The organism is Enterobacter asburiae, assembly GCF_008080435.1.
GTDB lineage: Bacteria > Pseudomonadota > Gammaproteobacteria > Enterobacterales > Enterobacteriaceae > Enterobacter > Enterobacter asburiae_C.
Window position 1 is genome coordinate 172,841 of record NZ_VRKN01000004.1, and the last position, 55,491, is coordinate 228,331.

Sequence of the window (55,491 nt, forward strand, 5' to 3'; positions counted from 1 at the left end):
AAAGACGGTAAGAGCATCAACACGCAGCTGGACTACACGCTGAAGAGCCTGAAAGTGCAGAATCAGGATCTGGGCACCGGCAAACTGTCGCTGAAGATCGGCAATATCGACGGCCAGGCGTGGCACGAGTTTAGCCAGAAATACAGCAAAGAGAGCCAGGCGCTGCTGACCGATGCCGCGCTGCAGCAGAACCCTGAGGTGTACCAGCAGCAGGCCATGGCGGTGCTGTTCAACAACCTGCCTATCCTGCTGAAAGGCGAGCCGGTGGTAACCGTTGCGCCGCTGAGCTGGAAAAACAGCAAAGGCGAAACCAACTTCAACCTGTCTCTGTTCCTGAAAGATCCGGCAACCGCAACGGGTGAACCGCAGACGCTGGCGCAGGAAGTGGATCGCAGCGTGAAGTCGCTCGACAGCAAGCTGACCATTCCGATGGATATGGCGACCGAGTTTATGACCCAGATTGCGAAGCTGGAAGGCTACGGTGATGAAGACGCCGGAAAACTGGCTAACCAGCAGGTGAAAGGTCTGGCGGCCATGGGCCAGATGTTCCGCATCACGAAGGTGGAAAACAACACGATTTCCACCAGCCTGCAGTATGCCAACGGCCAGGTAACGCTCAACGGTGACAAGATGCCGCTGGAAGACTTCGTCGGCATGTTTGGTATGCCGACGCTGGGGATGCCGGAACCGGCTGAACCGGTGGCACCAGCCGAACCGGCGGCACCGCAGCAGTAAACGTCAAACCCCTCGTATGAGGGGTTTTTTATTGCCGGGTGGCACTGACGCTTATCCGGCCTACGATCCCGAGCCGTTGTAGGCCCGGGCAAGTGCACTGACTATTTCACCGTCACCAGCCGCGCCGCCACAATCTGGTGCCCGGCCTGCACATCCGTATTGTCGATGCGCTGCATGATCCTGTCCGCCAGGGTGTAGCCCATCTCTCGCGCAGGGGTGGTGGCCCAGACGATCGGCAGATCGTCGAGCGCATTTTCACCGACGTCGGCGAACGCCCCGAGCGCCACCTGGTGGCCGAAGAAGGTTTCCACCCCGCCCTCGCCGCTCTGACGCCCGGCGCGGATCAGGCCAAACCAGGCGCCCATGGCAATCACGTCGTTGTAGCAAATCACGGCGCTGATCGTCGGATTGCTTCGTAGCAGCGCGCCTATCGCTTCCGCCGCTTTCTTCTGGCTGGACTCACACTCCACGACCCATTCGCTGTGGAACGGCAGACCGTATTTAATCAGCGTCGCGCAGTAGCCGCCTACCCGCTCGGCGCGGGTCAGGGACGAGCTTTTACCACCCAGCCAGGCAATGCGCTGATGCCCGCGACGAATAAGATGCTCGGTCAACATTTGCGCGGCCTGCATGTTATCCGGGCGCAGCGTATCGGCCTCGTCCAGGTAGCTCGCGCGCGAGGCAAACACCAGCGGCACGCCTTTCGCGGCGGCGCGCTCGCACAGTTCACTGCCCACGCCCGACGCCCCGGCGACGATCACCCCGTCCACCCCCTGGTTCAGCAACATATCGAGCCGGGAGAGAAGCTGATCGGCCTCGCGACCGCCGTGAAGCAGAAAGACCATCCGACCCTGCGCTTCAAGCGCTTCGGTTAACCCGGCGGTCAGCTCCGCATAGAAGGGTGACGTCAGGTCACGAACAATCAGGCCAATCACCCCACTTTGCCCGCCGCGCAGCGCCGACGCCTGGCGGTTACGCACAAAACCCAGCTGTTCAACCGCCTCGTTAACCCGCTGACCGGTCGCAGGAGAGATGCGCCCTTTTCCGCTTAGCACCAGAGAAACGGTGCTGACAGAAACACCCGCCGCCAGCGCGACATCGTTGATGGTGATTTTTTTCGCTACAGCCATGTGTCGGCGTGACTCCCTGAAATGAGATCGGTAAAACGTTTTATCAATACGTTATCTTTATACTACCAGTCAAAGCCTGAGAATGTGATTTAGCGCGCACTAAACTTTGATAAAACGTTTTATCTTCTCGCAGCATTGAAGCAGACAAACTGATTTTAACAATAAAGGAGTCGTTTTATGACGGCGAAAGCAGCACAAAAAATATCGCTGTGGGAATTTTTCCAGCAACTGGGTAAAACCTTTATGCTGCCCGTGGCACTCCTCTCGTTCTGTGGGATCATGCTCGGGATCGGCAGCTCGCTAAGCAGTAAAGACGTCATCACGCTGATCCCGTTCCTCGGTACCCCCGTGCTGCAGGCGATCTTTATCTGGATGAGTAAAGTCGGCTCCTTTGCGTTTAGTTTCCTGCCCGTCATGTTCTGTATCGCTATCCCGCTGGGCCTGGCGCGCGAAAACAAAGGCGTCGCGGCGTTTGCCGGGTTTGTGGGTTACGCCGTGATGAACCTGGCGGTTAACTTCTGGCTGACTGCGAAAGGCATTCTGCCGACCACCGACGCTGCCGTGCTGAAGGCCAACAACATTCAGAGCGTGATCGGTATTCAGTCTATTGATACCGGGATCCTCGGGGCGGTGATCGCCGGGGTCATTATCTGGATGCTGCACGAGCGCTTCCATAATATCCGTCTGCCGGATGCCCTGGCCTTCTTCGGCGGTACCCGCTTCGTGCCGATTATCACGCTGGTCGTAATGGGTCTGTTCGGTTTGATCATTCCGCTGATCTGGCCGGTCTTTGCGATGGGCATCAACGGCATTGGCCGCATCATCAACGGCGCGGGAGATTTTGGTCCGATGATCTTCGGCACCGGCGAGCGTTTGCTGCTGCCGTTTGGCCTGCAGCATATCCTGGTGGCCCTGATTCGCTTCACCGAAGCGGGCGGTACGATGGAGGTGTGCGGTCACGATGTGAGCGGCGCGCTGACCATTTTCCAGGCGCAGCTGAGCTGCCCGACCACTCACGGCTTCTCCGAAAGTGCCACCCGCTTCCTGTCTCAGGGTAAAATGCCGGCCTTCCTCGGCGGGCTGCCGGGTGCCGCGCTGGCGATGTACCACTGCGCCCGCCCGGAAAACCGTCATAAAATTAAAGGTCTGCTGATTTCCGGCGTGATCGCCTGCGTCGTGGGCGGTACGACCGAGCCAATCGAATTCCTGTTCTTGTTCGTCGCACCGGTGCTGTACCTCATCCACGCGGTGCTGACCGGTCTGGGCTTTACCGTAATGGCGGTGCTGGGCGTTACCATCGGCAACACCGACGGCAACGTGATCGACTTCGTGGTGTTCGGGATCCTGCACGGCCTGTCCACCAAGTGGTATCTGGTGCCGGTCGTGGCGGCTATCTGGTTCGCGGTGTACTACGGCATCTTCCGCTTCGCCATCACCCGCTTTAACCTGAAAACGCCTGGCCGCGATACCGATACGGCAAGCAGCGTTGAACAGGCGGTTGCCGGGACCGTGGGCAAATCCGGCTATAACACCCCAGCCATTCTGGCGGCGCTGGGCGGTGCGGATAACATCACCTCTCTGGATAACTGTATTACCCGCCTGCGTCTGTCGGTGGCGGATATGTCAAAAGTGGATACCAACGCCCTGAAAGCCAACCGGGCCATTGGCGTGGTACAGTTAAATCAGCACAATTTGCAGGTGGTTATCGGCCCGCAGGTACAGTCGGTGAAGGATGAGCTGGCAACCCTGATGCGAACAGTAGAAGCCTGATGCCTCAGCCCCCTCTCATGAGGGGGTTTTACTTTAAGGATTAACGTCATGTTTGATTTTTCTACCGTCGTGGATCGACACGGCACCTGGTGTACGCAGTGGGACTACGTCGCCGACCGCTTTGGCGCAGCCGATCTGCTGCCCTTCACCATCTCAGATATGGATTTCGCCACCGCTCCCTGCATTACCGACGCGCTGCATCAGCGCATCAATCACGGCGTGTTGGGCTATAGCCGCTGGAAGAACGATGAGTTTCTCGCCGCCATCGCGCACTGGTTCCAGCAGCGCTTTCACAGCCAGATTGAGACCGAATCTGTCGTTTATGGTCCTTCCGTCATTTATATGGTCTCTGAATTGATTCGTCTCTGGTCCAACCCCGGTGACGGCGTGGTGGTACACACCCCGGCATACGATGCGTTTTACAAAGCCATTGAAGGCAATGCGCGTCATGTGGTGCCCGTTGAGATGGAAAAGCATGCCGCAGGCTGGCAGGGAAATATGGCTGCGCTGGAAGCGGTCCTGGCGAAACCTGAAAACAAAATTTTGCTACTGTGCAGCCCGCAAAACCCGACCGGCAAGGTCTGGATGCGCGATGAGCTGACGCAGATGGCGGAACTGTGTGAGCGCTATGACGTGGCGGTCATCAGCGATGAAATTCATATGGACATGGTATGGGGAGAGCATCGTCACACGCCGTGGAACGACGTGGCGCGCGGCAAATGGGCGCTTCTCTCCTCCGGCTCGAAAAGCTTTAATATTCCGGCGCTGACGGGCGCTTACGGCCTGATTGGCGATGAAGAGAGCCGTAACGGCTATCTCAGCGCGCTAAAAGGTCGGGACGGACTCTCTTCCCCTTCCGTGCTGGCACTGACGGCGCATATCGCCGCCTATCAGCAGGGAGCGCCGTGGCTGGATGCCTTGCGGGGTTATCTGGAAGAGAATTTGCTGTATATCGCACAGGAAGTAAACAGCGCTTTCCCGAAACTGAACTGGCAGCCGCCAGAAGCGACCTATCTGGCCTGGATTGACCTGCGCCCGCTGAATATTGACGATCGGGCGCTGCAAAAAGTGCTGATTGAGCAGCAAAAAGTCGCCATCATGCCGGGATGTACCTACGGCCAAGAGGGAAATGGCTTCGTGCGTCTGAATGCGGGCTGCCCGCGCAGCAAGCTGGAACAAGGCGTTCAACGCCTCATTGCCGGAATTAACACACTCCTGTGATCGGTTTGCGCAATGGAATTTTCCCTTGCGCAAATAGCTTTTTACCCCGTTTTGTTTTTATAATATGGCGCACTTTAACCAGAAAAGAGTGCGACCATGATTGATACACGCCTGCCTTTAACTGATATTCATCGTCACCTGGACGGTAACATTCGTGCCCAAACCATCCTCGATCTTGGCCGCCAGTTCAATTTAACGCTTCCTGCGCAGACGCTTGAGTCGCTGATCCCTCACGTTCAGGTAACCTCCAGTGAACCGGACCTGGTCAGCTTCCTGAGCAAACTCGACTGGGGCGTGAAGATGCTGGCCTCGCTGGATGCCTGCCGCCGCGTGGCGTTTGAGAACATTGAAGATGCGGCCCGTAACGGCCTGCATTACGTCGAGCTGCGCTTCTCGCCGGGCTACATGGCGATGACCCACAGCCTGCCCGTTGCAGGCGTGGTGGAAGCCGTCATTGAAGGCGTCCGCGAAGGGTGTAAAACCTTCGACGTTCAGGCCCGTCTGATTGGCATTATGAGCCGCACGTTCGGCGAAGCCGCCTGCCTGGAGGAGCTGGAAGCGCTGCTGGCCCATCGCGATGCCATCACCGCCATCGACCTCGCCGGCGACGAGCTGGGCTTCCCGGGCAGTCTGTTCCTCTCCCACTTCAACCGCGCGCGCGATGCCGGCTGGCACATTACCGTGCATGCAGGTGAAGCGGCTGGCCCGGAAAGCATCTGGCAGGCCATCCGCGAGCTGGGTGCCGAGCGTATCGGTCACGGCGTGAAGGCCGTAGAAGATCGCGCCCTGATGGATTTCCTGGCGGAGCAGCGTATCGGGATTGAGTCGTGCCTGACGTCTAACATTCAGACCAGCACCGTGGCAACGCTGGCGCATCATCCGCTGAAAACGTTCCTCGAGCACGGCGTGCTGGCCTCGCTAAACACTGACGACCCGGCGGTTCAGGGCGTGGATATCATCCACGAGTACAACATCGCCGCACCGCAGGCGGGTCTAAGCCGCGAGCAGATCCGTCAGGCGCAGATCAACGGGCTGGAAATTGCCTTCCTGACGCCTGAAGAGAAGCAGGCGCTTCGGGATAAGGTGGCAACCGCGTAAACCCTTTTGCCGGGTGGCGGCTACGCCTTACCCGGCCTACAAAAACGTTTAAACTTATGCCAGACAGAGCGTGGCGCGATGTTTGGCAGATTCGATGCCCAGCTCAATCAGCTCCATAATCTGAATCGCCTGGCTGGCCGGAACCGGATTTTCTCCCGTGCCGTTCAGCGCATCGCGGATGGCCGCATAATAGGCCGGATAGTTACCCGGGATCGTCAGCAAGGTCTCCTCTACGAGCTCTTCACCTTCAACCCGCGTGACCACGCCGTCGCGCATATCATAGCCCCAGTCTTCCTGCGGCAAACGTTCACCGCTTTTCAGTCGGTCTTCCTGCGGATCGAGACCAAACTTCACGTAGCTCCCGCGCGTACCGTGAATGATATAACGGGCCGATTCTGCGGCCGCGACCATCGTGCCGTGCAGCACAATCCGCCGCTGCGGGTAACTGAGCACCGCGTGGAAGTAATCGGTTGTCTGCGCTCCGGGTCTGAGCTGAGCCAGATCGACCGTCATGCTCACCGGCAAACCAAAAAGATTGACGGCCTGATCCAGCAGATGCGGGGCTAAATCGTACCAGATACCGCTGCCCGGACCGGCCTGCTCGCGCCAGCGGTTTCTTACCTGCGGCCGGAAGCGGTCAAAGTGCGATTCAAAAAAGAGGATCTCCCCTAACGTGCCTTCACTGAGAAGCCCTTTTACCGTCAGAAAGTCGCTGTCCCAGCGGCGGTTATGGAACACCGACAGCAGCCTGCCCAGACTCTTTGCCAGCGCATCCAGCTCGCGCGCCTGAGACAACGTGACGGTAAAGGGCTTATCGACAACCACATGTTTACCGGCTTCCAGAGCGGCCTTTGCCAGCGGAAAGTGGGTGTCGTTCGGCGTGGGGATGACGATTAAATCAATATTCGGATCGTTGAAAAGGTGTTTTGGCTCAGAGACAACCTGCACGGAAGGCCAGTCGGCATGGACTTTAGCGGCATCGCTGCTGGATACCCCAGCCAGCACCATCCCCGGCGTCCCGGCTATCAGAGGCGCATGAAACGTTTTGCTCGCGTACCCGTAGCCGATAAGCCCAACGCGGATATTATCACTCATAGTGCCATCCTCTTTTATGACGTTCTTATTTCACACTGGCTAGCCTGGCATGACCACAGATTAATAATGTGCCATATGACTTAAAATAGCAGGTTGTACGGGTTGTTTTTGTTACATAGTATTAACCTACTGATTTTGTTTAAGGGAACCGTTCCCAAAGCGCTTGCCGTCGGGGAAACGTCGCTGTAACATTTGCGCCCAGTATTTATGGATAAAGTACAATTACGAATCATGACGTCAATTATTAATCGAATCATTGAATTAGCGGGATGGATTGTCCTTGGGGTTTCGGTCATTTTGCTGGGTGTTGCCAGCCATATCGATAACTACCAGCCGCCGGAGCCTGTCACCGTCGCCCAACCTAAGTAACCGGTTACTGCAATAAAGAGTGACATAATATGTCAGTTACTTATTGCCAGCCCTGGTGAACACGGTTAACCTTCTCTTCCAGGCATCGTCTGATGCCTGAATTTCAGCAAAGAAAACTCCTAATTTCGTCGCGTTACCTGAGTGGGCTGTTTACGTCTTTATTAATCCGTTTATTATTCGAACGAATTACCTTAACTGGTATTACTCACTTTTATATGGAAACTTATTAATATGACAGTTCAGGACTATTTATTAAAATTTCGCAAGATCAATTCGCTTGAGAGCCTGGAAAAACTGTTTGACCATCTGAACTACACCCTGTCGGATAATCAGGACATCATTAATATGTATCGCGCCGCTGACCATCGCCGTGCGGAGCTGGTCTCCGGCGGTCGTTTGTTCAACGTCGGTGAAGTGCCTAAGTCCGTATGGCGTTACGTTTTATAAGAAAGTAGCCATCCGCGCGAAATGTTATATACTCTCCGCCCTGCAAACTGGCTGTACAACATTTCGCGCAGATTATGGGAGAGTTCATGACCGCAACGCCTGGAGAACGCATTGGAGGCTGGTTAATCGCCCCACTGGCATGGCTGCTGGTTGCCTTGTTAAGCGCATCACTTGCGCTGCTGCTGTATACCACCGCACTGATTACCCCTCACGCCATCCAGACCCTGATGTCGCAAAGCGTGCTGAATATTGCGATGTGGTTTGTGTCGTTCATTTTCGCGATTGGAATGTGGTACTACACGCTGTGGCTGACCATTGCCTTCTTTAAGCGCCGCAAGAGTGTGCCTAAGCACTACATCATCTGGCTGCTGATTTCGGTCCTGCTGGCGGTGAAAGCGTTTGCTTTTTCACCCGTATCAGACGCTCTGGCCGTTCGTCAGCTGCTTTTCCCGCTACTGGCCGCGGCGCTGCTGGTGCCCTATTTCAAACGTTCGACGCGGGTGAAAAACACCTTCGTGAACCCGTAATAACCCTACAGATAACCTGTTGTCGCCTGCGTTGGTTTGTCCGATAATAGGCGGCTTTTTTATTTCAGGCTAAATAATGACCGATTACTTACTGCTCTTTGTCGGCACCGTGCTGGTTAACAACTTCGTTCTGGTGAAGTTTCTTGGTCTGTGCCCGTTTATGGGCGTGTCCAAAAAGCTGGAAACGGCGATGGGCATGGGGCTGGCGACGACCTTCGTCATGACGATGGCGTCCATCTGCGCGTGGTTGATTGATACCTGGATCCTCATTCCGCTGGGGTTAATCTATCTCCGTACGCTGGCTTTTATTCTGGTCATCGCGGTGGTGGTGCAATTTACCGAAATGGTGGTGCGTAAAACCAGCCCGGCGCTCTATCGCCTGCTGGGTATCTTCCTGCCGCTGATCACCACCAACTGCGCCGTTCTCGGCGTAGCGCTGCTGAACATCAACCTCGGCCATAACTTTATGCAGTCGGCGCTGTACGGTTTTTCCGCCGCCGTTGGTTTCTCATTTGTTATGGTCCTGTTCGCGTCGATACGCGAGCGTCTGGCGGCAGCGGATATCCCTGCGCCCTTCCGCGGTAACGCGATTGCGCTGGTGACCGCAGGTTTAATGTCTCTGGCCTTTATGGGCTTTAGTGGTCTGGTGAAGTTGTAATGAATGCTATCTGGATTGCCATCGCCTCTATCAGCGTCCTGGGGTTGGTGTTTGGCCTTATCCTGGGTTACGCCTCCCGCCGTTTCGCGGTAGAGGACGATCCTGTTGTTGAGAAAATTGATGAGCTGCTGCCGCAAAGCCAGTGCGGGCAGTGTGGCTACCCCGGCTGTCGCCCCTATGCCGAAGCGGTAGGGATTCAGGGTGAAAAAATTAACCGCTGTGCGCCCGGTGGCGAAGCGGTGATGCTGAAAATTGCGACCCTGCTTAACGTTGATCCGCAGCCCGTTGATGGCGATGCGGAAGTGCAGGAGCCGGTTCGCGCCCTGGCAGTAATCGACGAAGCCAACTGCATCGGCTGCACCAAATGTATTCAGGCCTGCCCGGTTGACGCCATCGTTGGCGCAACCCGCGCCATGCACACCGTCGTGGCGGATCTGTGCACCGGCTGTAACCTCTGCGTGGCCCCCTGCCCGACGCAATGCATCGAGTTGCGCCCGGTTGAAACGACTACCGAAAGCTGGAAATGGGATCTTCAAACCATTCCGGTTCGCATCATTCCTGTGGAACAACATGCTTAAGTTATTTTCTGCTTTCAGAAAAGAGAAAATCTGGGATTTTGACGGCGGTATTCATCCACCGGAAATGAAAACCCAGTCCAACGGCACGCCGCTGCGTCAAATTCCGCTGGCGACGCGTTACGTGATGCCGCTCAAGCAGCATATTGGCGCTGAGGGTGAGCTGTGCGTGAAAGAAGGCGATACGGTTCTTCGCGGCCAGCCGCTGACCTTTGGTCGCGGACGCATGCTGCCGGTGCACGCGCCAACCTCCGGTAAGGTGGTCGCCATCGCCCCTCACACGGTGGCTCATCCGTCCGCGCTGTCGGAACTGAGCGTGATGATTGAAGCCGACGGCGAAGACCGCTGGGTCGATCGTGACGGCTGGAACGATTACCGCTCCCACACCCGCGAAGCGCTTATCGAGCGAATTCATCAGTTCGGCGTCGCCGGACTGGGTGGCGCAGGCTTCCCGACCGGCGTCAAACTGCGCGGCGGTGGCGATAACATTCAGACGTTGATTATCAATGCCGCCGAATGCGAACCGTATATCACCGCCGACGATCGTCTGATGCAAGACTGTGCCGCCCAGGTGGTGGAAGGCATCCGCATCCTTGCGCACATTCTGCAGCCACGGGAAGTGCTGATTGGTATCGAAGACAATAAACCGCAGGCCATTTCAATGCTGCGCGCCGTGCTGGCGGGCAGTCACGATATTAGCCTGCGCGTTATCCCGACCAAGTACCCTTCTGGCGGCGCAAAACAGCTGACGCAAATTCTCACCGGCAAGCAGGTCCCGCACGGCGGACGCTCTTCGGATATCGGCGTGCTGATGCAAAACGTCGGCACCGCTTATGCCGTGAAGCGCGCGGTGATTGACGGCGAACCGTTAACCGAGCGCGTGGTGACGCTGACCGGGGAGTCGATTTCTCGTCCGGGCAACGTCTGGGCGCGTCTGGGTACGCCGGTGCGTCATCTGCTGGAACAGGCTGAGTTTTGCCCGGGCAGCGACCAGATGGTGATCATGGGCGGCCCGCTGATGGGCTTCACCCTCCCGTGGCTGGACGTTCCGGTAGTGAAAATCACCAACTGTCTGCTCGCGCCTTCCCCGACCGAGATGGGCGAGGAGCAGGAAGAGAAAGGCTGCATCCGCTGCAGCGCCTGCGCCGATGCCTGTCCGGCGGACCTGCTCCCGCAGCAGCTGTACTGGTACAGCAAAGGCCAGCTGCACGACAAAGCTAAAGCCCACAATCTGGCCGACTGCATTGAATGCGGTGCCTGCGCCTGGGTCTGCCCGAGCAACATCCCGCTGGTGCAGTATTTCCGCCAGGAGAAGGCCGAGATTTATACCATCTCCATGGAAGAAAAACGTGCTGCGGAAGCCAAAGCGCGCTTTGAAGCGCGCCAGGCGCGACTGGAACGCGAAAAAGTCGCCCGTCAGGAACGCCATAAGCAGGCCGCCGTTCAGCCTGCCGAAAAAGATCAGGATGCCATTAACGCCGCGCTGGCGCGCGTTCGTGAGAAAAAAGCGACCGCAGCACAGCCTGTGGTGATCCCGGCGGGTGAGAAACCTGATAACAGCGAAGCCATCGCCGCGCGTGAAGCACGTAAGGCCGCAGCGCGCGCCCGTCAGGCTGAAAAAGCGCAAACGGTCCAGGCAGATGCTGAGATCGATCCGCGTAAAGCCGCCGTTGAAGCGGCAATAGCCCGGGCCAAAGCCCGTAAAGCCGGAGAGCAGCAGGTCGTGGTTGAACAGGAAGCTGTCGATCCGCGTAAAGCCGCCGTCGAAGCGGCGATTGCCCGCGCCAAAGCCCGTAAGGCGGCGCAACAGGAAGAGCAACCGCAGGCCGCCAACGATGACCCGCGCAAGGCCGCTGTCGCCGCCGCCATTGCGCGCGTTCAGGCGAAGAAAGCCGCACAGCAAGCAGTTAACGAGGATTAAATGGTTTTCAGAATCGCAAGCTCCCCTTACACCCACAATCAGCGCCAGACATCGCGCATCATGATGCTGGTCTGCCTGGCGGCGCTGCCGGGCATTGCCGTTCAGTGCTGGTTTTTCGGCTGGGGAACCCTGTTCCAGATAATCCAGGGCTGTGCCAGCGCCCTGGCGGCGGAAGCCCTTGTGCTTAAGCTGCGCAAGACGGCTGTCTCCCGCATTCTTGCCGACAATTCCGCGCTGCTGACCGGCTTGCTGCTGGCCATCAGTATTCCACCGTTCGCCCCATGGTGGATGGTGGTCCTCGGTACCGTGTTTGCCGTGATTATTGCCAAACAGCTGTATGGCGGGCTCGGCCATAACCCGTTTAACCCGGCGATGATTGGCTATGTGGTGCTGCTGATCTCCTTCCCGGTGCAGATGACCAGCTGGCTGCCACCGCACGAGATTGCAGCCACGGTTCCGGGCTTTATGGATGCTCTGCACGTTATCTTTACCGGCCATACGGCAATCGGCACTGATATGAACGCGCTGCGTATGGGTGTGGACGGCATCAGCCAGGCGACGCCTCTCGATACCTTTAAAACGTCCCTGCATGCCGGGCACAGCGTTGAGCAGATCATGAAATCCGCCATCTACAGCGGCATGCTGGCAGGTGCTGGCTGGCAATGGGTCAACCTGGCGTATCTGCTGGGCGGCCTGTTCCTGCTGCAGCAGAAAGCTATTCGCTGGCATATTCCGGTCAGCTTCCTCGTGACGCTGGCGGTTTGCGCGACGCTGGGATGGGTCTTCTCTCCTGAATCACTGGCCAGCCCACAGATGCATTTGCTCTCCGGTGCGACCATGTTAGGTGCTTTCTTTATCCTGACGGATCCGGTTACGGCGTCAACGACTAACCGCGGCCGCCTGATCTTCGGCGCGCTGGCGGGCTTGCTGGTATGGCTCATCCGCAGCTTTGGCGGTTACCCGGACGGCGTGGCATTTGCCGTCCTGCTTGCCAACATTACCGTTCCGCTCATCGACTATTACACGCGTCCGCGCGTGTACGGCCATCGCTAAGGGTTTCGCCATGTTAAAAACGATGCAAAAACACGGCGTCACGCTGGCTGTCTTCGCCGCGGTCCTGACGGGGCTGACGGCACTGGTTAATGCGTTGACCAAAACGACCATCGAAGAACAGGCTTCAAAGCAGCAAAAGGCGCTCTTCGATCAGGTGATCCCGTCCGATTTCTACGATAATGACCTGCAAAAAAGCTGCTTTGTGGTAGACGCGCCGCAGCTTGGGAAAGGCCCGCATCGTATCTTTATCGCCCGCAAAGGGGATAAACCGGTCGGCGCAGTGATGGAAGCGACGGCACCCGACGGCTATTCCGGCGCTATTCAGCTGCTCGTGGGCAGCGATTTTTCCGGTACCGTCCTCGGGACTCGCGTGACGCAGCATCATGAAACGCCGGGCCTGGGCGATAAAATTGAAACCCGTCTGAGCGACTGGATTTTGCACTTTGCCGGTAAAGTGATTCATGGTGAAGGTGATACCGCGTTTGCGGTGAAGAAAGATGGCGGCGAGTTCGACCAGTTCACCGGCGCGACCATCACACCGCGCGCCGTGGTGAACGCCGTAAAACGAGCCGGGCTATATGCTGAAACGCTGCCCGCGCAAATCAACAATCTTCCGGCCTGTGGGGAGTCATCATGAGCCAGGTTAAAGAGGTTATTGTCCAGGGGTTGTGGAAGAACAACTCCGCGCTGGTACAGCTTCTGGGGATGTGCCCCCTGCTGGCGGTAACATCCACCGCCACCAACGCGCTCGGACTGGGTCTGGCAACCACGCTGGTGCTGACCCTGACCAACCTCTCCATCTCTGCCCTGCGCCGCTGGACGCCGTCGGAAATTCGTATTCCGATTTACGTCATGATCATTGCGTCGGTGGTCAGTATCGTCCAGATGCTGATTAACGCCTACGCGTTTGGCCTGTACCAGTCGCTCGGGATCTTTATTCCCCTTATCGTCACCAACTGTATCGTCGTCGGGCGTGCGGAAGCCTTCGCGGTGAAAAACAGCCCTGCCATGTCGGCGCTGGATGGTTTTTCCATTGGAATGGGCGCCACGTGCGCCATGTTCGTGCTGGGCTCGCTGCGCGAGATCCTCGGTAACGGTACGCTGTTTGACGGCGCAGATGCGCTGCTCGGCGGCTGGGCCAAATCGCTGCGCGTTGAAGTGTTCCACACCGATACGCCATTCCTGCTGGCAATGCTGCCGCCAGGCGCGTTTATTGGCCTTGGCATGATGCTGGCGATAAAATACCTGATTGATGAAAAACGTAAGCGCCGCGCAGCTGAGCGTAGCGTTGTGGAAGGGACACCCGAGAAGGCCTCATGAATAAAGAAAAGCGCATTGCGATCCTGACCCGTCTGCGGGACGAGAACCCGCACCCGACGACGGAGCTGAATTTTACCTCCCCGTTTGAGCTGCTGATCGCCGTGCTGCTCTCCGCGCAGGCTACCGATGTGAGCGTCAATAAAGCCACTGCCCTGCTCTATCCGGTCGCCAATACGCCGAAAGCTATGCTGGAGCTGGGCGTGGAAGGCGTGAAGTCCTATATCAAAACCATCGGCCTGTTTAACAGCAAAGCTGAGAACGTCATTAAGACCTGCCGGATCCTGCTGGAACAGCACGGAGGTGAAGTGCCGGAGGACCGCGCCGCGCTGGAGGCCTTACCGGGCGTGGGGCGTAAGACCGCGAACGTGGTGCTCAATACCGCGTTTGGCTGGCCCACTATCGCCGTGGATACGCATATATTTCGCGTGTCTAACCGGACTAACTTTGCGCCGGGGAAAAATGTCGAGCAGGTCGAAGAGAAACTGTTAAAAGTGGTTCCGGCCGAATTTAAGGTTGATTGCCACCACTGGCTGATTCTGCACGGCCGTTATACCTGCATTGCCCGTAAACCGCGCTGCGGCTCCTGCATTATTGAAGATCTCTGCGAATACAAAGAAAAAGTATATCCCTGATCATTACAATCCCTTACCAAAAGAAGAACTACCAGGCGTTCTTCTTTTGGCCGTTATTTGTCCGCCTTTCGTTTCCCCAGACCTGTCACTTGTTCGGTTGTTTAACGCTCAAACAGGTTAATACTTTTTTCATAGCCAAAAATTTCTATATATCTGTGATCGCGATCACCTCGATAACTTCATGTTGAATTTTTGTTGTCAAAATCGACCTAAACCCTATGCCCGACAAGACACTTCTCTTTCTTTGCCGACGATAAGACCAGCTATTTTTCAGAATATAGGCCATATCACTGCATGAAGCGGCAAATAGCAGAACATATCGCCAAAAGCCGATCGAAGAGGGTTATTGCCAGTCGAAAAAACTGCCTTTACTCAAGGTATGAAATTTAACGCTGAATAACATTTATATGAACCGACGATTATACCACCCCAGATATATGTAACAGATTATTACAAACGTATTGCCAGATGGGGCAGGATAGTGAACATTACCCGCCGTTTCTCCTCCCAATATAACTATAAGGCGTATGGACTACGGCCATCACGCTATGAACACCCCCGTTAATATGGGATGTAAAAAAAGAGGTATATGTGTCTACTGCAAACAATAAACCAACAGATGAAAGCGTGAGTCTTAACGCTTTTAAACAACCTAAAGCGTTCTATCTCATCTTCTCTATCGAGTTATGGGAGCGTTTTGGTTATTACGGCCTGCAAGGGATCATGGCGGTTTACCTGGTAAAACAGCTGGGTATGTCCGAAGCCGATTCCATCACCCTGTTCTCTTCCTTCAGTGCTCTGGTGTACGGTCTGGTCGCTATTGGCGGCTGGCTGGGGGATAAAGTTCTCGGGACTAAACGTGTCATCATGCTGGGCGCCATTGTCCTGGCAATTGGCTATGGTCTGGTTGCATGGTCAGGGCATGATGCCGCTGTCGTGTATATGGGTATGGCGACGATTGCCGTCGGTAACGGTCTGTTCAAAGCGAACCCGTCCTCCCTGCTTTCTACCTGCTACAACAAAGACGATCCGCGCCTGGACGGTGCATTTACCATGTACTACATGTCCATCAACATCGGTTCGTTCTTCTCGATGCTGGCAACCCCATGGCTCGCGGCGAAATTCGGCTGGAGCGTGGCATTTGCGCTGAGCTTCGTGGGTATGCTGATCACCGTGGTGAACTTCCTGTTCTGCCGCAGCTGGGTGAAAGACTACGGTTCAAAACCTGACTTCGAGCCTGTGCATATGGGCAAACTGCTGGCCACCATCGTGGGTGTGGTGATCCTCGCCGCCATCGCGACCTGGCTGTTGCACAACCAGGGTGTTGCTCGCGCCGTTCTGGGTGTGGTTGCGCTGGGTATCGTATGCATCTTTGCGAAAGAAGCGTTCGCCATGCAGGGTGCGGCCCGTCGCAAGATGATTGTGGCGTTCATTCTGATGCTGGAAGCGATTATCTTCTTCGTGCTGTACAGCCAGATGCCAACCTCACTGAACTTCTTCGCCATTCGTAACGTTGAGCACTCTATTCTGGGCATCGCGTTCGAGCCGGAACAGTATCAGGCGTTGAACCCGTTCTGGATCATGATTGGTAGCCCGATTCTGGCTGCTATCTATAACAAGATGGGTGACCGTCTGCCAATGCCGCATAAGTTCGCCATCGGAATGGTGCTGTGTTCCGGTGCGTTCCTGGTGCTGCCGCTGGGTACCAAATTTGCCACCGACGCAGGTATCGTGTCCGTTAACTGGCTGATCCTGAGCTACGCGTTGCAGTCTATCGGCGAACTGATGATCTCCGGTCTGGGTCTGGCGATGGTTGCACAGCTGGTGCCACAGCGTCTGATGGGCTTCATTATGGGTAGCTGGTTCCTGACGACTGCCGGTGCGGCAATCATTGCGGGTAAAATTGCGAACCTGATGGCTGTGCCGGAAAACGTCACTGATCCACTGGTTTCGCTGAACGTTTACGGTACCGTGTTCATGCAGATTGGTATCGCAACTGCGGTTATTGCCGTTCTGATGCTGCTGACCGCACCGAAACTGAACCGTATGACTCAGGACGACGACAAGACCGCTAAAGCGACTAACACCGCTACCGCGTGAACACCGTGAGAAACGACTGACCAGAAGCCGCTAATGCATTAGCGGCTTTTTTTTTATCCGTTTGCGCACTAACATAGCTGAAACCTCAGCAAAAAGGAGTTACCGATGAAACTGTTCTACAAACCGGGCGCGTGCTCTCTTGCTTCCCATATCACCCTGCGCGAGAGCGGCAAAGATTTTACGCTGGATGGCGTTGATCTGATGAAAAAACGTCTGGAAAACGGTGATGATTTTCTTGCCATCAACCCGAAAGGACAAGTTCCGGCGCTCTTGCTGGATGACGGTACTCTGCTCACCGAAGGCGTGGCGATTATGCAGTTCCTGGCCGATAGCGTACCCGATCGCCATCTGCTGGCACCCGTCAGTACCATTTCTCGCTATAAAACGCTGGAATGGTTGAACTACATTGCGACCGAACTGCACAAAGGGTTTACGCCGTTGTTCCGCCCGGATACGCCAGAGGAGTTCAAACCGACCCTGCGTGCTCTGCTTGAGAAAAAGCTGCAGTACGTTAACGCATCGCTGAAAGACGATCAGTGGATTGCGGGTTCGCGTTTCACGATTGCCGATGCGTACCTGTTCACCGTGCTGCGCTGGGCACGCGCGGTTAAGCTGAACCTGGAAGGGTTAGACCATATCGCATCGTATATGAAACGCGTGGCAGAGCGTCCTGCGGTGGCTGCGGCGCTGAAAGCAGAAGGTCTTAACTAAATCGCCCGGCGGCGCTACGCTTGCACGGGTCTACGGGTTGAGTAGGCCGGGTAAGCGCAGCGTCACCCGGCATTGTTTAAAGCTGGGTTGCGCTGAAATAGTGCTCCGGCTTCGCGATACGATCCTGTGCCGCAACTACCTGCAGTTCATATTCCTGCATCTCTTTCGTCGCAATCATGATTTCGTACACCGCCGCAGTAACATGCTCCAGCGCGTCGCGTATCGTCTCCCCTTGCAGTAATTTCACCAACAACAGACCGCTGGTGACATCCCCGACCCCAACCGGCTGACGCAGGCCAAAATCCACCAGCGGACGGCTGATATGCCAGGCGTCATCTTTCGTTACCAGAAGCATCTCAAAACGGTCCTGACTCAGCCCTGCGCGCGCAAGGTGTTTTACCAGCACAACCTCAGGCCCCTGAGCGATCAGTTCGCGAGACGCGCTTACCGCCTCTTCTATGCTGTTAACCGGACGCTCGCAGAGAATCTCGAGTTCGACCAGGTTTGGCGCAATGATATCGCTGGCGGGCAGCGCGTGGCGGACGTGAAACTCTGCGACGCCTGGCGCCACAATACAGCCTTTTTCCGGATGCCCCATGACCGGGTCGCAGAAGTATTTTGCCGACGGGTTTGCGGCTTTCACCTGGCGTACGATGCCCAGGATATGCTCCCCCTGCTCCGCTGAGCCGAGGTAACCACTCAGCACGGCGTCACAGCGTTTGAGCTGGTCGATATCGGCAATCCCCTGCACAACCTCGGTGAGGTGCGAAGGCGGCATCACGCAGCCGGTCCATTTGCCGTATTGCGTGTGGTTAGAGAACTGTACGGTATTAAGGGGCCAGACGTTGACGCCGAGGCGACGCATCGGGAATTCCGCAGCGCTATTGCCAGCATGTCCAAAAACAACGTGGGACTGAATGGCGAGGATGTTCTTCATTTTTTTCTTACCAAACCCTGAAAAAACAAAAGGGGCGTGGTTTCCCACGCCCCTGGAGACTGTTAATTACTTCCAGCAGACAAGGCAGTAGTTTTTCTTGCCGCGACGCAGCAGCGTGTAGCGACCATACAGACGGTCGCCGTCAACGAAGGTGTATTCCGGGTCGGCCTGTTTCTCACCGTTGATGGTGATAGCGTTAGACGCGATGGTTTTACGCGCCTGACCGCGGGAAGGCTGGAGCTCGGAATCCACCAGCGCCTGCATCAGGTCAGCCCCTTTTTCCATCTCAACCATTGGCACGCCATCCTGCGCCAGTTGTTCGAAGTCCGCTTCGCTCAGATCGCTCAGGGTACCGTTGAACAGGCTTGCGGTAATGCGTTTTGCTGCGGCCAGACCTTCTTCGCCGTGAACCAGTTTGGTCACTTCGTCCGCCAGCACGTACTGTGCGCGCGGTGCTTTACCGCTGTTCTTGTCTTCTTCTTCCAGCGTGTTGATGTCTTCAATGTCCATAAAGGTGAAGAACTTCAGGAAGCGGTAAACATCGGCATCCGCCGTGTTGATCCAGAACTGGTAGAATTTGTACGGGCTGGTTTTCTTCGGATCGAGCCATACCGCGCCGCCTTCAGTCTTACCGAATTTGGTACCGTCGGCTTTGGTGATCAGCGGAACGGTCAGACCGAAGACCTGATTCTGGTGCAGACGACGGGTCAGGTCGATACCGGAGGTGATATTACCCCACTGATCGGAACCGCCAATCTGCAGGGAAACGCCGTGCAGTTTGTTCAGGCAGGCAAAGTCATAACCCTGCAGCAGGTTGTAGGAGAACTCGGTAAAGGAGATACCCTGGTCGTCACGGTTCAGACGCTGCTTCACGGCCTCTTTGTTAATCATCTGGTTAACAGAGAAGTGCTTGCCGATATCACGCAGGAAGGTCAGCACGTTCATGCTGCCAAACCAGTCGTAGTTGTTCGCGGCAATGGCGGCGTTATCACCACAGTTGAAGTCGAGGAACGGTGCAACCTGTTTGCGGATCTTATCCACCCACTCCTGCACGGTATCTTCGGTATTCAGTTTACGCTCAGCGGCTTTAAAGCTAGGGTCACCAATCAGACCGGTCGCGCCACCCACCAGGGCAACAGGCTTATGACCCGCCATCTGGAAGCGTTTCAGGCATAACAATGGAACAAGATGCCCCAAATGCAAGCTGTCAGCGGTGGGGTCGAAGCCGCAATAGAGCGCGATCGGGCCTTGCGCCAGTCGCTCTGCTAACGCTTCCTCGTCCGTCACCTGGGCCACGAGGCCCCGCTCTTGCAATTGTTTAATCAAGTTACTGCTTGCCATCAAATTCTCCATGTATAAACGACTGCACCTTTGCCGGTACACGACTTTTCGCCTGATGCGAAAGGACCATAGAATAAAGCGCAAGCGCGGTGTGCGCTAGCGCTTAAATCAACAAATTTCGGGGATTACGGCGCTAGTCTGTCGATTTTCCAGCCGCCATTCTCGCGCTGGTATAAAAAGCGGTCGTGCAGGCGATGTTCGCCCCCCTGCCAGAACTCCATCTGCTCAATTGGGATACGGAAACCGCCCCAGAAACTTGGCAGGGGAATTTCACCCTGCTGGAACTTCTGTTTCAGCTCCAGGAATTTACTTTCCAGCACGCCGCGCGCAGAAATTCGGCTGGACTGTTTTGATACCCAGGCGCCAATCTGGCTGTCACGCGGGCGACTGTGGAAATACTTCACCACCTCCAGCGTCGAGAGACGTTCCGCCTTGCCGGTGACCATCACCTGACGTTCCAGCATGTGCCAGGGGAACAGCAGGCTGATGCGCGGATTATTTTCTAAATGGTGCGCTTTGCGGCTGCCAAGGTTGGTATAGAACACCAGCCCTTTCTCGTCATAATGCTTGAGCAATACGATGCGCTGATACGGTTGACCGTTTTCATCAACCGTCGCGACAACCATGGCCGTTGGGTCGGCGAGTTTCGCTTCGCAGGCCTGTTTTAGCCAGCGTTCAAAAAGTACGAGGGGTTCAGCGGGAAGATCCTGGCGACGCAGGCCGCCTTTGGTGTATTCACGGCGCAGATGCGCAATTTGCTGCAGTTCGTCGTTATCTGACATGGCGTTAGCTGACATTGAGAGTGGGTGGCGCTATTGTGCGCCGCCCCTGTAAAAATCTCAACGCTTCGGATTTTCGAGCTGGCAATTGTTCAGCACGATGCGGTCGCGTTTGTAGACCGTGGCGCTGTCGCCTTTCGACCAGAAGACGTAGATACCGTCGGTATAACGTGCGCCGGAGGCGGATATGCCCTGCTTCAGCGTCAGCAATTTATTGTCGTAAACAAAGCTGGCTTCCTGGCGTGGGTTATTCAGCTTCACGGTCAGCGGTTTTTCGTCGCAGCGATACTCCAGCGTATCGGTCTGCATGCGCTCAAGGAGCTGATTATAGACGCTGCATCCTGACAGCAATAAAGGCGCGGCAATAAGAAGAAGTTTTTTCATGGGCGTATTCCGAAGACTTTCCTGGTCCTGGAGGGCATGGCTGCCCTCCTGTTTCTTCCATTCTAACGACGACACGCCGCGCTGAATTTCAGTTAACTCTGATTATGACGAGGATTTGCCGGGAAAATCGCCCCGAGGACGCTCGCCTCGCGTGCACCGGTTACCGACGGCAAGTTGCCAGGCAGTCCGGCAATGGTACGCCAGGCGAGCCAGGCGAAGGCCAGCGCCTCCATATCATCACCGCTGATGCCGGCCTCATCGGTCGTGGTCACTTCGGTACCCGGCAGTAGCCCCGCAAGACGCGCCATCACCAGCGGATTGCGGCTTCCCCCGCCGCACACCAGAAGGCGTTCACATCCGCCGCTGAGAAGAACCTGTTCGGAGATCGACACGGCCGTAAGCTCGGCAAGCGTCGCCTGGACATCCTGCGGCGCGAGCGCCGGGAATGGCGCCAGCTGACGCTCAAGCCAGCCTAAATTGAAGTATTCACGCCCCGTGCTTTTAGGAGCCGGCAGGGCAAAATAAGGATCGCTTAGCATCGACTGCAACAGAGGAATAATCACTTTCCCCCCGCACGCCCACTCCGCGTTTTTATCAAACGGTTGACCGCACTGACGCCAGATCCAGGCATCCATTAACATATTGCCCGGGCCGGTATCGTAGCCGCGGACAGGCTGTCCCGGGATGAGCATCGACAGATTGGCAATCCCACCAATGTTGAGCACCATACGTCGTTCTGAAGGGTGCGCCAGTAATGCCTGATGGAACGCGGGTACCAGCGGCGCGCCCTGCCCGCCAAGGGCGATATCGCGACGACGGAAATCGCCTACCACCGTCACGCCCGTCTTCGCCACAATCTGGTTGTTATCACCGATTTGCAGGGTATGCGGGGCATCTCCGCCGGGCTCATGCCAGACCGTTTGTCCGTGACACCCGATGGCCACCACGTCCTGCGGGCGAAGATGTTCTTTTTGCATCAAAGCCTGTACCGCATCCGCAAACAGCGTCCCCAGGCGAACATCAAGTTGTCCAAGCTGGGAGAGGGTCAGTTGCTGCCCCTGACAGATACTCAGAATATCCTCTTTCAGTGAAATGGGGATTGGCCAGGTCAGGCTCGCCTGCTGTGCCACCATGTTTTCGTCAATGGCGGCCAGAACGACATCTACCCCATCCAGACTGGTACCTGACATCACACCAATGTAGCGACCCGATTTCATGCGCTTTCCTTACGTTGCGTGGGCTAAGGACATCCACTCAACCATAAACGGCGCAGCTTTGCCATCCGGCAATAATATTTTTTAACAATGTCAGACGGGTAACACAGGCGGACCCTGTTTATGTCTCGTTAAGTCAAATTCAAGTACAATTTTCCTATTGTTGATGCAAAGATATGAACTATGGCCCCTTATGCCATATAATTTAGCCATAACGGATGCCCTCAATCGGGCGTTTTTGGTGAACAGGAGATTCAAATGATTTTACGTGTACTGGGCGTTTCGCTGATTGGTTTAACTCTGGCTGGCTGTGTGAATGACAGTTCACTTTCTGGCGACGTTTACAGCGCTTCTGAAGCGAAACAGGTTCAGAACGTGACTTACGGTACCGTTGTTAACGCACGCCCTGTACAGATCCAGGGTGGTGATGAAAGCAACGTGATGGGTGCAATCGGCGGTGCCGTGCTGGGTGGTTTCCTCGGTAATACCGTCGGTGGCGGTACAGGTCGCTCGCTGGCAACGGCAGCAGGCGCCGTTGCGGGTGGCGTAGCCGGCCAGGGCGTTCAGGGTGCGATGAACAAAACCCAGGGCGTAGAGCTGGAAATCCGTAAAGACGACGGCAGCACTATCATGGTTGTACAGAAACAAGGTAGCACTCGTTTCTCTGCTGGCCAGCGCGTTGTTCTGGCAAGCAACGGCAGCCAGGTGACCGTTTCCCCACGTTAATTAAAAACGGATGTGGCCATCAGGCCACATCCATTTACAATATATATCACCATCACAAATATATTTACAAATCATATTCACCCCATCAATTAATAACCACGCCATATATTGTTTCTGCGCAAAGTATTTAGCACGCTAATTGATTAAACTCATTCGCAATGCCCTCACCTTAATTCATTATAAAGTCGTTAAAAACGTATATGCTTGCGAATCGTCGTTCACTAAAGAGTCGTTATATCGCGTTCTGCCTCGGTTGCATTGTTGTCATCGGGATATTACAAACTCTGTTTTTAAAACTCGTTGAATGGGTTCCTTCCTTTTCACCGCTTTTATTCCCTACGCTCACCATTTTTCTGCTGGTGTTCCACCTGTTTATTGCCTGTTTCATGGCGATGAAATACTGGTGTGACAGAAAACGGTTGTATCTGGTGGCAATCGCCTTTGCCTTTGCCGGGTCGGCATTGCTGATGGTCGGAACGCTGTCCAGCTTTCCCGCCTGGCTGGACCTCTATCAGTTCAACGTCGTGAACTACAACGATGCGATGATTTACTATATGTTCCGCCATCTCTTAATGGCGGTGCTCATCATCGTTGCGGCAATACTTTATACCACGCGCAATTATCCCCTTTCGCGATTGGCGCATATCTCGATTGTGAGCGGCGAATTTCTCTTTACGGCTTGTGCTGTGGGGTTGGCCTGGATCTATTCCAGTCATTCACTATTCTTATCAATTGACCTGGTTGATAATGAAACCCGTCAATTTATGGTTCTCTGGAGCCAGTTCATTAATATTTCATTGATTGCTCTGTGGGTGGTGACATTAGCAGCGCTGATGTTTATTACGCGCATACGCAATTTATTCTGGGTGGGCGGTAACTTTTTGTGCATCTGCTATATCGTCACGCTCTCAATGCTGTTGGTGGGTGGGCATGCCGAAGATATCTCCTGGTATCGCGCCCGGTTATTTGAAACTGTCGCCACGCTGCTGATTATTTTTGTTCTGCTCTACGATGTCTTCAGACTGTATCGCGACTCGCACGTAAAATATCAGCAGTCGTACCAGAATTCGATTCGCGACCCGCTCACGCGCCTTTATAACCGCAGTTATTTTTATGAATCATTAAAGCAGGCACTGGATATCGCCACAGCCAGCCGCCCTGTTTCCGTCATCGTCAGCGATCTCGATCGCTTCAAGCGTATCAACGACACCTACGGGCATCTTCAGGGCGACAAAGTCCTGCAGTTTGTCGCCAACCTGCTGATGGACTCCGTGCGTCCGCAGGATATCGCGGCCCGTATCGGTGGCGAGGAGTTTGTTCTGATGCTGGCCAACACCTCATCAGACGCGGCGTACCAGGTGGCGGAACGCATACGGTTAAATCTGAGCAGCTTTGATCACAGCAGCAGCGGCGGTCAGTTACCGGAGCCGATCACCATCAGCATGGGGGTGTTCACAGCAACGTCACCGACGATAACCGCAGAAGTATGCGTGGAAAGCGCCGACAAGGCGATGTATGAAGCGAAGGAGACAGGCCGTAATCGTGTGGTCGTCTTCAAGTAAAAAAAGGCCTTGCTGCTGCAAGGCCTTGTTGTTTGTCAGTCTCGCGACTGCAGTTCATGGATGTTTTGCTCGAGGCGCCCAATGAGGCTGATGAGCATTTCCAGCTCCGCCGGTGAAACGCCTGACAGGATTTCACCGCGCGTCTTAGTAATCACGGCTTCCATTTCCGTGATGATAGGCGCCGCTTTCTCGGTGAGTTTAATCCGTTTCGCGCGACGATCGCTGGCGCAGGTTTGGCGCGAGATCAACCCCTTCTCTTCCAGCTGGTCAAGCGTGCGCACCAGCGACGGTTGCTCAATGCCTATCGCTTTTGCCAGTTGAATTTGCGACTGATCGGGCGGCAGCTGATGAATGTTGTGCAGCGTGACCCAATGCGTCTGTGTGAGTTCCAGAGGTTTCAGGCGATGGTCAATCAGAGCACGCCAGACGCGTACCAACCTTGCCAGATCAGAACCTAATGGCGATTCCAATTTCATCTCCTTATAATTAGCTTGCTAAGTTATTATACTGATTTTAGAATAGTGTGCAGCATTTGTATTGCCAAAACAAATGCAATACTGCATTCATCGAACTTAAAAGTATGACTTACACTGAATTGTGATGCTTCATCATACAGGACAAGCCAACGCGGCATTCTGTTCACTGCAAAGGATTTCTGCCCGTGACGTTTTTTCATCGCTCAGAGGGTTTACCCCTTCAGGACCTGATCTTCGGTGCGTCAGTCTATTTTCCTCCCCTGTTTAAGGCCGTTCTGGTGGGCTTTATGCTCTGGCTCATCGCGCATCGTCTGCTTCGCGACTGGATGTACTCCGGCGAAATCTGGCATCCCATGCTGATGGATCTTTCCCTGTTTGCCCTCTCCGTATGCCTGGGCCTTGCCGTTTTGACTGTGTGGTGAATATGTCCCTGAAAACGCTAAAGTACTTTTCCACCCTGTTTGTCCTTGCCCTCGCGCTGGTTGCGGGCTGGTGGATGTGGAATTTTTATATGCAGTCGCCCTGGACGCGTGACGGCAAAGTTCGCGCTGAACAGGTCAGCATCACCCCTCAGGTGTCGGGAAGTATCACGACGCTGTTGGTCAAGGATAACCAGTTCGTCAAAAAGGGAGATGTTTTATTCCGTATTGACGACACCCCGTACCGCATTGCGATTCTGAACGCCCAGGCACAGCTGGCGAAAGCCCAGTCTGACCTGGCAAAGGCCGACAACGAGGCCAATCGCCGCCGCCACTTGTCGCAAAACTACATCTCTGCGGAAGATTTAGACACCGCGAATATCAACGTTAAGGCCATGCAGGCGAGCGTCAACGTGGCGGAGGCGACGCTGAAGCAGGCGCAGTGGCAACTGACCCAAACCGTGATTACAGCACCTGTCGATGGATGGGTGACCAACCTCTCCGCCCGCGTGGGTAACTACGCCACCACCGGCCAGCCGGTTTTTGCCCTCGTCGACAGCCACTCCTTCTACGTCGTGGGCTATTTCGAAGAGACCAAGCTTCGGCATATTCGCGAGGGATCGCCAGCGGCGATTACGCTTTACAGCGGTTCGAAAAAGTTACAGGGTCACGTATCCAGCATTGGCCGGGCCATTTACGATCAAAGCGTTGAAACGGATTCAGGGCTGGTGCCGGACATTAAGCCGAACGTTCCCTGGGTGCGCCTGGCCCAGCGCGTTCCGGTTCGCATAGAATTTGACCGTTTACCGCAGGACGTTACCCTGGTATCCGGTACCACCTGCACTGTCTCTATCGGAACCCGTTAATGAAGCTGCAGGGGTTCTCCTGGCAAAACACGCCGTGGATGAAAGCGACGCGTCCCCAGTGGCGCTACGCGCTGCGTAACGGCATTGCCATGTGTCTTGCGCTGACCGTCGCCTATTACCTGAACCTGGATGAACCCTACTGGGCGATGACCTCTGCGGCGGTAGTCAGTTTCCCGACGGTCGGCGGGGTGATCAGTAAAAGCCTTGGCCGTATCGCGGGCAGCCTGCTCGGCGCCACTGCAGCGTTAATTATCGCGGGCCATACGCTTAACGATCCGTGGCTGTTCCTGCTGAGCATGGCGGCATGGCTGGGATGCTGTACCTGGGCCTGCGCCCATTTTACTAATAACGTCGCCTACGCGTTCCAGCTGGCGGGTTATACCGCCGCCATTATCGCCTTTCCGGTGGTTAACGTGCTCGACACCACCGAGCTGTGGGATATCGCGCAGGCGCGCGTCTGCGAAGTGATTGTCGGGATCCTCAGCGGCGGCTTCATGATGATGATCCTCCCCAGCACATCCGACGGCACCGCGCTCATCACCGCACTGAGAACCATGCATACCCGATTGCTGGAACACGCGAGCCTGCTGTGGCAACCGGATACCAGCGATGACATCCGCCTCGCGCATGAAAAGGTTATCGGGCAGATCCTGACCATGAATCTGTTGCGCATTCAGGCGTTCTGGAGCCACTACCGCTTTCGCCGTCAGAACACCCTGCTTAACTATTTGCTGCACCAGCAGCTACGCATGACCAGTGCCATCTCCAGCCTGCGACGGATGCTGCTCAACTGGCCGACGCCGCCTGAAAACACCCGTGCCGTGATTGAAACGCTACTCGCGGCCCTTGCGCGCCCGGATGCGGACATCTACACCGTGGCGCGGATTATCGCTCCGCTCGCCCCGGTTGATGAGTACGACTACCGCCATCGCGCCTTCTGGCAGCGCCTGAATTACTTCTGCCGGCTGTACCTGCGCAGCAGTCGCTGGATTACGGCCGTCGAAAATGCGACCCCATTAACGGAGTTCAACGTCCCCGGTAGCCCGGCACTCGCACGCCATACCGACTACCTGGAAGCGCTGTGGAGCGGTTTTCGCACCTTCTGTGCGCTGATGCTGGTGGGCGCATGGAGCATTACCACGCAGTGGGAGTCCGGTACGGCAGCCCTGACGCTTGCCGCCATCAGCTGCGTGCTTTACTCCGTCGCGGCCTCGCCGTTCAACTCGCTTACGCTCCTGCTGCGCACGCTGGTGCTGCTGTCGCTGTTCAGTTTTGTGGTGAAGTTTGGCCTGATGGTGCAGATAAGCGATCTGTGGCAGTTCCTGCTGTTTCTGTTTCCCCTGTTGACCACCATGCAGCTTCTGAAGCTGCAAATGCCAAAACTGGCGGGCCTCTGGGGACAGCTGATTGTTTTTATGGGCTCGTTTATCTCCGTGACGAATCCACCGGTTTACGATTACGCCGATTTTCTCAATGATAACCTGGCGAAAATCCTTGGCGTGGGGCTGGCGTGGCTGGCTTTCGCGGTGTTGCGTCCCGGCTCCGATGCCCGCAAGAGCCGCAGGCATATTCGGGAGTTACGCAGAGGGTTTGTCGACCAGCTCAGTCGTAAACCGCATCTGGGTGAAAACGAGTATGAATCGCTGGTGTATCACCACGTCAGCCAGTTGAATAACAGCCAGGACGCACTGTCCCGGCGCTGGCTGCTGCGCTGGGGCGTGGTGCTGTTGAACTGCTCGCACGTGGTCTGGCAGCTTCGCGCGTGGGAAACGCGTTCCGATCCGCTGGCGCAGGTTCGTGATGTTTGCATCTCCCTGCTGCGCGATGTCATGAGCGAGCGCGGTGTCCAGCAGCGACCGCTGGAAACCACACTTAATGAACTTCAGCGGATCTGCGATACGCTTGCACGGCATCATCTGCCTGCAGCCCGTGATTTGGCCTCGATAATCTGGCGCCTGCACTGCTCGCTGTCGCAGCTGGAACAGGCACCGCCACCGGGAACGATTGGGGATCAGATCACACCGCACGCATAACGTGCCCCGCCGCCGCCAAGCGGTTTAGGCTGATCGGACATATTGTCGCCGCCGACATGGATCATCAGCGCTTTACCTTTCACCTCATCCAGCTTTTTCAGTCGCGGCGCGACGACGGGCTCGGTGGCTTTACCATCGTTATTCACCACCAGCACAGGCAGATCGCCTAAATGCCCCATTCCGTTCGGGCCTTCATGCTTGCCGGAATGCTGCGGATCGAAGTGACCCCCTGCCGCTTCTGCCGCCGACGGTTTGCCCTCTTTTAAAGCGGGCTGACAGCTGCCTTTGGCGTGAACATGGAAACCATGTTCACCGGGAGGGAGGGCCTTGAGGTTGGGGGCAAACTCCAGTCCTTTATCGGTTTCAGTGATTTTCACCGTTCCGATAGACTGACCTACACCCTGTGAGGTGACGAGATTCATTTCCACTTCGTCGCTGGCTGCCTGCGCCCCTGCGCAAACAACCAGCGTGACCAGTGCCAGAGCAAAACGCTTCATATGACCTCCGCGGGTTATTTTTTGCCCCTTAAGTGTATACCAGGGGCAAAGATTTCACCGGAAAGTCACCTTCTGACGGTTTATGGTACGTCGTAACCCAGCGCGGCCTTGCGGATGCGGAACCACTGCTGACGGGTCATCTGCAGCTCTTCAGCTGCCAGTGCAGAACGCACGCGTTCAATTTTGCCGGAACCGATAATTGGCAGCGGTTTTGACGGCAGGCGCAGGATCCACGCGTAAACCACCTGTTCGATACTCTCGGCGTTCAGCTCGCGGGCGATGGTTTCAAGCTCGTTGCGCAGCGGCTGGAATTCATCATCATTGAACAGACGTCCTCCCCCCAGGCACGACCAGGCCATTGGGCGAATGCGCAGCTGCTGCAGCTGGTCGAGGGTACCATCCAGCAGCAGCGGCTGGTGTACCGGGGAGATCTCAACCTGATTGGTTGCCAGGGTAAACGGCAGACGAGACTGAAGCAGCGCAAACTGTGCCGGGGTAAAGTTAGAGACGCCGAAGTGACGCACTTTCCCACTCTGGTGCAGGTTCAGGAAGGCTTCCGCCACCTCATCGGCATCCATCAGCGGGTCGGGGCGGTGAATCAGCAGCAGGTCGATACGATCGGTCGCCAGATTGACCAGCGACTGCTCTGCGCTCTTGATAATATGTGCACTGTCGGTGATGTAATGACCGAGGGCGTGTTCAGGTTTTGCCGTGGTGGCAATCCCGCATTTGGTGACGATCTCCATGCGATCGCGGAGTGCCGGAACCAGCTTAAGCGCCTCGCCAAACGCGGCTTCACACTGATAGCCACCGTAGATGTCAGCATGATCGACCGTGGTAATACCTAAGTCGAGGTGCTCTTCAATAAAGCTCGCCAGCTGGAGGGGGGACATATTCCAGTCCATCAGGCGCCAGTAGCCCATAACAAAACGGGAGAATTCTGGCCCCTGGGGGGCAAGGGTAATTCGCTGAACCATAACATTTTCCTCAAGGACGTGATGTCATGAGTATACGCAATTACCGTGTTAAAAAAGTGAAGGTTGCTGGGGTTCTTCGGTCTCACCGGCTTTGTTTGCGCGTATTTTGCGCAGAAGACGCTGTCGGCAGAGGCGTAGCACCTCCTGCTTTTGCGTGTCGCTAAAGTTTTGCCAGTTAAAACGTTCATCACGGGTACGCATGCACCCGCGGCAATATCCGCGTTCATCGACCTGACAAATACCCCGGCACGGGCTCTGGATGGGGAAAAACTCCAGCTGCTCTGCCACACTCACCTCCGGATAGCCACTCTCACCTACAGTGAAGACGTTAAACGCGCCACGTGCAAGGCCTGTATCACAGATTTATGGCATTAAGGTTTCACTAATCTTCCGTCTCTATACTCGGCCCATCATGACAATGACAGGTTTACCGATCGATGTGGTTAATCAAAAAGTTACAATGTAACGACATTAAATTTACTCTGGGCTGTGCACTCTTCTTTACTCTGATTAACGGGCTGTTTATCCAGCGCAGCTGGGCCATTATCGCCCCTGCCCATCTGCACGACATCCTCTTTGCTGCGTCCGTACCGCTGGTGCTGTTTTGCGGCTGGGTGATTGTTTTTAGCCTGCTTAATATCCCGTATCTCCGTAAGCCGCTGCTGATCGTGCTGACGCTGGGTTGCGCCGCCGCGACCTGGTTTATGTATGCCTACGGCGCGGTGATCGATCAGAACATGATTGTGAACGTGTTCGAAACCAACTCTCAGGAAGCGACCGCTCTGGTGACTCCGCAGATGATTCTGTGGATTGTCATTGCCGGCCTCGTGCCTTCCGTGGTGGTGGCGTTGACCCGCATTCGTACCGGGAAATGGTGGTATGCCCTGCTGACGCGGGTTGCCGCGATGCTCGGCGCCCTGCTGGTGATTATCCTGATTGCCGCCGTATTTTATAAAGATTACGCGTCGCTGTTCCGCAACAACAAAAGCATCGTCAAAATGGTGACCCCGGCGAACTATGTCAGCGCCGTGGTGAAGTACAGCAAAATGCGCTGGTTTGCCGGCGATCAAACGCTGGTGCGGATTGGTGAAGATGCCCATAAAGGGCCACTGATTACCGGTCAACAAAAGAAAACCGTTCTGGTGCTTGTCGTCGGCGAAGCGTCTCGCGCGGCAAACTACTCCCTGAATGGTTACGGGCGCGAAACCAACCCGGAGCTGAAAAAGCAGGATGTGATTAACTTCCCGCAGGCCTCCTCGTGTGGGACTGAAACCGCGGTTTCCGTTCCCTGCATGTTCTCCGGCATGACGCGCAGCAAATACGATGCCGACCTGGCTCACCACCGGGAAGGGCTGCTCGACGTGCTCAAGCATGCGGGTATCAACCTGCTGTGGCGCGACAACGACGGCGGCTGTAAAGGTGCCTGCGATCGCGTGCCCCATACCGACATGACGCAGTGGCAACTGGATCAGTTCTGCAAAGACAAATCCTGTATTGACGATGTGAATTTCTACCGTCTGGACAACGTGCTGGATGGCCTGAAGCAAGATACGGTGCTGGTTATCCACCTGATGGGGAGCCACGGTCCGGCATACTATCGCCGTTACCCGGACGACTTCCGTAAATTCACCCCAACCTGCGACACCAATGAAATTCAGGATTGCGATCATCAGGCGCTGATGAATACCTATGACAACACGATCCTCTATACCGACAGCATGGTCAGCAAAACCATTGATACGCTGAAAGCGCGCCAGGCGAGCATGAACACCGCGCTGATTTATCTCTCAGATCACGGTGAATCACTGGGCGAAAGCGGTATTTATCTGCACGGTACACCGTACATGCTGGCGCCGGAGCAGCAAACGCATATTCCGTTTATGTTCTGGCTGTCACCGGATTACGCGAAAAACTTTGGCATCAACGAACAGTGTTTACGTGACCATGCAGCAAAAAATGCGGTTTCTCAGGACAATTTGTTCTCGACCGTGCTGGGTATGATGGACGTTAAATCAACGGTTTATCAACAGCAGCTGGATATACTGAGCGCATGTCGTCAGTAAACTCGCTTGCATTAGACCGAACGGTCTATTAGAGTGCGGCCATGAGCAGAAATACTGAACACGATACCCGCGAACATTTACTGGCGACCGGCGAGCGACTTTGCATGCATCGCGGGTTTACCGGTATGGGGTTGAGCGAGCTTTTAAAAACCGCTGAGGTACCGAAGGGGTCGTTTTACCACTACTTTCGGTCCAAAGAGGCCTTCGGCGTGGCGATGCTGGAGCGTCATTATGCTGGCTACCACCAGCGTCTGGCGACCCACTTTGCTTCGGGTGAAGGTAACTACCGGGATCGTGTTCTGAACTACTATCAGGAAACGCTGAACCAGTTCTGTCAGCAGGGCATCATCAGTGGTTGCCTGACCGTTAAACTGTCTGCAGAAGTGTGCGATCTTTCTGAAGATATGCGCACGGCGATGGATAAAGGCGCCCGCGGCGTTATCGCCCTGCTGGCCCAGGCGCTGGAGAAAGGTCGCGATGAAAAAACGCTGGCCTTTTCCGGCGAGCCGCTAACCCAGGCGCAGGTGTTATATGCGCTCTGGTTAGGTGCTAACCTGCAGGCAAAAATTTCGCGCAGTGCCGTGCCGCTGGAAAGCGCGCTGGCACATGTGAAAAACAGCCTTACTGCGCCTGGCGTATAGCAGGCGTTTTTATTTACCTTCTTACTAGTCGACTGGTCTACTCAGGAGTCTTTATGTCAGCTGAAAAATTATTTACCCCCTTAAAAGTGGGTGCCGTCACTGCGCCAAACCGCGTGTTCATGGCTCCGCTTACCCGTCTGCGCAGTATTGAGCCGGGTGACATCCCAACACCACTGATGGGTGAATACTATCGTCAGCGCGCAAGCTCTGGCCTGATCATCACGGAAGCCACGCAGATTTCTGCTCAGGCTAAGGGCTATGCGGGTGCGCCGGGTCTTCACAGCCCGGAGCAGATCGCCGCATGGAAGAAAATCACCGCGGGCGTTCACGCTGAAGAGGGTCGCATTGCGGTCCAGCTGTGGCATACCGGTCGTATCTCTCACAGCAGCATTCAGCCTGGCGGCCAGGCACCGGTCTCCGCTTCGGCCCTGAGCGCAAATACTCGTACTTCCCTGCGTGATGAAAACGGCAATGCGATCCGCATGGATACCTCTATGCCGCGCGCACTTGAGCTGGATGAAATCCCGGGTATCGTGAACGACTTCCGCCAGGCCGTGGCCAACGCCCGTGAAGCCGGTTTTGACCTGATTGAGCTGCACTCCGCGCATGGCTACCTGCTGCACCAGTTCCTGTCACCGTCGTCTAACCATCGCACCGACCAGTACGGCGGCAGCGTCGAAAACCGCGCCCGCCTGGTGCTGGAAGTGGTTGACGCCGTATGCCAGGAGTGGAGCCCGGACCGTATCGGGATCCGCGTCTCTCCAATCGGTTCTTTCCAGAATGTCGACAACGGTCCGAACGAAGAAGCCGATGCGCTGTACCTGATCGAAGAACTGGCTAAACGTGGCATCGCTTATCTGCACATGTCCGAGCCGGACTGGGCTGGCGGTAAGCCGTACACAGACGCATTCCGTCAGAAAGTGCGCGAACGTTTCCACGGGGTGATCATCGGTGCGGGGGCTTATACCCCAGAGAAAGCCGAAGACCTGATCGGCAAAGGGCTGATCGATGCCGTCGCGTTTGGCCGCGACTACATCGCCAACCCGGATCTGGTTGCCCGTCTGCAGAAAAAAGCCGCCCTGAACCCGCAGCGCCCGGAAAGCTTCTACGGCGGTGGCGCGGAAGGCTACACCGACTACCCTTCTCTGTAATCTCGCCATTGTTCATTGATAGCGGCGATACTTCGCCGCTATACTAAAACATCGTTTCTGTTCAAAAAGACAGTCTATTTCATTGGTTAATGAGGAAATTATGCGCCTACTTCACACCATGCTGCGCGTTGGCGATCTGCAACGTTCCATTGATTTCTACACTAACGTTCTGGGCATGAAGCTGCTGCGCACCAGCGAAAACCCGGAATACAAATACTCGCTGGCGTTCGTGGGCTACGGCCCGGAAACGGATGAAGCGGTAATCGAGCTAACCTACAACTGGGGCGTGGACAGCTATGAGCTGGGCACCGCCTACGGCCACATCGCGCTAGAAGTGGACAACGCGGCCGAAGCGTGTGAGCGCATTCGCAGCAACGGCGGTAACGTCACGCGCGAAGCGGGCCCGGTAAAAGGTGGCACTACCGTGATTGCGTTCGTGGAAGATCCGGACGGTTACAAAATCGAGCTGATTGAAGCCAAAGACGCCGGTCGCGGTCTGGGCAACTGATCCCTCAGGGCGCAACGTGCGCCCGTAGTTTTACTGCATCACCCGCCAAAATTTGCCATAATGCGCTCTGCTTTTTCCCCATGTAAGAGACCCTGATGTCCGATAACGCTCAATTTAGCGGTCTGTGCGACCGTTTTCGTGGTTTTTATCCCGTTGTCATTGATGTAGAAACAGCCGGATTTAACGCTAAAACCGATGCGCTGCTCGAAATTGCCGCCATCACGCTGAAGATGGATGAACAGGGCTGGCTTACACCGGACACCACGCTGCATTTCCACGTTGAACCTTTTGAAGGGGCAAACTTACAGCCGGAAGCACTGGCGTTTAACGGTATCGATCCGCATAACCCGCTGCGCGGAGCAGTCAGTGAATATGATGCGCTGCACGCCATTTTTAAAATGGTGCGTAAAGGCATGAAAGAGAGTAACTGCAGTCGCGCCATCATGGTGGCTCATAACGCCACCTTCGATCACAGCTTTACCATGGCCGCAGCCGAGCGCGCGTCGCTCAAGCGAAACCCGTTTCACCCTTTTGTGACCTTCGACACCGCCGCACTGAGCGGCCTGGCCCTGGGACAAACGGTGTTATCAAAGGCCTGTATCACGGCAGGAATTGAGTTTGACGGCACGCAGGCGCATTCCGCTTTATACGACACGGAACGCACCGCAGAGCTGTTCTGTGAGATCGTCAACCGCTGGAAGCGTCTGGGTGGCTGGCCGCTGCCGATGGGTGACAGCGAAGAGTAAAAAAAAAGCGACCTTGTCAGGTCGCTTTTTTTATTTCTGCAGATAATTACTCTGCGTCCGGCTCTTCAGTTTTGTACTTCGCCGCCGTCTCTTTGATCAGCTGCTGCAGCTCGCCGCGCTGATACATTTCAATCAGGATATCGCAGCCGCCAACCAGTTCACCGTCAACCCACAGCTGTGGGAAAGTCGGCCAGTTAGCGTACTTAGGCAGCTCAGCGCGGATGTCCGGGTTCTGCAGGATATCAACGTAAGCAAAACGCTCACCACAGGCTGACAGCGCCTGAACCGCTTGTGCGGAGAAGCCGCAGCTTGGCAGCTTCGGAGAACCTTTCATATACAGCAGAATCGGGTTTTCAGCGATCTGGCGCTGGATTTTTTCAATAGTGGTGCTCATGTCTTGCTTCCTTTAACTTCTGTTACGGCATTCGTCTGACATTGTAGCGGTTCAGACTGGCATCGGAAAATAACATTTTTGTCACGTTTATACATTCTACCCCGAGTCACGAAAAGTTGCATTGCAAATGGTGTTTACCCCTGCGGCAGTCAGGGTTTTGCTTAGGGAGTGGGCAAATGTGCGACAGAACGATGAATTTTTTTGCACTTGCTAACGAAACACGATCGTAGATTGAAAAATGCTATTAACTTTCTGGGTTTTTATAGATTAGAATCGACGGGCTTTGTAAATCACACGCGGGTATTATTGATGACCTGCATTTATCAGGGGACTGCCCAGTGGCGCGGATAAATAAAATCTCGATCACGCTCTGTGCTTTACTGTTTACTTCACTCACTTTCACGCCAGTGGCAAACGCCTCTCAGCAGGCGCGGCATTCTGCTGTACAAAAAAACCATCTGGTGAAAGCCACAGAACGTAAGAAAAAAACCACCACTAAGAACGACAAGAAAAAAACACCGGCTCAGACGAAACAGACCGCCTCCAGCAAGACGAAAACAAAACCTTCCCGCACTGCCCACTCCGCCAAAAGTAAAACTTCGCAAACCGCCGCTAACCTCGTTACTGAAAAATGCATCACGCGTAAAGGCCACAAGGCGAAATGCACGAAGGTCACGAAAATAGCGGAAGTGCATAAAGTGCGTGTACAGAAAGCGCAAAAAACCGCGATGAACAAACTGATGGGGCAGATTGGCAAACCTTATCACTGGGGTGGCAGTTCGCCGCGTACCGGGTTTGACTGCAGCGGCCTCGTCTATTACGCCTATAAAGATCTGGTCAAGTTCCGCATTCCTCGTACCGCCAATGAGATGTACCACCTGCGCGATGCCTCACCGGTTGACCGCGGCGAGCTGGAAAACGGCGATCTGGTGTTCTTCCGCACTCAGGGGCGCGGCACGGCTGACCACGTCGGCGTCTATGTCGGCAACGGGAAATTTATCCAGTCTCCACGTAGCGGCCAGGATATTCAGATCACCTCTCTCAGCGAAGACTACTGGGTACGCCATTACGTCGGCGCACGTCGCGTGATGACACCGAAAACCATTCGCTAACCCCTGCCCTGCCACATCCGTGGCAGGGTAAGTTCCTCTTTTGCATACCCTTTCAATTTGCTATCCTGTCCATGTTGTCTGTGTGGTTATTGGCAACACAAAATACAATAAGGAGAGAAGCAATGTCGTTCGAATTACCTGCACTACCGTATGCAAAAGACGCCCTGGCACCGCACATTTCTGCGGAAACCCTGGAATATCATTACGGCAAGCATCACCAGACGTACGTCACTAACCTGAACAATCTGATCAAGGGCACCGATTTTGAAGGCAAAACGCTGGAAGAGATCGTCCGCAGCTCAGAGGGTGGCGTATTTAACAACGCGGCTCAGGTGTGGAACCATACCTTCTACTGGCACTGCCTGGCACCGAATGCTGGCGGTGAACCTGTCGGTGAACTGGCTACCGCTATCAATGCCGCATTTGGCAGCTTCGCCGATTTTAAAGCGAAATTTACCGATGCAGCCATCAAGAACTTCGGTTCTGGCTGGACGTGGTTGGTTAAAGAGGCGGATGGCAAACTGGCTATCGTATCCACCTCTAACGCGGGCACCCCGCTGACCACCAGCGCTAAGCCGCTGATGACGGTGGACGTATGGGAACACGCTTACTACATTGATTACCGCAACGCGCGCCCGAACTACCTGGAGCACTTCTGGGCACTGGTTAACTGGGACTTTGTCGCGAAGAACTTCGCCGCGTAAAAGACACGCAGAAGGGTTCGCCCTTCTGCGTTTTTGGTTTATTCCGCAGCGCAGGCTGCTTCAGGCTGTTTACGACCCGACATCATCACCAGCAGCAGGCCGAGTGCGGCAATAATCGCCCCCATTACCGGCACAAAACTGTACCCCAGCCCCCCCGAAATCACGGCCCCTCCGGCCGCCGCCCCGAGCGCATTGCCCAGGTTGAAGGCACCGATGTTGACTGACGATGAGAGGCCCGGTGCCTCATGCGCGACACGCATCACACGCATCTGCAGCGGCGGAACCACGGCAAAGGTGGCGGCTCCCCAGACGACCATCGCGATCGCGGCCCCGAACTCATTACGCGCCAGCCACGGAATCGCAATCATGATGACAATCAGCAGGGTTAAGAAGCCCTTCAGCGTCCCGCTCACGGAACGGTCGGCAAATTTCCCACCGAGATAGTTGCCGATGGAGAAGCCCACACCAATCAGCACCAGCATCGCGGTCACAAAGAGAGGCGTTGCGTGGGTGATGTCATGCAATACCGGTGAAATATAGGTGTAGAGGGTAAACATCGCCCCTGCCCCCAGCACGGTGGTGAGTAGCGCGGAGAGCACCTGCGGACGCATCAGCACGGACAGTTCTCTGCGAACGTCAGGACGTTCCCCCACGCTACCTTTCGGCAAGGAGAAGAACAGCGCCACCATCGCAATCACGCCCAGCCCGGCAGTCGCCAGGAAGGACATACGCCAGCCAATCGCTTCTCCCATCCAGGTTGCCGCAGGCACCCCGCCGATGTTGGCAATCGTTAGCCCCATAAACATGGTTGCCACGGCGCTCGCCTGCTTATGTTTTGGCACCACGCTGGCGGCCACGACCGACCCCAGCCCAAAGAACGCGCCGTGGTTAAGGCTGGTCAGAATGCGTGACAGCATCAATGTGGTGTAGTCCGGCGAAATGGCCGAAAGCACGTTGCCCAGGGTGAAAATCGCCATCAGGAAAATCAGCGCATTGCGGCGCGCGCGGTGCGAAAGCAGAAGCGTCATCAGCGGCGCCCCTACCATCACGCCGATAGCGTAGGCGCTGATTAACATGCCTGCCGCCGGGATCGAGACGTCTACGCCTCGGGCAATAACAGGCAGTAACCCCATCGGGGAGAATTCAGTGGTGCCAATCCCAAAAGCGCCAATCGCCAGGGCCAGCAGGGGAAAATTGATTTTCATGCGTCAACTCCGGATGCCGTGTCATGTGGTGACACAGAACAAAGAAGCGGAAAGCATGACATCAATCACAAAAAATGAGAAGTTAACAAAATGGCAAAAGATTTTTGCCAGAGAAGTAACAATCGGGCCGATGGGGAGGGAGAAGGCTCTCCCTCCGCGTAAATCAGTGCAGTGCAGCCGTCAGACCGGCCGCGACAATCAGAGCCAGCACAACAAGGGTGGTGAACAGCGAAAACTTCAGATCGGTACTCATCAATTTTTCTCCTTTTAATCCCCCCACGAAAAGTGAGCTTGCTCATTTTTGCACAGATTACGTCAAAAATCTTCCTGGATTTATGCTGATAACCACTTTACCTCTTCCCCTTTTCATCAAGATAGGACAAAATTCCACGCTAAATTTATTAGCGTACCGGCCATTGAACCCCTCCTGACGTCCCGTGTCGTTTTCCCGGCGTGCCGCAATTCAACATTGCGAGATAAGGGTGAGAGAAGGCAAACGTTTACCTTCAAGTTTTTCAGGAGTTTAGGATATGGTCTGGAGTGACATTTAATGGCAACAATTAAAGACGTAGCAAAACGCGCAAACGTTTCCACTACAACCGTATCACATGTAATTAACAAAACCCGCTTTGTGGCGGAAGAGACGCGCAACGCCGTCTGGGCAGCGATCAAAGAGCTGCACTATTCGCCAAGTGCGGTTGCGCGTAGCCTCAAGGTTAATCACACCAAGTCCATTGGATTGCTGGCGACCAGCAGTGAAGCGGCCTATTTTGCCGAGATCATTGAAGCGGTTGAGAAAAACTGCTTCCAGAAAGGCTATACCCTGATTCTGGGCAACGCCTGGAACAGTATTGAAAAACAGCGCGCCTACCTGTCGATGATGGCGCAAAAGCGCGTTGACGGTCTGCTGGTGATGTGTTCTGAGTACCCTGAATCCGTGCTGTCGATGCTCGAAGAGTATCGCCACATTCCCATGGTGGTGATGGACTGGGGTGAAGCGCGCGCGGATTTCACCGATTCCGTGATCGATAACGCCTTTGAAGGCGGCTATATGGCCGGTCGTTATCTGATCGAACGCGGTCACCGCGAGATTGGCGTGATCCCCGGTCCGCTGGAGCGCAACACCGGCGCGGGCCGCCTGGCCGGTTTTATGAAAGCGATGGAAGAAGCGTTGATCAACGTGCCGGAAAACTGGATTGTGCAGGGCGACTTTGAGCCGGAGTCGGGCTACCGCGCGATGCAGCAGATCGTCTCCCAGCCGCACCGTCCGACCGCCGTTTTCTGCGGGGGAGACATCATGGCAATGGGCGCGCTCTGCGCTGCCGACGAGCTGGGTCTGCGCGTACCGCAGGATATTTCCGTGATCGGGTATGACAATGTGCGTAACGCGCGTTTCTTCACGCCCGCGTTGACCACCATTCACCAGCCGAAAGATTCGCTGGGCGAAACGGCCTTCAATATGCTGATGGACAGGATCGTCAACAAACGTGAAGAGTCGCAGTCCATTGAAGTTCACCCGCGTCTTATCGAACGCCGTTCCGTTGCGGATGGTCCGTTCCGCGACTACCGTCGTTAATCTCTTTACGGGGCCAGCTATGCTGGCTCCCGTAACCATTCCCGGTTTAGCGTTTCGCTGTCTCCCAGATAATCCAGCAGCCAGGCCATCGCAGGCGAGACATCATTTTGCTGCCAGGTGAGGCAGCAGGCCGCATCCGGGAACGGATTCTCCAGCGTCAGCTCAACCCACTCTCCGGTATCGATGCGCGGACGCGCAAAATGAACGGGCACCATCGCGACGCACAGTCCGGCACTGAGGCACGTCGCCGACGATTCCCAGTCAGGTGCCACCACCCGCCGCTGGTTGTCGAGAAGCCAGGTGATACGCTTGGGCAATGAACGGGACGTATCCTCCAGCACCAGCGACGGCCAGTTGCGTAGCGTATCGTCGCTCAGCGGCCCTTCCATCGCCGCCAGCGGATGCTCGCTTGCCACCACGCATTTCCAGCTCAGCATCCCCATATCGCGAAAGGCGTAACGTCCCCCTACCGGGATCGCCTGCGTGGCTCCAATCGCCATCTCTGCCCTGCCGTCCGCCAGCGCATCCCAGACACCGTTAAACACCTCTTGCGAGACCCGCAGTTCGACATCAGAAAAATGACGATAGAAGTCGACGATCATCTGCCGGGTCCGTTCCGGCTTAACGATATTATCCACCGCAATGGAAAGATGTCCCCGCCAGCCGTTAGCGATCTGCTGACACTGTTCGCGGGTGATCTGCATTTTTTTGATAACAGAACGCCCTTCCTTCAAAAACCACGCGCCTGCGGGCGTTAATTCCACATCACGATGCCGCCGTTCAAACAGCGGAACCGCCAGCCACTCCTCCAGCTGACGTACCGTGTAGCTGATTGCCGAAGGGACGCGGTGCAACTCCTGCGCCGCACCGCTAAAGCTGCCGTTACGCGCAACAGCATCGACCACTTCAAGAGAATAATCTGACCACATTTTCTGCCTGCAAAATTTTTGAACGCACCCGCCAAATATTAGCGTTTCACAAGCGACTTTGCACTCCTTACACTCAGCGCCAATGTATACCTGCCTCCTCAGGAGAATAAAATAATGCAACCCAGGAACGGTTTTTTAGTCTGGCTCGGCGGCTTAAGCGTGCTGGGCTTTTTGGCCACCGATATGTACCTGCCGGCGTTTGCCGCCATGCAGGAAGATTTGCAAACCCCTGCTGCTGCCATCAGCGCCAGCCTGAGTTTGTTCCTCGCCGGTTTTGCTTTCGCACAGCTGCTCTGGGGACCGCTCTCGGATCGCTTTGGTCGTAAACCGGTACTGTTGCTGGGCCTGGCCATTTTTGCCGTGGGCTGTCTGGGGATGTTATGGGTACGTGATGCCACCTGGCTGCTGGTGCTGCGTTTTATTCAGGCTGTGGGCGTCTGTGCCGCGGCCGTGACCTGGCAGGCGCTGGTCACCGACTACTACCCGGCTAACCGCACAAACCGTATTTTCGCCACTATTATGCCGCTGGTGGGTCTCTCACCTGCCCTCGCCCCCCTGCTGGGTAGCTGGATCCTCGCGCATTTCGACTGGCAGGCCATCTTCGCCACGCTGTTTGCCATTACCCTGGTACTGATGCTGCCGGCGTTCGCCCTCAAGCCCGCGCATAAAAAAGAAGCGCATGCTGACGCGAAGCCGATTACCTTCACTTCCCTGCTCAGCACCAAGGCGTATCGCGGTAATGTCCTGATCTATGCCGCCTGCTCGGCAAGCTTCTTCGCGTGGCTCACCGGCTCGCCGTTCATTCTGCACGATATGGGCTACAGCCCGGCAGCCATCGGCCTGAGCTATGTTCCGCAGACTATCGCGTTCCTGGTGGGCGGGTACGGCTGCCGCGCGGCGCTGCAAAAGTGGGAAGGTCAGCAGATGCTGCCGTGGCTGCTGGTGCTGTATGCGCTGAGCGTCATCGGGACCTGGGCCGTTGGCTTTATTCCGGGTGCCGGTCTGGCCGAAATTTTGATCCCATTCTGCGTTATGGCCGTCGCGAACGGGGCGATTTACCCTATTGTTGTGGCCCAGGCGCTGCGTCCGTTCCCGCAGGCGACAGGCCGCGCCGCCGCGCTGCAGAATACCCTGCAGCTGGGACTGTGCTTCCTGGCAAGTCTGGTGGTCTCGGCGCTGATTGCCACGCCGCTCCTGACCACCACCAGCGTGATGCTGGTGACCGTTGCGCTGGCGCTGATGGGTTATCGCATGCAGGCAGCCGCGCAGCGTGAGCAGGCTAACCGCGCTCAGGTTGAAACCTCACATGCCTGATTGCGCCAGAAATCATGTTACATTTCAGTGATTAGGTTGCTAAGAATTTTATATTGAATCACCAAATTTTGAGGCCTATACTAAATTTGGTTCGATTAAATACGATAAATATTAAGTGTTAACGGGAGCCGGAGTGCTCCCGTTTTACCATGGAAGGCATTTCGGCAAGGGTTATCTCCCTTCCTCTGTTCTACGTCGGATACTAGCCTCGCGGTATTTACCGTGAGATTTCTCACAAACCAAAAAAAGCGTCTACGCTGTTTTAAGGTTCTGATCACAGTAGGGTGATGGAGAAGCTATGAGTTCATCGTGTATAGAAGAAGTCAGCGTTCCGGACGATAACTGGTCCCGGATCGTCAGTGAACTGTTAGGTCGAGCAGGCATCACTATCAATGGATCATCGCCATCCGATCCTCAGGTTAAACATCCCGACTTTTTTAAACGCGTATTGCGAGAGGGATCGTTAGGCCTGGGAGAAAGCTATATGGACGGCTGGTGGGAGTGCGAACGTCTGGATACCTTTTTCGCCAGCGTGTTGCGTGCCGGTCTTGAAAATCAACTTCCTCGCAATCTGAAAGACACCCTGCGTGTCGCCTCTGCCCGACTGTTCAATCTGCAAAGTAAAAAACGCGCGTGGATCGTTGGCAAAGAACACTACGATCTTGGCAACGACCTGTTCAGCCGTATGCTGGACCCTTTCATGCAATACTCCTGCGCCTACTGGAAAGACGCGTCGACGCTTGAAGAGGCCCAGCAGGCCAAGCTGCGTCTGATTAGCGAGAAGCTACAGCTACAGCCCGGTATGCGCGTGCTGGATATCGGCTGTGGCTGGGGTGGGCTGGCGTATTTTATGGCGAAGCACTATGGCGTCAGCGTCGTCGGCGTCACGATTTCAGCGGAACAGCAAAAAATGGCGCGGGAGCGCTGCCAGGGTCTCGATGTGGATATCCGGCTGCAGGATTACCGTGACCTGAACGAACAGTTTGACCGGATTGTTTCCGTCGGCATGTTCGAGCACGTAGGGCCGAAAAACTACGATACCTACTTTGAGGTGGTGGATCGTAATCTGAAGCCGGACGGCATCTTCCTGCTGCACACCATCGGCTCTAAGCGGACCGACAATAACGTTGACCCGTGGATCAACAAATACATCTTTCCGAATGGCTGTTTACCGTCCGTTCGCCAGATTGCCAACGCCAGTGAACCCCATTTTGTGATGGAAGACTGGCATAACTTTGGCGCGGATTACGACACCACATTGATGGCATGGCATGCGCGTTTTCAGGAGACCTGGCCAGAGATTGCGGACAACTATTCTGAACGATTCAAGCGGATGTTTAGCTATTATCTGAATGCCTGTGCGGGGGCGTTTCGCGCACGGGATATTCAGCTCTGGCAGGTGGTATTCAGCCGTGGGATTGAACACGGATTACGTGTCGCACGCTAAAAAAATAACCCCGGATACCCGGGGTTATTTTTTATTCTTCTGTGGCCTTTATTATTGCGGCTTCTTTTGCTGCCAGCACACGCTCAACCGTATCCACGACCGCCTGGGTTTGCGGATCGATTTCGATATTCACGCGATGCCCCAGTTTTTTGTCGCCCAGCGTGGTGCGCTGCAGCGTTTCGGGAATTAAATGCACGCAAAAACGCGTTGGCGTCACTTCCCCCACCGTCAGACTAATCCCATCAATGCCAATAAATCCTTTATACAGGATGTATTTCATTAATGAAGGATCCTGCATTTTAAACCAGATTTGACGGTTATTTTCCGAGGTCACAATTTTTGCGACTTCAGCGGTGGTCATGATGTGGCCCGACATCAGGTGGCCGCCAATCTCATCGCTAAACTTCGCCGCCCGCTCAACGTTGACGGTATCCCCCACCACCAATTCGCCCAGGTTGGTGATGCGCAGCGTCTCTTTCATTAAATCAAAGCTAATCTGGTTACCGTTAATTTCGGTGACGGTCAGGCAGCAGCCGTTATGGGCAATCGACGCGCCGGTTTCAATGCCCTCAAGCATATATTCCGGCAGCTCAACAACATGAGTACGGAAATTAGGTTTTTCATCAATGGACACCACTTTGGCGGTGCCCTGCACAATACCAGTAAACATGCTTACAACTCCTGTTTTCTCCGGACGGTGTTGACACCGTTTAATCCCACCACAATAACAGTTGGAAAAACAGGTTGCCAGCGGAGCGCATTTTCTGGCGATTTTTTCACTAGATAAATAGCTAAAGCCCGCTACAATAGCTGGCATCCCCCTGCATTTTCTTCTTGCTGCCAGTTACGGCGGCTTTTTTAGTCTCTCAAATAACTACAATATAAAGGTGTTCACGTGCAGAAGTACATGAATGAAGCGCGCCAGTTATTGGCACTGGCTATACCAGTGATCATCGCGCAAGTGGCCCAGACCGCAATGGGATTTGTGGATACGGTAATGGCAGGTGGCTACAGCGCCACCGATATGGCGGCCGTTGCTATCGGCACGTCAATCTGGCTTCCGGCTATCCTGTTCGGCCACGGTCTGCTGCTCGCACTCACGCCTGTTATCGCTCAGCTCAATGGCTCGGGTCGTCGCGAGCGCATTGCCCATCAGGTCCGTCAGGGTTTCTGGCTGGCAGGGTTTGTCTCGGTGCTGATCATGGTCGTGCTCTGGAACGCGGGCCATATCATTCGCGCTATGCATAACATTGACCCGGCACTGGCGGATAAAGCCGTAGGCTATCTGCGCGCTCTGCTCTGGGGTGCGCCTGGCTACCTCTTTTTCCAGGTGGCACGTAACCAGTGTGAGGGCCTGGCGAAAACCAAGCCCGGGATGGTAATGGGCTTTATCGGTTTGCTGGTCAATATTCCGGTGAACTATATCTTTATTTACGGTCATTTCGGGATGCCGGAGCTGGGCGGCGTTGGCTGCGGCGTGGCGACGGCAGCCGTTTACTGGGTGATGTTCTTCTCGATGATCACCTTTGTAAAACGCGCCCGTTCCATGCGCGATATTCGCAACGAGAACAGATTTAGCACGCCGGACTGGAACATCATGACGCGTCTGGTGCAGTTAGGGTTGCCGATTGCCCTGGCGCTGTTCTTTGAGGTGACCCTGTTTGCCGTGGTCGCTCTGCTGGTCTCCCCGCTGGGTATTGTGAATGTGGCCGGGCACCAGATTGCGCTGAACTTCAGTTCCCTGATGTTCGTCCTGCCAATGTCGCTGGCGGCGGCAGTAACGATTCGCGTGGGCTTCCGCCTGGGCCAGGGCTCAACGCTGGATGCACAAACGGCCGCCCGGACCGGGCTAGGCGTCGGCGTCTGCATGGCTGTCTGTACGGCGCTCTTTACCGTTACATTACGCGAGCAGATTGCCCTGCTCTATAACGACAACCCGGAAGTGGTCATGCTGGCATCGCACCTGATGCTGCTGGCCGCGATTTACCAGATTTCTGACTCCATCCAGGTGATTGGCAGCGGCGTGCTGCGCGGATATAAAGACACGCGTTCCATCTTCTTTATCACCTTAATCGCCTATTGGGTGCTGGGGTTGCCGGCTGGCTACATCCTGGCGCTTACCGATCTGGTGGTGGATCGCATGGGTCCGGCAGGGTTCTGGATGGGCTTTATCATCGGCCTGACGTCGGCGGCGATTATGATGATGATGCGAATGCGCTTCCTGCAACGCCAGCCATCAACGGTCATTTTGCAACGCGCTGCACGTTAACGACGCAGTAGCCGCCACCTGGCGGCTACTTTCTCTTCACTTTGCGCGGTAATAAAGCAATCGCGTGAAATCAGAGAGAAAAATGCATTTTCCCTCTTGCCTCATTGGTACTCTGCCGCTAATATTCGTCCCCGTTGTCACCGACAACACGTTGCGTTCATAGCTCAGTTGGTTAGAGCACCACCTTGACATGGTGGGGGTCGTTGGTTCGAGTCCAATTGAACGCACCATTCTGCGTCCGTAGCTCAGTTGGTTAGAGCACCACCTTGACATGGTGGGGGTCGGTGGTTCGAGTCCACTCGGACGCACCATTTCAGTCCTGAAATGGTGCAAATCCTCTTCTGATATCCTGAATTTTCCTAATCCCTTATTTTCATCATTATTCTCCTGCTACGCTTTTCTTATGGAAAAAAAACAGGAAGACCGTCGATGAAGAAAATCGCGATTATCGGCTCCGGCCCCACAGGGATTTATACTTTTTATCATCTCCTTAAAAACAGCACGCCGCTCTCAGTTTCCATCTTTGAACAATCCGAAGACGCTGGCGTGGGTATGCCCTATAACGACGACGATAACTCTCGTCTGATGCTGGCGAACATTGCGAGCATTGAAATCCCGCCGCTATTTATGACCTACCTCGACTGGCTTAAGGGCCAGAGCGAAACCCATCTGGCACGCTTTAAGGTTGATAAAACCCGTTTGCATGACCGACAGTTCCTGCCCCGGCTCCTGCTGGGTGAGTATTTCCGCGACAGCTTTCGGTCAATCGTAAAAGAGGCTAAAAAACGGGGATTTCAGGTTGATATCCATGAATCCGCCGAGGTCACCGATATCGTGCCCACGAAAGAAGGCGTCACGCTTTCCATCAACGACAGCGCCTTTCCTGAACGCTTCGATCTTGTGGTTATCGCCACCGGCCACGTCTGGCCAGAAGAGGATGAAGCCACGCGAACGTTCTTCCCAAGCCCATGGTCCGGTCTGATGGACGCCAGTATTCCTCCCTGCCGCGTCGGTATTATGGGGACATCGTTAAGCGGTCTCGACGCGGCCATGGCGGTCGTGATGCAGCACGGTGCCTTTCGCGACGATAAATTCGTGCTGGATAAAGGCAGCGACGCGTTGAAGATTGTCCTGATGTCCCGTTCGGGTATTCTGCCGGAAGCCGATTTTTACTGTCCTATACCTTACGAACCGTTGTCGGTATTGACCGAACGCGTGGCTGAAAGCGAGATTGCCAAAGGATCGGATGGCCTGCTCGATCGCATCTTTACCCTGATGGTCAAAGAGCTTCAGCTCGCTGACCCGATGTGGTGCGAGAAAATGTCTCTGCATAAGCAGAATGCGGACAGCATTCGTGAGGCCTGGTTTGAGGATCGTAAACGGCACGGTCCCTTTACCTGGGCGGAAGATAACCTCAAAGAAGTTGAGAAAAACAAACGCGAACGGCGCACCGTAGCCTGGCGCTATACCGTGCTTCGGCTACATGAGGTGGTTCAGGAGATTGTTCCCCACCTCAACGAAGAGGACAGAGAGCGCTTCAAACAAGGGCTGGCCAGGGTATTTATCGACAACTATGCGGCCATTCCTCCGCAGTCTATCCGCAGGCTGCTCGCGCTTCGCGAAGCCGGCATCATTAGCGTGGCGGCGCTCGGTGACGATTACACGCTGGATGTTGGCAGCGATCGAACGGTGATAACCACAGAAGAAACCGTTTACCGTTTTGACGTTTTTATTGATGCGCGCGGGCAAAAGCCGCTCAAAACGAAAGATCTGCCCTTCCCAACGCTGCGCAAACAGCTGGAAGCAACGGGTGAAGAGATACCCGACATCGGCGAGGATTACACCTTAAAAGCGCCTGACACCGTTCGCGGGCGCATCGCCTTCGGCGCGATACCGTGGCTGATGCACGATCGTCCCTTCGTTCAGGGGCTGGCGGAGTGTGCAGAGATTGCAGAAGCAATGGCGAAGGCGGCGGAAAAACCCGCGTCGGGATCGCGGCGGAGATTACCGTGCATTGAGAACTGACAGGGCTTCCATGCCCTGCTGTCGGTGATTACTCGAAGAAGACTTCCGGGTTTTCAGACAGCGAAACGAAGGTTTTCGTCGCTTTATCCAGTGCGAGGATTTCGCCGCTTTCAATGTCGTACACCCAGCCGTGCAGTCGGATGGAATGATTACGCAGGCCCACCGCGACGGACGGATGGGTCTTAATGTTGCTCAGTTGCGCAAACACATTCTCCTGCACCATCGCATTGACTTTATCGATCGGCTTATCCCAGGTTTTCTTCTCAACCACGGCTTTCGCCGCGTCGGAATAGCGCAGCCAGTGTGACACAGCAGGCATCGGCTCCAGGTTCGCGTTATCGGCAATCGCCTTCATCGCGCCACAGTTGGAGTGACCACAAATCACGATATCCGTTACGCCCAGCGCCACAACGGCGTATTCGATGGTTGCGGACACACCGCCTGGCTCGGGTCCGAACGGCGGCACAATGTTACCAGCATTACGAATGACAAAGAGTTGTCCTGGCTCTTGCTGGGTGACCAGTTCCGGGACCAGACGGCTGTCGGAGCATGAGATGAACAGCGCTTTGGGATTCTGGCTGGACGCTAAACTGCGGAAGAGTTCTTTACGTTGCGGGAAAATCTCTTTTTGAAAGCTGAGAAAACCTTCAATGATATGTTGCATAGCAATGTCTCTTTTATCTGTTTTAGTTTAGGTATGATCGAGATCACACTCGTAAAGTTTACCCATCGTGGTTTACTTCAGACAAGCAATATATTTCTGGCCCGACCGCTGCACAATCTCGTCCGCGAAGGCCTGGATGTTCTGCCCTTCGAACGCGCCGTAAAGACGTTCAAACGTTCTACCTTCCAGATAACTCACGACCGACGCCACGGTGCGGGCCGGCAGCGGGAGATAATTCGGGTAGCTCCACATAAACGAGACGGCGTCTTTACCCGGCGTGACCTGCAGAATATCGCCCGCCAGCAATACGCCGTCACCTTCCTGCCAGTGCAACACGGTTCCACCGGCAAAATGCCCGCCCAGACGCAGCAAGGTGACCAACGGGAAAATCTCCAGCGCATCTCCCTCCCAGAAATGAATGGCCGGGCTGTCGCGCATGACCCACTCTCTGTCGCTGGCGTGCAGGTACACCGGCGCATCAAACGCCGCAGCCCACTCCTGCATCGTGGTGTAATAGTGCGGATGTGAAATCGCGATCGCGCTGATGCCGCCGAGGGCGGTAATGAGCGTTGTGGTTGCGGGGTCGAGGTTGGCGATGCAGTCCCAGAGAAGATTGCCGTGAGGCGTTTGCAGGAGCAGAGCCCGCTGGTTGATGGCAAACGCAGGCACCGTTTTGATCCCGAACAGCCGCGGTTCCAGCTGCTGCCATTTGTTGGTATGCGTGGCGGTGACGGTGTCGAGATCGGTCCACGCCTGGCCCGTGGCGGGCACATACTGGCGTTCATCCTCGCAAATTGGGCACCTGTCCTGCTGCGTATCGTAGGCGGTTCCACAGGTTTTACAGAGTGTAATCATGTGCTCTCCTCAGCGATAAAGCACTGAGTATGGCAGGGATTATCCTTATGTGCTGCGAGGTACATTGCTGGCTTTTTTTGCCCTATACTGTGCCAGTATCAAAAACTGAACAGAGCAGGTGCCACATGGAAATTGATCTCGATAACTTAGTCTTTAACGGTCTGGATGAAGCCGAAGAGCGTAATGCGGAACGTCTGGACGATGCAGACAAAAAAGCGCAGGCGATTGTCGCCGACGACGATTGCGGCGATGCCTGCAAGATCTGATTAAAAAGCACCGGCAAGCCGGTGCTTTCAGACTGCTGATAACGTGCATTTTGTGAGTTTCGCCCGGCGGCGCTACGCTTGCACGGGCCTACGGTCCTGTAGGTCGGGTAAGCGCAGCGTCACCCGGCAAGAAAGACGGCTACATTGTTTATGACTTTTTCAACCCGTCAATGGCTGCCTGAGCGCAGGCTTCATCAAGATGACCGCCCGGCGCACCGCCGATTCCAATCGCCCCAATCACCTCATCCCCCTCTTTCACCGGCAGGCCCCCCGCCAGCAGCAGGAAGCCCGGGACGTCACGCATATTTTGTGCGCCCGCATTGCTCTGCGCCGCCTCCATCACTTTACCTGACGCATTCTTTGCGCTGAGCGCCGTGTAGGCTTTCATTTCACTGGCTTTGACCGTGTGCGGACCGGCATTGTCCGTGCGCTGTACCGCCTTTACCACGCCCGCACGGTCAACCACGGTGACCGTTACCTGGTAATTTTTTGCCGTACACGCCTGAATAGCGGACGTTGCCAGCGCATTCGCCTGCGCCAATGAGAGATTCTTTTGATTCAGCGTATCGGCCTGTGCCGCGAGACTCAGGCTACCCGCGGCCAGTGCCGCAACCATCATTATTTTTTTCATCGCACATCCTCGCGTGTTGGGAGACACATCAGAGGTTACTCAGCCGCACGATGAAACGGTATTCGGTTGATTACGCACTCATCCTGGTAGTTCTACGGATTGCAATTTATCGTATTCCCGGATTGCCTGGACTAAGCTATTGACGCCAAGCTTGGTAAATGCCGCCGCGCGGTGCGCTTCAACCGTTCGCGGCGAGAGGTTCAGCCGTGCAGCCGCTTCCTTATTGCTGAGTCCTTCCATCAGCTCACCCAGCACTTCATGCTCCCGCGCGGTCAACTGCGCGAAACGCGCCTTAACCCGGGACGTTTCCTGCCAGTCGGCAAAGCGGCGCTGGCTTTCCTGGAAGGCCTGTGCCACCGTTTCGATAAGTTTGTCAGCATCCAGCGGCTTGGTGAAAAACTCAAAGACGCCGTTACGAAATGCCCGGCGGCAGGCGTCAACGGTACCGTGACCGGTCATGATAATCACCGGCAAGAGGGGCCAGGGCCACTTGCCCTCTTCCAGCCAGGCGAGTCCGCCTTTGCCTGGCATACGCATATCCAGCAGCATACACCCCACCAGCGCCGTCTCCTGTGAATGGGTTGCGATAAAGGCATCGACACTTTCATACGTCTTTACCGACCAGCCCATGCCCGAAAGCAAAAACGTCATCGACTCTCTGATGGATTCATCATCATCAATCAGCCAGACTGTCTTATCCATCCGTCGTCTCCTTTCCGTGCGCCAGCAGTAGTCGGATCTGCGCCCCGCCCTGCGGCGCATTGCCCAGCGTAATTGAGCCATTCATACGCGTCATTAATGACTCCGTTAAGGTCATACCCAGACCGATCCCCACGTCTCTGCCGCTGTAAAACGGCATGAAGGCATTCTGTAGCGCCTCCGGGCTAAAGCCAGGGCCGCCGTCGGTGACAGTGATCAGGACGCCGCTCTCGTTTTTCCGACTCTCAATCTTTACCCAACCGGCAGCATCCGGCTGCTGAGCCTGAATCGCATTGCTGAGAAGGTTATGCAGCACCTGCTCCAGCCAGAGACGGTCTGCCAGCACCGTCGTTGCCCCCGGAGCAAACGCATGGCTGACCGTAATATGTTCGGCTCTGCGCTCATGCTCAAGCAGTTTTACCACCTGCAGCCAACAGTGCACCAGATCGGTTTCACGCAGGGTCACCTTCTCCTCTACAACGTGTTCGCGAAAACGGGTCAGCAAGGCGCTTATTCGCTGCATTTGCGTTAGCGTAGCCGAAAGCGCCTTCGACACGGCCTGCCCGTTGTCCTGTTGCAGCTGGCGTTGTGCCCCCTGGATCCACGTCTGCGCAGCGGTAAGCGGCTGGTTTATCTCATGCACAATGCCAGCGGTGATTTCCCCCAGGGTATTGAGTCTGGCGTGCTGATAATAGATCGCCCTTTGCTCAGCATCTTTACGTGCTTTACGCTGCCAAAGCACCACGCTCGCCAGCGCAATCATTATCCCCCATCCGATAAAAAGTAAGGGATAAAGAAGCCCGTTGACGCCAAGCCAGTCCGGCTGTGAATCAGCCTCCAGCGTAAAAGGTTGAGTATGCTGCGGGAAGGTGCGTTGCCAGTGCCAGAAGGCACCAGACGCCTGCGCGTTACCGTTCGGCGTAAAACGGATCGCGAGAAGCGTAAAGGGATGATGTGCAGTCAGGATGGGACCGAGGTCTACCAGCATGCGGATCTGACGCCAGGGGTTGTAAAGCCAGTACTGAACCTCGCGGGCAGGCTCAACACGCGGCGCATCAAGCGCGCGTGCCGTTGTTTTTTCCAGGGCAAGAAGCTGGGGAAATTTTTTGCGCAGGGCAACGATATCCTCATCGCCATTCAGAAGCGGCAATACGGATTCATTTTGCGTCAGTACCGCGCTTATTTCAGAGAAGAGTGCCGCGAACTCGCGATCGCGCTCCCAGAACTGGCGGCGAATTTGTTCGGCGTAGAGCAGCACGCCGCTGATGAGGCAGACTATCGTCCAGACAATAATGCCACGCTTGAAAAAAGGGTTCTTCATTCCGTTTACTGAGCAGACTCAACCGTCTGTCGACATTACCAGCTATCCGGGGTCAGAACAAAATTCAGCACAGCTCGTTCCAGTACATTTCGCGCGTGCGGCGCAGTTCAGCGTGACGTTTTATCATGGAACCACTCCGGGTCAATGTTGGCAACGTCTACGCCATACAGGCTGGCGACAGGCAGTATTGACTCAAGAACACGTTGCGCGCTGTTCTCCGCATTCGCTGGCCGGGTCGCAAAAAACCGCCGTAACGTGCTGATCCATTTTTTCATCGTCTTACCCTCTCTCGCCGTATCTGCCTTCAGTTAAACACCCAAACGTCGCGCGGGGGAAATACCAAAATCCACTGTCGATGTGCAGGATTTGCAAATAGCACCCCGTTCTTTTCACTCTTCATTAACACCTTGTTCACTAATGCTTTTTTGCTCATAGCAAAGAACGATTTCTTATTTGGCGATAGCTTTCGCTTATGGGAGCGTAACGGGGTAAAACAAAAACAACGGGATGGCGTATGACTATGGCAGCAAATATAAAAGGGTTTACCAAACGGACACTGGTTCTGGGATTACTGGCGGCCGGCAGCCTGCTTTCAGCGCAGGTACAGGCCGATCAGCTGGCGGATATTAAGGCCGCAGGGGTGGTGAAAGTGGCCACGTTTGACGCCAACCCGCCGTTTGGCTCTATTGATGCAAAAACACACGAGATCGTGGGTTACGACGTGGACTTCGCCAAAGCGCTGGCAAAATCGCTCGGCGTGAAGCTTGAACTGGTTGCCACCAATCCGGCTAACCGTATTCCGCTGCTGCAGTCCGGGAAAGCAGACCTGATCGTGGCGGATATCACTATCACCCCGGAACGTGCACAGGTGATTGATTTTTCGACCCCTTATTTTGTCACCGGCCAGCAGTTCCTGGTTCCGGCAAAGTCTCCGGATAAGCTTGATGACTATAGCCGGGCGCGCATTGGCGCGGTCAAAGGAACCACGGGCGAGCAGGCGCTGCACCAGCGTTTCCCGCAGTCACGCGTGCTCTCTTATGACGATATTCCCCTGGCGCTGACGGCACTGCGCAATGGAAACGTGCAGGCCATAACCCAGGACAGCACCATCCTGGCCGGTCTGCTGGCGCAGGCGCCAGATAAAGCGAACTTCAAAATCCTGCCCGATCTGCTCAGTAAAGAAGAGATTGGCGTTGGGGTGAAGAAAGGTGAAACGGCGCTGCTGAAAGCCGTTAACGATGAGCTGGTTAATCTCGAGAAAAGCGGCCAGGCGGCCAAAATCTACGACGTCTGGTTTGGCCCACAAACCGCCTCTCCACAGCCTCGCGCCTTTAAAATAGAAGCCAGGTAATTATGCTCTCAGATTTATTTTCACACTCCGCGGCCGGTGCCGCGGATTTTTCACATCTGGAACACGCCAGCGTCGAGTTTCGTGACGTCGTAAAACGTTACGGCGACCATGAGGTATTAAAAGGCATTAACCTCAGCATTTCTCCGGGTGAAGTGGTGGCGATCCTCGGTCCATCCGGTTCAGGGAAATCGACGTTGATCCGTCTTATCAACCAGCTTGAAACCCTCAGTGACGGCGACATTCTGATTGATAACAAACCCACCGCCCGGCTTGCCACTGCGGCACTGCGCCAGTTACGCAGCCGCGTCGGTTTTGTGTTCCAGCAATTTAACCTTTACGCCCACCTCACCGCCAGCCAGAACATTACCCTGGCGCTGGAGCACGTTCACGGCTGGAAGCCACAGCCTGCCCAGGAGCGCGCGCTAACGCTGCTGGAAAAGGTCGGGATGCGGGAAAAAGCCCATCATTTTCCTGCGCAGCTCTCCGGCGGCCAGCAGCAGCGCGTGGCGATTGCTCGCGCGCTGGCCTCCTCGCCGCAAATCATTCTCTTTGATGAACCGACGTCAGCCCTCGATCCCGAGATGATTGGCGAAGTGTTATATGTGATGAAAGCCCTCGCCCACAGCGGGATCACCATGATTGTGGTGACGCACGAGATGCGGTTTGCCAGGGAGATTGCTGACCGGATCGTCTTTATCGACGGCGGACACATTCTCGAAACCGCCCCGCCTGCGCAATTTTTCAGTCAACCGTCGCATCCACGCGCCCAGCGGTTCCTGCAAAAAGTGCTCGACCCGCTTCACCAGGAGCCGCTGTAATGGCCGCGCTCGACTGGCAGGGAGTGCTGACCGGGCAGCCCCTGCAGTGGATAGTATCCGGTTTTCTCACCACGCTGTGGGTCACGCTCGCGGGCGTGGTACTTGCCACCCTGCTTGCGTTGTTTTTTCTGCTGCTTCGCCTCTCCGCAGGGCGGTTCGGTCATGCCGTCGTCAGCGGCTGGGTCTCGCTGTTTCGCAACACGCCGCTGCTGGTGCAGCTCCTGTTCTGGTACTTCGCCGCCTGGAACGGGCTGCCGCTCGGGTTTCGGGAGGTCGTGAATGCCGATCACGCCTGGTCGATTTTGCCCGGTGACGTCTGGTGGTTCACGCCTGAATTTTTATGTTCTGCCTGGGGGCTGGGCGTGTTCACCTCGGCCTTTTTAATTGAGGAGATTGAGTCCGGGCTGCGTTCCGTCCCCAACGGACAGCGGGAGGCGGCGCTGGCGCAGGGATTTTCTGCCTGGCGGTTATTCCGCTACATTCAGCTGCCGCAAGGACTGGCGAATGCCTGGCAGCCTGTCGTCGGTCAGTATCTCAACCTGATGAAGCTCTCCTCGCTCGCCAGCGGCATTGGCTTTGCCGAACTCACCTATCAGGTGCGGCAGATTGAAAGCTATAACGCGCACGCGCTGGAGGCCTTTACCGTGGGAACCGCACTGTATCTGCTTACCGGCGTGCTAATGGGTATGCTACTGACGCGACTCGGCCCCCGCGCAGGGAGGACTCAGCATGATTGCCGGATTTAACGTGATTGTTGATAACCTGGATTATCTGCTGTGGGGACGTGCTGCTGCGGGTGAACCCGGCGGCGTGTTGCTCTCGCTGCTGATGGCCGCAGGAGCCGCCATACTTGCTCTGCCCTGCGGAATTGCGCTGGCGTGCGCCGCGTGGCGCTATCCCGGGCTTGTGCGTAAGGCGCTGTTCCTGTGGGCAGAGTTGATACGCGGCATTCCGCTCATCTTTGTGATTTTCTGGATGTGGTATCTGCTGCCGCTGATGACCGGCGGCGATCTGCCCGGCGCTCTTACCGTGACGCTGGCGCTGGCCTGGTTCACGGCGGCATCGGTCATGCATTCGGTTCTCGCCGGACTAAACGCGTTGCCCGCCGGGCAGTATGAAGCGGCACTGACTCAGGGATTCAGCACGCGGCAAACCTTGTGGCGCGTGCTGCTCCCGCAGGTGATGCGCAATATTCTGCCGTCGCTGGTGGGGATTTTTATCAGCCTGCT

60 protein-coding genes and 2 tRNA genes (2 of these 62 only partly in view) are annotated in these 55,491 nt (G+C 55.5%); 40 read left to right on the top strand and 22 right to left on the bottom strand.

What is annotated here, in order from left to right:
- Window positions 1-735, top strand: the 3' end of a protein-coding gene (locus FU672_RS09455; protein ID WP_148243067.1) for a YdgA family protein. It extends 798 nt beyond the left edge of the window; only the last 735 of its 1,533 coding nucleotides appear in the window; its start codon lies beyond the left edge, outside the window; it ends in the stop codon at window positions 733-735.
- A 101-nt stretch (window positions 736-836) separates the two neighbouring features.
- Here the strand turns inward: FU672_RS09455 and FU672_RS09460 are convergent, their stop codons facing one another.
- Window positions 837-1,865, bottom strand: coding sequence for a Mal regulon transcriptional regulator MalI (locus tag FU672_RS09460; RefSeq protein ID WP_148243068.1), 1,029 nt, complete (start codon window positions 1,863-1,865; stop codon window positions 837-839).
- Window positions 1,866-2,042: 177 nt separating this feature from the next.
- Between FU672_RS09460 and malX the strand changes: the two genes are divergently transcribed.
- The 3 genes from malX to add all read left to right on the top strand — a co-directional run bounded on the left by malX (window position 2,043) and on the right by add (window position 5,954).
- Complete coding sequence (gene malX / locus FU672_RS09465; RefSeq protein ID WP_032638240.1) at window positions 2,043-3,635, top strand: maltose/glucose-specific PTS transporter subunit IIBC; 1,593 nt, start codon at window positions 2,043-2,045, stop codon at window positions 3,633-3,635.
- A 48-nt stretch (window positions 3,636-3,683) separates the two neighbouring features.
- On the top strand, window positions 3,684-4,856 hold the full coding sequence (locus tag FU672_RS09470) for a MalY/PatB family protein (RefSeq protein ID WP_148243069.1): 1,173 nt from the start codon (window positions 3,684-3,686) through the stop codon (window positions 4,854-4,856).
- 96 nt (window positions 4,857-4,952) lie between these two features.
- On the top strand, window positions 4,953-5,954 hold the full coding sequence (gene add / locus FU672_RS09475; RefSeq protein ID WP_148243070.1) for an adenosine deaminase: 1,002 nt from the start codon (window positions 4,953-4,955) through the stop codon (window positions 5,952-5,954).
- Window positions 5,955-6,008: 54 nt separating this feature from the next.
- Here add and FU672_RS09480 read toward each other — a convergent pair whose 3' ends face one another.
- The gene (locus FU672_RS09480; protein WP_148243071.1) at window positions 6,009-7,049 is read right to left on the bottom strand and encodes an oxidoreductase; all 1,041 of its coding nucleotides are present in this window, start codon (window positions 7,047-7,049) and stop codon (window positions 6,009-6,011) included.
- A 243-nt stretch (window positions 7,050-7,292) separates the two neighbouring features.
- On the opposite strand from FU672_RS09480, the gene blr reads away from it, so the two are divergent.
- The 12 genes from blr (at window position 7,293) to gstA (ending at window position 17,362) form a co-directional block, all read left to right on the top strand.
- Window positions 7,293-7,418: a division septum protein Blr gene (gene blr, locus FU672_RS09485; RefSeq protein WP_168112406.1), complete on the top strand. Its 126-nt coding sequence runs from the start codon at window positions 7,293-7,295 to the stop codon at window positions 7,416-7,418.
- A 231-nt stretch (window positions 7,419-7,649) separates the two neighbouring features.
- On the top strand, window positions 7,650-7,865 hold the full coding sequence (gene ydgT, locus FU672_RS09490; RefSeq protein ID WP_013096896.1) for a transcription modulator YdgT: 216 nt from the start codon (window positions 7,650-7,652) through the stop codon (window positions 7,863-7,865).
- Between the two features lie 86 nt (window positions 7,866-7,951).
- Window positions 7,952-8,392 (top strand): DUF2569 domain-containing protein, encoded by a 441-nt coding sequence (locus tag FU672_RS09495; protein ID WP_148243072.1) that lies wholly within the window; start codon window positions 7,952-7,954, stop codon window positions 8,390-8,392.
- 76 nt (window positions 8,393-8,468) lie between these two features.
- Window positions 8,469-9,050 carry an electron transport complex subunit RsxA gene (gene rsxA, locus FU672_RS09500; RefSeq protein ID WP_014883581.1) on the top strand — a complete coding sequence of 194 codons (582 nt, stop codon included), beginning with the start codon at window positions 8,469-8,471 and terminating at the stop codon, window positions 9,048-9,050.
- Entirely contained in the window at window positions 9,050-9,628 is a 579-nt protein-coding gene (gene rsxB, locus FU672_RS09505) for an electron transport complex subunit RsxB (RefSeq protein WP_094935204.1), read from the top strand. Before rsxA ends, rsxB begins: the two co-directional genes overlap by 1 nt.
- Window positions 9,621-11,546: an electron transport complex subunit RsxC gene (gene rsxC / locus FU672_RS09510; protein WP_148243073.1), complete on the top strand. Its 1,926-nt coding sequence runs from the start codon at window positions 9,621-9,623 to the stop codon at window positions 11,544-11,546. Before rsxB ends, rsxC begins: the two co-directional genes overlap by 8 nt.
- Entirely contained in the window at window positions 11,547-12,599 is a 1,053-nt protein-coding gene (gene rsxD / locus FU672_RS09515) for an electron transport complex subunit RsxD (protein ID WP_148243074.1), read from the top strand.
- A gap of 10 nt (window positions 12,600-12,609) precedes the next feature.
- Complete coding sequence (gene rsxG / locus FU672_RS09520; protein ID WP_148243075.1) at window positions 12,610-13,236, top strand: electron transport complex subunit RsxG; 627 nt, start codon at window positions 12,610-12,612, stop codon at window positions 13,234-13,236.
- A complete protein-coding gene (locus FU672_RS09525) occupies window positions 13,233-13,919 on the top strand; it encodes an electron transport complex subunit E (RefSeq protein ID WP_148243076.1) in 687 nt (228 codons plus the stop codon). The genes rsxG and FU672_RS09525 overlap by 4 nt, the downstream gene beginning before the upstream one ends.
- Window positions 13,916-14,551 (top strand): endonuclease III, encoded by a 636-nt coding sequence (gene nth, locus FU672_RS09530; protein ID WP_008500570.1) that lies wholly within the window; start codon window positions 13,916-13,918, stop codon window positions 14,549-14,551. The genes FU672_RS09525 and nth overlap by 4 nt, the downstream gene beginning before the upstream one ends.
- 591 nt (window positions 14,552-15,142) lie before the next feature.
- Window positions 15,143-16,651, top strand: coding sequence for a dipeptide/tripeptide permease DtpA (gene dtpA / locus FU672_RS09535; protein ID WP_148243077.1), 1,509 nt, complete (start codon window positions 15,143-15,145; stop codon window positions 16,649-16,651).
- Between the two features lie 105 nt (window positions 16,652-16,756).
- A complete protein-coding gene (gstA, locus tag FU672_RS09540) occupies window positions 16,757-17,362 on the top strand; it encodes a glutathione transferase GstA (RefSeq protein ID WP_148243078.1) in 606 nt (201 codons plus the stop codon).
- Between the two features lie 76 nt (window positions 17,363-17,438).
- Here the strand turns inward: gstA and pdxY are convergent, their stop codons facing one another.
- The 5 genes from pdxY to anmK all read right to left on the bottom strand — a co-directional run bounded on the left by pdxY (window position 17,439) and on the right by anmK (window position 22,020).
- Entirely contained in the window at window positions 17,439-18,299 is an 861-nt protein-coding gene (gene pdxY, locus FU672_RS09545; RefSeq protein ID WP_148243079.1) for a pyridoxal kinase PdxY, read from the bottom strand.
- Window positions 18,300-18,365: 66 nt separating this feature from the next.
- The gene (gene tyrS, locus FU672_RS09550; protein WP_148243080.1) at window positions 18,366-19,640 is read right to left on the bottom strand and encodes a tyrosine--tRNA ligase; all 1,275 of its coding nucleotides are present in this window, start codon (window positions 19,638-19,640) and stop codon (window positions 18,366-18,368) included.
- A gap of 125 nt (window positions 19,641-19,765) precedes the next feature.
- On the bottom strand, window positions 19,766-20,422 hold the full coding sequence (gene pdxH / locus FU672_RS09555; protein ID WP_024909355.1) for a pyridoxamine 5'-phosphate oxidase: 657 nt from the start codon (window positions 20,420-20,422) through the stop codon (window positions 19,766-19,768).
- Between the two features lie 57 nt (window positions 20,423-20,479).
- Complete coding sequence (gene mliC, locus FU672_RS09560; protein WP_025758348.1) at window positions 20,480-20,803, bottom strand: C-type lysozyme inhibitor; 324 nt, start codon at window positions 20,801-20,803, stop codon at window positions 20,480-20,482.
- Between the two features lie 92 nt (window positions 20,804-20,895).
- Window positions 20,896-22,020 (bottom strand): anhydro-N-acetylmuramic acid kinase, encoded by a 1,125-nt coding sequence (gene anmK, locus FU672_RS09565; protein WP_148243081.1) that lies wholly within the window; start codon window positions 22,018-22,020, stop codon window positions 20,896-20,898.
- 255 nt (window positions 22,021-22,275) lie between these two features.
- Here anmK and slyB point away from each other — a divergent pair, with 255 nt between their 5' ends.
- Window positions 22,276-22,743: an outer membrane lipoprotein SlyB gene (gene slyB / locus FU672_RS09570; RefSeq protein ID WP_023311367.1), complete on the top strand. Its 468-nt coding sequence runs from the start codon at window positions 22,276-22,278 to the stop codon at window positions 22,741-22,743.
- 200 nt (window positions 22,744-22,943) lie between these two features.
- On the top strand, window positions 22,944-24,305 hold the full coding sequence (locus tag FU672_RS09575) for a sensor domain-containing diguanylate cyclase (protein ID WP_148243082.1): 1,362 nt from the start codon (window positions 22,944-22,946) through the stop codon (window positions 24,303-24,305).
- Window positions 24,306-24,340: 35 nt separating this feature from the next.
- Here the strand turns inward: FU672_RS09575 and slyA are convergent, their stop codons facing one another.
- Window positions 24,341-24,781, bottom strand: coding sequence for a transcriptional regulator SlyA (slyA, locus tag FU672_RS09580; protein WP_024909359.1), 441 nt, complete (start codon window positions 24,779-24,781; stop codon window positions 24,341-24,343).
- Between the two features lie 185 nt (window positions 24,782-24,966).
- On the opposite strand from slyA, the gene FU672_RS09585 reads away from it, so the two are divergent.
- The 3 genes from FU672_RS09585 to FU672_RS09595 are packed head-to-tail and all read left to right on the top strand — an operon-like array spanning window position 24,967 to window position 28,099.
- Window positions 24,967-25,203 carry a DUF1656 domain-containing protein gene (locus FU672_RS09585; protein WP_023311364.1) on the top strand — a complete coding sequence of 79 codons (237 nt, stop codon included), beginning with the start codon at window positions 24,967-24,969 and terminating at the stop codon, window positions 25,201-25,203.
- 2 nt (window positions 25,204-25,205) lie between these two features.
- On the top strand, window positions 25,206-26,066 hold the full coding sequence (locus tag FU672_RS09590; RefSeq protein WP_148243083.1) for an efflux RND transporter periplasmic adaptor subunit: 861 nt from the start codon (window positions 25,206-25,208) through the stop codon (window positions 26,064-26,066).
- Window positions 26,066-28,099 (top strand): FUSC family protein, encoded by a 2,034-nt coding sequence (locus tag FU672_RS09595; RefSeq protein WP_148243084.1) that lies wholly within the window; start codon window positions 26,066-26,068, stop codon window positions 28,097-28,099. The genes FU672_RS09590 and FU672_RS09595 overlap by 1 nt, the downstream gene beginning before the upstream one ends.
- On the opposite strand, the gene sodC is transcribed toward FU672_RS09595, so the two are convergent.
- The 3 genes from sodC to FU672_RS09610 form a co-directional block, all read right to left on the bottom strand.
- Complete coding sequence (sodC, locus tag FU672_RS09600) at window positions 28,078-28,596, bottom strand: superoxide dismutase [Cu-Zn] SodC (protein WP_148243085.1); 519 nt, start codon at window positions 28,594-28,596, stop codon at window positions 28,078-28,080. The two genes, FU672_RS09595 and sodC, sit on opposite strands and share 22 nt — an antisense overlap.
- Window positions 28,597-28,676: 80 nt before the next feature.
- The gene (locus FU672_RS09605; RefSeq protein WP_032638255.1) at window positions 28,677-29,573 is read right to left on the bottom strand and encodes an aldo/keto reductase; all 897 of its coding nucleotides are present in this window, start codon (window positions 29,571-29,573) and stop codon (window positions 28,677-28,679) included.
- Between the two features lie 48 nt (window positions 29,574-29,621).
- Window positions 29,622-29,861 (bottom strand): DUF1289 domain-containing protein, encoded by a 240-nt coding sequence (locus tag FU672_RS09610; protein ID WP_008500587.1) that lies wholly within the window; start codon window positions 29,859-29,861, stop codon window positions 29,622-29,624.
- A gap of 149 nt (window positions 29,862-30,010) precedes the next feature.
- On the opposite strand from FU672_RS09610, the gene eptA reads away from it, so the two are divergent.
- The 5 genes from eptA to rnt all read left to right on the top strand — a co-directional run bounded on the left by eptA (window position 30,011) and on the right by rnt (window position 34,682).
- Complete coding sequence (gene eptA, locus FU672_RS09615) at window positions 30,011-31,636, top strand: phosphoethanolamine transferase EptA (RefSeq protein ID WP_148243086.1); 1,626 nt, start codon at window positions 30,011-30,013, stop codon at window positions 31,634-31,636.
- 41 nt (window positions 31,637-31,677) lie between these two features.
- Window positions 31,678-32,277, top strand: coding sequence for a TetR/AcrR family transcriptional regulator (locus FU672_RS09620; RefSeq protein ID WP_148243087.1), 600 nt, complete (start codon window positions 31,678-31,680; stop codon window positions 32,275-32,277).
- 53 nt (window positions 32,278-32,330) lie between these two features.
- A complete protein-coding gene (locus FU672_RS09625) occupies window positions 32,331-33,428 on the top strand; it encodes an alkene reductase (RefSeq protein ID WP_148243088.1) in 1,098 nt (365 codons plus the stop codon).
- Between the two features lie 100 nt (window positions 33,429-33,528).
- Window positions 33,529-33,936 carry a lactoylglutathione lyase gene (gloA, locus tag FU672_RS09630; protein WP_013096923.1) on the top strand — a complete coding sequence of 136 codons (408 nt, stop codon included), beginning with the start codon at window positions 33,529-33,531 and terminating at the stop codon, window positions 33,934-33,936.
- Between the two features lie 95 nt (window positions 33,937-34,031).
- Window positions 34,032-34,682 (top strand): ribonuclease T, encoded by a 651-nt coding sequence (gene rnt / locus FU672_RS09635; protein WP_025758334.1) that lies wholly within the window; start codon window positions 34,032-34,034, stop codon window positions 34,680-34,682.
- Window positions 34,683-34,728: 46 nt separating this feature from the next.
- On the opposite strand, the gene grxD is transcribed toward rnt, so the two are convergent.
- Window positions 34,729-35,076, bottom strand: coding sequence for a monothiol glutaredoxin 4 (grxD, locus tag FU672_RS09640; RefSeq protein ID WP_003832760.1), 348 nt, complete (start codon window positions 35,074-35,076; stop codon window positions 34,729-34,731).
- A gap of 338 nt (window positions 35,077-35,414) precedes the next feature.
- Between grxD and FU672_RS09645 the strand changes: the two genes are divergently transcribed.
- Window positions 35,415-36,188, top strand: a complete 774-nt coding sequence (locus FU672_RS09645; RefSeq protein WP_148243089.1) for a C40 family peptidase — start codon at window positions 35,415-35,417, stop codon at window positions 36,186-36,188.
- 122 nt (window positions 36,189-36,310) lie between these two features.
- Window positions 36,311-36,892 (top strand): superoxide dismutase [Fe], encoded by a 582-nt coding sequence (gene sodB, locus FU672_RS09650; RefSeq protein WP_029739795.1) that lies wholly within the window; start codon window positions 36,311-36,313, stop codon window positions 36,890-36,892.
- A 38-nt stretch (window positions 36,893-36,930) separates the two neighbouring features.
- Here sodB and FU672_RS09655 read toward each other — a convergent pair whose 3' ends face one another.
- A complete protein-coding gene (locus tag FU672_RS09655) occupies window positions 36,931-38,097 on the bottom strand; it encodes an MFS transporter (RefSeq protein ID WP_148243090.1) in 1,167 nt (388 codons plus the stop codon).
- Window positions 38,098-38,260: 163 nt separating this feature from the next.
- The gene (gene cydH, locus FU672_RS09660) at window positions 38,261-38,350 is read right to left on the bottom strand and encodes a cytochrome bd-I oxidase subunit CydH (RefSeq protein ID WP_148243091.1); all 90 of its coding nucleotides are present in this window, start codon (window positions 38,348-38,350) and stop codon (window positions 38,261-38,263) included.
- Between the two features lie 297 nt (window positions 38,351-38,647).
- Between cydH and purR the strand changes: the two genes are divergently transcribed.
- The gene (gene purR / locus FU672_RS09665) at window positions 38,648-39,673 is read left to right on the top strand and encodes an HTH-type transcriptional repressor PurR (RefSeq protein ID WP_023335431.1); all 1,026 of its coding nucleotides are present in this window, start codon (window positions 38,648-38,650) and stop codon (window positions 39,671-39,673) included.
- 17 nt (window positions 39,674-39,690) lie between these two features.
- On the opposite strand, the gene punR is transcribed toward purR, so the two are convergent.
- Window positions 39,691-40,602 carry a DNA-binding transcriptional activator PunR gene (punR, locus tag FU672_RS09670; protein ID WP_148243092.1) on the bottom strand — a complete coding sequence of 304 codons (912 nt, stop codon included), beginning with the start codon at window positions 40,600-40,602 and terminating at the stop codon, window positions 39,691-39,693.
- 114 nt (window positions 40,603-40,716) lie between these two features.
- Between punR and punC the strand changes: the two genes are divergently transcribed.
- A complete protein-coding gene (gene punC / locus FU672_RS09675; protein ID WP_148243093.1) occupies window positions 40,717-41,916 on the top strand; it encodes a purine nucleoside transporter PunC in 1,200 nt (399 codons plus the stop codon).
- A 298-nt stretch (window positions 41,917-42,214) separates the two neighbouring features.
- A complete protein-coding gene (gene cfa / locus FU672_RS09680; RefSeq protein ID WP_148243094.1) occupies window positions 42,215-43,363 on the top strand; it encodes a cyclopropane fatty acyl phospholipid synthase in 1,149 nt (382 codons plus the stop codon).
- A gap of 31 nt (window positions 43,364-43,394) precedes the next feature.
- Here the strand turns inward: cfa and FU672_RS09685 are convergent, their stop codons facing one another.
- Window positions 43,395-44,033 carry a riboflavin synthase subunit alpha gene (locus FU672_RS09685; protein ID WP_148243095.1) on the bottom strand — a complete coding sequence of 213 codons (639 nt, stop codon included), beginning with the start codon at window positions 44,031-44,033 and terminating at the stop codon, window positions 43,395-43,397.
- Between the two features lie 225 nt (window positions 44,034-44,258).
- Between FU672_RS09685 and mdtK the strand changes: the two genes are divergently transcribed.
- The 4 genes from mdtK (at window position 44,259) to FU672_RS09705 (ending at window position 47,657) form a co-directional block, all read left to right on the top strand.
- Window positions 44,259-45,632: an MdtK family multidrug efflux MATE transporter gene (gene mdtK / locus FU672_RS09690; RefSeq protein ID WP_148243096.1), complete on the top strand. Its 1,374-nt coding sequence runs from the start codon at window positions 44,259-44,261 to the stop codon at window positions 45,630-45,632.
- 153 nt (window positions 45,633-45,785) lie between these two features.
- Window positions 45,786-45,862: transfer RNA gene (locus tag FU672_RS09695), tRNA-Val, on the top strand.
- 4 nt (window positions 45,863-45,866) lie between these two features.
- A tRNA-Val gene (locus FU672_RS09700) sits at window positions 45,867-45,943 on the top strand.
- Window positions 45,944-46,061: 118 nt separating this feature from the next.
- Window positions 46,062-47,657, top strand: coding sequence for an FAD-NAD(P)-binding protein (locus FU672_RS09705; protein WP_148243097.1), 1,596 nt, complete (start codon window positions 46,062-46,064; stop codon window positions 47,655-47,657).
- A 28-nt stretch (window positions 47,658-47,685) separates the two neighbouring features.
- Here the strand turns inward: FU672_RS09705 and FU672_RS09710 are convergent, their stop codons facing one another.
- Both FU672_RS09710 and FU672_RS09715 read right to left on the bottom strand, forming a co-directional pair.
- Complete coding sequence (locus FU672_RS09710) at window positions 47,686-48,321, bottom strand: carbonic anhydrase (RefSeq protein ID WP_148243098.1); 636 nt, start codon at window positions 48,319-48,321, stop codon at window positions 47,686-47,688.
- A 72-nt stretch (window positions 48,322-48,393) separates the two neighbouring features.
- A complete protein-coding gene (locus FU672_RS09715) occupies window positions 48,394-49,176 on the bottom strand; it encodes an MBL fold metallo-hydrolase (protein WP_148243099.1) in 783 nt (260 codons plus the stop codon).
- Between the two features lie 125 nt (window positions 49,177-49,301).
- Here FU672_RS09715 and FU672_RS09720 point away from each other — a divergent pair, with 125 nt between their 5' ends.
- Complete coding sequence (locus FU672_RS09720; RefSeq protein ID WP_003857665.1) at window positions 49,302-49,442, top strand: hypothetical protein; 141 nt, start codon at window positions 49,302-49,304, stop codon at window positions 49,440-49,442.
- Between the two features lie 148 nt (window positions 49,443-49,590).
- Here the strand turns inward: FU672_RS09720 and FU672_RS09725 are convergent, their stop codons facing one another.
- The 4 genes from FU672_RS09725 to FU672_RS24855 all read right to left on the bottom strand — a co-directional run bounded on the left by FU672_RS09725 (window position 49,591) and on the right by FU672_RS24855 (window position 52,368).
- Window positions 49,591-50,073, bottom strand: coding sequence for a GlcG/HbpS family heme-binding protein (locus FU672_RS09725; protein WP_148243100.1), 483 nt, complete (start codon window positions 50,071-50,073; stop codon window positions 49,591-49,593).
- A 78-nt stretch (window positions 50,074-50,151) separates the two neighbouring features.
- Window positions 50,152-50,775, bottom strand: coding sequence for a response regulator transcription factor (locus FU672_RS09730; protein ID WP_148243101.1), 624 nt, complete (start codon window positions 50,773-50,775; stop codon window positions 50,152-50,154).
- Window positions 50,768-52,093, bottom strand: coding sequence for a sensor histidine kinase (locus FU672_RS09735; protein WP_148243102.1), 1,326 nt, complete (start codon window positions 52,091-52,093; stop codon window positions 50,768-50,770). The genes FU672_RS09730 and FU672_RS09735 overlap by 8 nt, the downstream gene beginning before the upstream one ends.
- 107 nt (window positions 52,094-52,200) lie before the next feature.
- A complete protein-coding gene (locus tag FU672_RS24855; protein ID WP_013096943.1) occupies window positions 52,201-52,368 on the bottom strand; it encodes a hypothetical protein in 168 nt (55 codons plus the stop codon).
- Between the two features lie 245 nt (window positions 52,369-52,613).
- On the opposite strand from FU672_RS24855, the gene FU672_RS09740 reads away from it, so the two are divergent.
- The 4 genes in view from FU672_RS09740 to FU672_RS09755 are tightly spaced (at most 2 nt apart) and all read left to right on the top strand, a layout consistent with a single transcriptional unit that may run on beyond the window.
- Window positions 52,614-53,444 carry an ABC transporter substrate-binding protein gene (locus FU672_RS09740; protein ID WP_187360794.1) on the top strand — a complete coding sequence of 277 codons (831 nt, stop codon included), beginning with the start codon at window positions 52,614-52,616 and terminating at the stop codon, window positions 53,442-53,444.
- Between the two features lie 2 nt (window positions 53,445-53,446).
- Window positions 53,447-54,262 (top strand): amino acid ABC transporter ATP-binding protein, encoded by an 816-nt coding sequence (locus tag FU672_RS09745; protein WP_148243103.1) that lies wholly within the window; start codon window positions 53,447-53,449, stop codon window positions 54,260-54,262.
- The gene (locus FU672_RS09750) at window positions 54,262-55,008 is read left to right on the top strand and encodes an amino acid ABC transporter permease (protein WP_148243104.1); all 747 of its coding nucleotides are present in this window, start codon (window positions 54,262-54,264) and stop codon (window positions 55,006-55,008) included. The genes FU672_RS09745 and FU672_RS09750 overlap by 1 nt, the downstream gene beginning before the upstream one ends.
- Window positions 54,992-55,491: the 5' portion of an amino acid ABC transporter permease gene (locus tag FU672_RS09755; protein WP_010430258.1), read on the top strand. Its footprint extends 187 nt past the window's final position; only the first 500 of its 687 coding nucleotides appear in the window; it begins with the start codon at window positions 54,992-54,994; the stop codon falls past the right edge of the window. Before FU672_RS09750 ends, FU672_RS09755 begins: the two co-directional genes overlap by 17 nt.

Bases quoted from the DNA above. Each gene is read 5' to 3' on its own strand.
- FU672_RS09460 (WP_148243068.1), bottom strand. From the start codon at position 1,865: ATGGCTGTAGCGAAAAAAATCACCATCAACGATGTCGCGCTGGCGGCG.
- malX (WP_032638240.1), top strand. From the start codon at position 2,043: ATGACGGCGAAAGCAGCACAAAAAATATCGCTGTGGGAATTTTTCCAG.
- FU672_RS09470 (WP_148243069.1), top strand. From the start codon at position 3,684: ATGTTTGATTTTTCTACCGTCGTGGATCGACACGGCACCTGGTGTACG.
- add (WP_148243070.1), top strand. From the start codon at position 4,953: ATGATTGATACACGCCTGCCTTTAACTGATATTCATCGTCACCTGGAC.
- FU672_RS09480 (WP_148243071.1), bottom strand. From the start codon at position 7,049: ATGAGTGATAATATCCGCGTTGGGCTTATCGGCTACGGGTACGCGAGC.
- ydgT (WP_013096896.1), top strand. From the start codon at position 7,650: ATGACAGTTCAGGACTATTTATTAAAATTTCGCAAGATCAATTCGCTT.
- FU672_RS09495 (WP_148243072.1), top strand. From the start codon at position 7,952: ATGACCGCAACGCCTGGAGAACGCATTGGAGGCTGGTTAATCGCCCCA.
- rsxA (WP_014883581.1), top strand. From the start codon at position 8,469: ATGACCGATTACTTACTGCTCTTTGTCGGCACCGTGCTGGTTAACAAC.
- rsxB (WP_094935204.1), top strand. From the start codon at position 9,050: ATGAATGCTATCTGGATTGCCATCGCCTCTATCAGCGTCCTGGGGTTG.
- rsxC (WP_148243073.1), top strand. From the start codon at position 9,621: ATGCTTAAGTTATTTTCTGCTTTCAGAAAAGAGAAAATCTGGGATTTT.
- rsxD (WP_148243074.1), top strand. From the start codon at position 11,547: ATGGTTTTCAGAATCGCAAGCTCCCCTTACACCCACAATCAGCGCCAG.
- rsxG (WP_148243075.1), top strand. From the start codon at position 12,610: ATGTTAAAAACGATGCAAAAACACGGCGTCACGCTGGCTGTCTTCGCC.
- FU672_RS09525 (WP_148243076.1), top strand. From the start codon at position 13,233: ATGAGCCAGGTTAAAGAGGTTATTGTCCAGGGGTTGTGGAAGAACAAC.
- nth (WP_008500570.1), top strand. From the start codon at position 13,916: ATGAATAAAGAAAAGCGCATTGCGATCCTGACCCGTCTGCGGGACGAG.
- gstA (WP_148243078.1), top strand. From the start codon at position 16,757: ATGAAACTGTTCTACAAACCGGGCGCGTGCTCTCTTGCTTCCCATATC.
- pdxY (WP_148243079.1), bottom strand. From the start codon at position 18,299: ATGAAGAACATCCTCGCCATTCAGTCCCACGTTGTTTTTGGACATGCT.
- tyrS (WP_148243080.1), bottom strand. From the start codon at position 19,640: ATGGCAAGCAGTAACTTGATTAAACAATTGCAAGAGCGGGGCCTCGTG.
- pdxH (WP_024909355.1), bottom strand. From the start codon at position 20,422: ATGTCAGATAACGACGAACTGCAGCAAATTGCGCATCTGCGCCGTGAA.
- mliC (WP_025758348.1), bottom strand. From the start codon at position 20,803: ATGAAAAAACTTCTTCTTATTGCCGCGCCTTTATTGCTGTCAGGATGC.
- anmK (WP_148243081.1), bottom strand. From the start codon at position 22,020: ATGAAATCGGGTCGCTACATTGGTGTGATGTCAGGTACCAGTCTGGAT.
- slyB (WP_023311367.1), top strand. From the start codon at position 22,276: ATGATTTTACGTGTACTGGGCGTTTCGCTGATTGGTTTAACTCTGGCT.
- FU672_RS09575 (WP_148243082.1), top strand. From the start codon at position 22,944: ATGCTTGCGAATCGTCGTTCACTAAAGAGTCGTTATATCGCGTTCTGC.
- slyA (WP_024909359.1), bottom strand. From the start codon at position 24,781: ATGAAATTGGAATCGCCATTAGGTTCTGATCTGGCAAGGTTGGTACGC.
- FU672_RS09590 (WP_148243083.1), top strand. From the start codon at position 25,206: ATGTCCCTGAAAACGCTAAAGTACTTTTCCACCCTGTTTGTCCTTGCC.
- FU672_RS09595 (WP_148243084.1), top strand. From the start codon at position 26,066: ATGAAGCTGCAGGGGTTCTCCTGGCAAAACACGCCGTGGATGAAAGCG.
- sodC (WP_148243085.1), bottom strand. From the start codon at position 28,596: ATGAAGCGTTTTGCTCTGGCACTGGTCACGCTGGTTGTTTGCGCAGGG.
- FU672_RS09605 (WP_032638255.1), bottom strand. From the start codon at position 29,573: ATGGTTCAGCGAATTACCCTTGCCCCCCAGGGGCCAGAATTCTCCCGT.
- eptA (WP_148243086.1), top strand. From the start codon at position 30,011: ATGTGGTTAATCAAAAAGTTACAATGTAACGACATTAAATTTACTCTG.
- FU672_RS09620 (WP_148243087.1), top strand. From the start codon at position 31,678: ATGAGCAGAAATACTGAACACGATACCCGCGAACATTTACTGGCGACC.
- FU672_RS09625 (WP_148243088.1), top strand. From the start codon at position 32,331: ATGTCAGCTGAAAAATTATTTACCCCCTTAAAAGTGGGTGCCGTCACT.
- gloA (WP_013096923.1), top strand. From the start codon at position 33,529: ATGCGCCTACTTCACACCATGCTGCGCGTTGGCGATCTGCAACGTTCC.
- rnt (WP_025758334.1), top strand. From the start codon at position 34,032: ATGTCCGATAACGCTCAATTTAGCGGTCTGTGCGACCGTTTTCGTGGT.
- grxD (WP_003832760.1), bottom strand. From the start codon at position 35,076: ATGAGCACCACTATTGAAAAAATCCAGCGCCAGATCGCTGAAAACCCG.
- sodB (WP_029739795.1), top strand. From the start codon at position 36,311: ATGTCGTTCGAATTACCTGCACTACCGTATGCAAAAGACGCCCTGGCA.
- FU672_RS09655 (WP_148243090.1), bottom strand. From the start codon at position 38,097: ATGAAAATCAATTTTCCCCTGCTGGCCCTGGCGATTGGCGCTTTTGGG.
- cydH (WP_148243091.1), bottom strand. From the start codon at position 38,350: ATGAGTACCGATCTGAAGTTTTCGCTGTTCACCACCCTTGTTGTGCTG.
- purR (WP_023335431.1), top strand. From the start codon at position 38,648: ATGGCAACAATTAAAGACGTAGCAAAACGCGCAAACGTTTCCACTACA.
- punR (WP_148243092.1), bottom strand. From the start codon at position 40,602: ATGTGGTCAGATTATTCTCTTGAAGTGGTCGATGCTGTTGCGCGTAAC.
- punC (WP_148243093.1), top strand. From the start codon at position 40,717: ATGCAACCCAGGAACGGTTTTTTAGTCTGGCTCGGCGGCTTAAGCGTG.
- cfa (WP_148243094.1), top strand. From the start codon at position 42,215: ATGAGTTCATCGTGTATAGAAGAAGTCAGCGTTCCGGACGATAACTGG.
- FU672_RS09685 (WP_148243095.1), bottom strand. From the start codon at position 44,033: ATGTTTACTGGTATTGTGCAGGGCACCGCCAAAGTGGTGTCCATTGAT.
- FU672_RS09705 (WP_148243097.1), top strand. From the start codon at position 46,062: ATGAAGAAAATCGCGATTATCGGCTCCGGCCCCACAGGGATTTATACT.
- FU672_RS09710 (WP_148243098.1), bottom strand. From the start codon at position 48,321: ATGCAACATATCATTGAAGGTTTTCTCAGCTTTCAAAAAGAGATTTTC.
- FU672_RS09715 (WP_148243099.1), bottom strand. From the start codon at position 49,176: ATGATTACACTCTGTAAAACCTGTGGAACCGCCTACGATACGCAGCAG.
- FU672_RS09720 (WP_003857665.1), top strand. From the start codon at position 49,302: ATGGAAATTGATCTCGATAACTTAGTCTTTAACGGTCTGGATGAAGCC.
- FU672_RS09725 (WP_148243100.1), bottom strand. From the start codon at position 50,073: ATGAAAAAAATAATGATGGTTGCGGCACTGGCCGCGGGTAGCCTGAGT.
- FU672_RS09730 (WP_148243101.1), bottom strand. From the start codon at position 50,775: ATGGATAAGACAGTCTGGCTGATTGATGATGATGAATCCATCAGAGAG.
- FU672_RS09735 (WP_148243102.1), bottom strand. From the start codon at position 52,093: ATGAAGAACCCTTTTTTCAAGCGTGGCATTATTGTCTGGACGATAGTC.
- FU672_RS24855 (WP_013096943.1), bottom strand. From the start codon at position 52,368: ATGAAAAAATGGATCAGCACGTTACGGCGGTTTTTTGCGACCCGGCCA.
- FU672_RS09740 (WP_187360794.1), top strand. From the start codon at position 52,614: ATGGCAGCAAATATAAAAGGGTTTACCAAACGGACACTGGTTCTGGGA.
- FU672_RS09745 (WP_148243103.1), top strand. From the start codon at position 53,447: ATGCTCTCAGATTTATTTTCACACTCCGCGGCCGGTGCCGCGGATTTT.
- FU672_RS09750 (WP_148243104.1), top strand. From the start codon at position 54,262: ATGGCCGCGCTCGACTGGCAGGGAGTGCTGACCGGGCAGCCCCTGCAG.